Genomic DNA, 56,836 nt, shown 5'->3' with positions numbered 1-56,836 from the left:
CCTCGTCGAGCATCTGCGCAATCGGACCGATGTCCAGAATATCGACCTGATGAACCTGGCCGGCTTCTGCCGCAATTGCCTGTCGAACTGGATGAAGGAAGCGGCCGATGCCAACGGCATCACAGTGAGCAAGGACGAGAGCCGCGAGGCGGTCTACGGCATGCCCTACGAGGAGTGGAAGGCGAAATACCAGGGCACAGCGACGGCGGAGCAACTCGCCGCGATGAAGAAGGCCCATCCCGGACATTAAGCCAATGTGACGTCGTTCCCGCAGTCACCCGCATCTCCTGTGGGCGCGCTGTGGATGAGCGCGATGTTTCCTTGACGGAAGGCCCCCCAAAATCGAGGGTCAACCGCAACAAGCGGTGCGCGCGACGCGTATTCGCGTGACATTTCAATGCCAGTTCAGGAGTGCGCGATGGCCATGTCTGCCGCCGTCAAGGAAGAGCCCGCAACGCGATTTGCCAAGGACCAGCTCAAGTCCATCATCGAGCGCATCGAACGGCTGGAAGAAGAGAAGAAGACGATCTCGGACGACATCCGTGACGTCTATGCCGAGAGCAAGGGCAACGGTTTCGACGTCAAGGCGCTGCGCGCCATCATCCGTCTGCGCAAGCAGGACCCGAACGAGCGCCAGGAACAGGAAACCATCCTGGAGACCTATATGCAGGCGCTCGGCATGCTGTGAGCCGCGGGGCCGGGCTCGAGACGCCGTTTGAAGGCCCTAAAGGTGCTTGGGACGGTTTCCGGATTTTGCTAGGCTGCGCGGCGAGGTAACCGGGCAGATCATTCCCATGGACGTGCCAGGACCAGAGCGGCGGCTCGCTGCGGTCCTCGCCGCCGACATGGTCGGCTTTAGTCGGCTCATGGAGGCTGACGAGACGGGCACCCTTGCGCGCCTCAAGACCCATCGGATCGAGTTGATCGACCCGGCCATCGCCAAGAATCGCGGCCGCATCATCAAGACCACCGGCGACGGCCTGCTGGTCGAGTTCCACAGCGTCGTCGATGCGGTGCTGTGTGCGGCCGAGATCCAGCGCCGGATGGCCAAGCGCAACGCCGACGTGGCGCCGGCGCGATGGATGCAGTTTCGCATCGGCGTCAATCTCGGCGACGTCATCGTCGACGGCGCCGACATATTCGGCGACGGCGTCAATGTCGCCTCGCGCCTCGAGGTGCTGGCCGAGCCCGGCGGCATCTGCGTTTCCGGTGCAGTCCGCGATCAGGTCGGCGATCGCCTGGAGGAGCTCAGCTTCGAGGATCTCGGCGACCAGACCGTCAAGAACATCACGCGCCCGATCCGGGTGTTCCGTGTCCGTCTCGAACAGGATGCCGAGGGCATTCCCGCGTCGGCGAAGGGCGCGACGAGTGCCCGGATCGTCGCCAAGAAACCGTCGATTGCCGTGCTGCCGCTCGTCAACATGAGCGGCGACCCCGAGCAGGAATTCTTCGCCGACGGCCTCACCGAGGACATCATCACCGAGCTGTCGCGCTTCCACGACCTGCTGGTGATCTCGCGCAACTCGACCTTCGTGTACAAGGGCAAGGCCGTGAGGGTGCAGGACGTCGCAAAGGAGTTCGCCGTCGACTACGTGCTGGAGGGCAGCGTGCGGAAGGCGGGCGAGCGGATCCGTGTCACGGTGCAGCTGATCGATGCCGAGGCCGACCGGCACGTCTGGGCCGAACGCTACGACCGCGAGCTTGCCGACATCTTCGCCATCCAGGACGAGATGACCCGCGCGATCGTGTCGACCTTGCCGGGCCGCGTCGAGGCTGCCGCCCATGACCGCGTGAAGCGCCAGCCGACCGACAACATGGCGGCCTATGAGTGCGTGCTGGCCGCCAAGGTGCTGCATCATCGCTCCGCACGCGACGACAATTTCGAGGCGCAGCGACTGCTCGATCGGGCCATCGTGCTCGACCCGAGCTACGCGCATGCACACGCGTGGCGGGCCTGCGTGCTCGGGCAGACATGGGTCTATAACTGGTGCGAGGATCGCGACGCGACCTTCGCGCAGGTCGCGGCAGAGCTCGAGATCGCGCTCAAGCTCGATGACAACGATAGCGACGTTCACCGGATCCTCGCCGCGCTCAACCTCAACCGCGACAACCACGACAAGGCAACCTTCCATCAGGAGCGCGCGCTTGCGCTGAACCCGAATTACGACCTCGTGGTCGTACAGCAGGGCGAACTCCTGACATGGCTTGGGCGGCCGGAGGAGGGCATCGATTGGATCAAGCGGGCGATGCGCCTCAACCCGTTCCATCCGGAGCGGTTCTGGAGCCATCTCGGTCGGGCCTGCTACTGCGCCGAGAAATACGCGGATGCGGCCGAGGCGTTCTCGCGGATCACGCGGCCCGACCACACCCACCACGCCTTCCTCGCGGCGACGCTGGCGCAGATGGGCAATGCGGTGGCGGCCGCCGCGCACGCCGCAGAGGTGCTGAAGCGCGAGCCGGGTTTCTCGGTCGCCACGCATCTCGCGACCCAGCACTACAAGCGGGAGCCGGACCGGGCGCGCTACGAAGCCGGCCTGCTCAAGGCAGGATTGCCGGCCTGACGATGATATCTTGAGCCTGGACCTGGAGCGTTCTCGAGCGAAATTGCCCTAGCGCAGCGAGGCGGTGCGCATCACGAACGGCTGGGTCGGCAGCACCGCGGTCGCGGTCCCCGAGAAGCGGTCGCAGGTCATGCCCATCATCGGATCATCCGAGAAGGTCATGGTGACGGTGGCCTCCGGCTTCACGAAATGCTGGCGCATCAGGCCCATGTCGGTGTCGCCGAGCACGGTGGTCAGCATGCCATTGCTGGCGCTCGGGGCCAGCATCACGACGCGCATCCAGCTGTCGTTGCTCTTGGCGGCGGAGATGCGCGCGGATGTGGTCACCACGCCCTGGCCCTGCGCGCCCTTCGCCACCACGGTGTTGATCTCGGTGGCGGCTGCCGCCGCATTGCGGATCGGGCGCACGCTGCGCGGGATCGGCGCGGTCGCCGCGACGATATTGGCGCGATCGACCGGCGAGGAAGCCGCCGGCGCGTAGGCGAGTGCCCTGTTGAAATTGTCCTTGACGCTGGCGGTGGCCTGCGGATCGGCGGCTTCGAGCGCCTCACGCGCCTTCAGCGCGGCGATCTGGGCCGGCGAGGCCTGCTTGGGCCCGGCGGCATCGTCCCCCCAGAACCCGCGCGCGTTGATGATGTCGCTGGGCGATTGCGGCTTCGGCTCGCTCGCGGCGGCATCCAGAACCTCCGGCTTGGCCTTCGGCGACGGCACGAGCTGGGCGTCGGCTGCGGCGAGCCGGATCGCGGCCGCGATCTGCGGCTTGGCGCGCGGCATCGGAACGGGATCGGCGGACTTGGCCGGGATCGCGGCGGCGACCACGGCGTTCGCCGCCGGCCTGTCGCTCGCGTCGGCGGCGCCAGCATCGTCGTCATCATCGGACTTGCCGGCCCCGAACAGCCTGGCGAACAGGCTGGGCCTGGCGACGGTCGCGGCATCGTCGCCGTTACCGCGTCGCTCGATATCGGCCTTGGCGAGCTCGTATCCCTTCAGCGGTGTGCCGTCGGTCGGGATATGCACGGTGCGGCCGTCGGGGAACACCTTGACCAGCTGATCATGCGTCATGCGCGGCCAATGGCGGATGCTGCCGGTGTCGAGATGGACGAACGGGGAGCCGGAGGTCGGATAGAAGCCGACGCCGCCGCGCTGCAAGCGGAGTCCGGCGTAGCGGATCTGCTCCAGCGGCACGCCGGGAATGTAGAAGTCCATCGCATGCCCCAGCATGTGCTGGCTGTGACGCGCAACGCCCGAGGAGCGGCGGCGGAGCATGGCGTTGGTGGCGGGGGAGCGGTAGGAGGAGACGATCTGGATCGGCTGCTTGCCGTCGACGTCGCGATAGACTTCCCAGAGGATATCGAACAGGTGACGGTCCATCACCGTCTCGTCCTGGGTGCGCCAGTCGCGCAAATAGTGATTGAGCTGCTTCAGCGCGGCTTCGTCATAGCGGCCGTCCCGCTTGAAGGTGATGGTGAGGTCTTCGCCGGAATGGGTGTGGTGGAAGGAAAGGGTGCGGGTTTCGTTCAGCGCGGTGGCGTCGTGGACGGATCCGGCTCCCGCAAGCAGCAGCAGCGAGGTCAGGCCCACTTGGTACCCGGCCTTCGGCAGCGACAGCGGATAGAAGCGGCGTGCGAGAACAGCCAGCACTTTGAGCCCACCCAGTCGACGAGCGTTCGATCGGCATCTTCGCAGACCCCCTGCAGAAGACGGTGAACGCTTTCTTAAAGCGGGACGGTTAACCGAGGTTTACCGACCCGCCCCCAAGTTAGGCTTAACTAACTGGTCGAGTGTGGCAAAAACGTGCCCAGTGCCGAAGCGGCGATGGATAATAGTTAACACAAACGATCTCGCTAAGGCGGCGAATTCGTTGATTTCACTTCAAAATTTACCGGAATCAGCCCTGCGGTGAATTAACGGGTATAGACCCGGCGCTGCTGCTGGGCCTGACCGCGACGGGCCGGCTGCGGCTCCGGTTGTCCGAATCCCCCGAACAGGCGCTCGAAGAAGTTTGGTCCGGAATTCCAGCTGCCGTTGTCGCCGGCAACATTCACGCCAGCGGGCAAGCTGCTGCTCGGCGGCCGCGAGTAGCTCGGCTGCGCGTGCGCCACGACCGCTTCCAGATCCTTGCCGCGGCTGTTCTTCAGCAGCGACAGCATGGTGGCGTCGCGGCCGTAGACGTCCTTGCGGAATTGCAGCTTGCCGGCGTCGTCCACGAACGCGGTCTGGTAGGTGATGTTCACCGGGATCGGTGTCGGGAACTTCAGGTCGACCTCGTTCGATCCGTACATGCTGCGGATCCGCTCCGGCGTGTAATGTTCGTTCGGCTCGGTGATATTGAGCAGCACGGAGGCGTACTGATCGGGGTTCTGCACGCGCATGCAGCCATGGCTGTAGGCACGCTCTTCCTTGGCGAACAGGTACTTGTCCGGCGTGTCGTGCTGATAGACCAGGAACTTGTTCGGGAAGTTGAAGCGGATGCGGCCAAGTGCGTTGGCCTCACCCGGCGGCTGCGAGATGTGGATCGAGCCGTCGCGGTCGCGCTCGAGCTTGAGGCCCATCCGCTGCAGCACGGTCGGATCCTGCTGCAGGGCCGGCAGATATTCGTTGTAGATGATCGAGGGCGGCACGTTCCAGGTCGGGTTGACCGTGATGTACTTCATCGTCTCGGTCAAAAGCGGCGTGGCGTGCTGGCCGGGCTTGCCGGTCACGACGCGCGTAGTCCAGACCTGCGCACCGTTCTGCATCACCTTCAGCGTGTAGTCGGGGATGTTGAGGATCACATAGGCGTTGCCGACACTGGCCGCGCCGAGCTGGCGCGGCAACCAGCGCCAGCGCTCCATGTTGACGATCACGGTGTCGATCTGCTTGTCCCGCTTCGGGCTGTTCAGTGCCCTCACGGTGCGATCGTCCAGAATGCCCGTCGGCTTCAGCTCGACGCTGTCCTGGAACTTCTCGACCGCCCTGGCTACGGCCGCGTCGTACTTCGTGCTGTCGGCGTTTTCCGTGATGCCGAGCTTGGTGCGCAGGTCCGGCACGCGCGGATCGTCCATCTCGACCGCAGCCTGCTTCTTGCCGCGGGCTGGCATGTATCTCAGCGCGGGTCCATCCGCGATCGTGATGACGGGGCCGTCGCCCTGGCCGCGCAACTCGGCAAGCTTCTTCTTGAGCTCCTTGTAGAGCTTCTGCGGCGGGTTGTAGCTGTCGAGCGCGGCAGACGCATCCTTTGCGGAGGTCACGTTGGCCAGCACTTCCGATGCATCGATCGGATGTTCGGGATATTGGATGTCCGCCGACAACTGCGACCAGTGCATGCGGCCGCTCTGCGCCTGGCGGGCATAGTCCAGCATGCTTGCGGCAAGCTTCAGCTCGGCGTCGGCGAGCGCGTCCGGCGAGGTCGCGGCCGTGAAATCCGGCACCGGATAGTCGGCCGGGTTGAGTCCGTCGGAGGCGGCGTCCTTCAGGCGAGCAATCACGCCCTTGGCGGTATCGGTCAGCTTGCCGGACTTCGTGAACACCGGCGCGTAGTCCCGGGCCGAGTAGAACTTCTCGGCCGCCGCGCGCTCGACCTTGCGGTCGAAGGCGCGCAGCGTCTTGCTGGCCAGCATCTCGCGGAGCTTGTCGGCGACGGGCTGGTCGTCGGCGGGCACGTTGCTGGCGGCCTTGACCGGCTCCTTGGCGGGCTCGGCTGCCGGTGCAGCCGCGGTGGCGGGGGCAGGCGTGGCCGCTGGCGCGGTGGCGGTTTCAGCTGCGGGGGCGGCAGCCGGCGGCGCGACCGCGGTGTCGGTCTTCGGTGCCTCGAGGGGCTTGGTCTCGGTTGACTTCGTCTCGGTGGATTTGGTGTCGGTCGCTGGCGTGGTCGCGACATCGCCCGGCTTCGGCTCGACCGCCTTTGCAGCGGTGCTCGGCTCGGTCGGTTGATTGTCGGAGGGCTTGCTGTCGGAGGGCTTGCTGTCGGAGGTCTTGCTGTCGGAGGTCTTGGGATCAGTGGCCTTCGCATCCGATACCTTCGCTGTATCAGGCAGCGCTCCGGTCGCATCCGGCTTGAAATCGCTCGCGGTGGGCGGTGGAACGTTGGCGGGTTCGGGGCGCGGGATTGCTGCATCGATCGCGAGTTCCGCGGCGCTTGCGCGCGGCGTGTCCTGCGCGAGGGCCGAGGTCGCGGACACCGTGAGGAATGTCGCCGCGACGGCCATCAAGACGCGGTCGTATCCCCGACGGTTGTTCGAACGGTCACGCATCATCGCACCCCCCGGGTGAAACTGCCCGGTTCCGGGACAGTTCAAGTCAGTGTCTGGTTTCGTCAGCTCGCGCGAAAGCGCTGGCCTTCTCGATCTATTCGCACGCGTGCACGCAACGAACGCCGACGATACAGACGCCCCTTTCATGCAGCCAGCGCCATGCGGGGCAACTCACGACAAACTGACTTCGAACAACCGAGTTTTGTTCCGTTCGTGCGTTTTTGCCATGCAGTCAAGCGTTTGTCTGTCACCGCCAAGCCACGGTTCGAAGGTTCCCGCCGCGCAACCCGCGCAACCCGCGCACGCGTGACGCGGTCACACATGCGCGTCGTTCTAATGCGCCTCGTCCGTGCGATCGCCGGCTGCGGCTTCGTCGAGCTTCCGATAGAGCGTCGACCGGCCGATCTTGAGGCGGCGGGCGACCTCGGACATCTGGCCGCGATAATGCGAAATCGCGAACCGGATGATCTCGTTCTCGAGATCTTCCAGCGGACGGACGTCGCCGGAGCCGTTCAGCATCGACAGCATCCCGGCGGTGCTGGGCAGAGCCGCGATCGGTATTTCGTTACCGGATGTCATCGCGGGCGCCGTCGATGGCGACACGACCAGCGGCTCGGTATGTGCGGCCCTGCCCTCGGGGGCGGCATGTGCCGCGGCCTGCGGGAAATCGGCCAGCCCGAGCTGGTCGCCGTCGCTCATCACCACGGCGCGATACACTGTGTTCTCGAGCTGGCGGATATTGCCGGGCCAGTCGAGCTGCGCGAGATGCGCCATCGCCTCGCCGCTGATGCCGGTGATGGTGCGGTTCTCCTCGGCGCAGAACCGGGCCAGGAAATGCCGCAGCAAATGCGGGATGTCTTCGCGCCGCTGGCGCAGGGCGGGGATGGTCAGCGGCAGGACATGCAGGCGATAGAACAGGTCTTCGCGGAACTGGCCGGCCTTCACGAGGTCGAGCAGTTTGCGGTTGGTCGCGGAGATGATGCGGACATCGACCTTGACCGGCTTGCGGCCGCCGACCGCCTCCACGGTGCCTTCCTGCAACGCGCGCAGCAGCTTCACCTGCGCGGTGAGCGGCAACTCGCCGACCTCGTCGAGAAACAGCGTGCCGCCATGCGCCTCGACGAACTTGCCCTGATGCCGCTCGGTGGCGCCGGTGAACGCGCCCTTCTCATGGCCGAACAGGATCGACTCGACCAGATTGTCCGGGATCGCACCGCAATTGACCGCGACAAAGGGCTTCGCCTTGCGCTCGCTGCTGCCGTGGATGGCGCGTGCGAACAATTCCTTGCCGACGCCGGATTCGCCCTCGATCAGCACCGGAATGGCCGAGGATGCCGCCTTCTGCGCGGTGCGCAGCGCTCCGGTCATAGCCTCGCTGCGGGTGATGATGTCGGAGAAGGTCAGCCGGCCCTCGCGGCTGTGCCTGATCCGCTGCAATTCGCCCTTGAGCGCGGAGGCATTGAGCGCGTTGCGCAGCGAGACCTGCAACCGCTCGAAGCCGACCGGCTTGACCACGAAATCCTGGGCGCCGGCGCGCATCGCCGACACGACATTGTCGATGCCGCCATGCGCGGTCTGCACGACGACGGGGACGTTCAAACCAGCTTCACGAATCTTTGCGAGGACACCAAGGCCATCGAGGCCAGGCATCACGAGGTCGAGCACGACCGCATCGATGGTCCGGGCGTCGGAGGCGGTCAGGGCCGCTATCGCGGCATCGCCGCTGTCCACGACGAGAGGCTCGTAGCCGCACTTCTGCACCATGTTTTCAACCAAACGGCGCTGTACTGCGTCGTCATCGGCGATCAAAATGGTGGCAGCCATGGTCTTCCCCGCACGTTACGTTTATCTGTCTCGAATCGGGGCACTGTCGCCGATGCCGATTAACGCCTGCTTAAACGTTGCAATCCCGCGCTTATTCGCCCGCCGCCGTCTTTCCGACTGAAGTAAGGTTTCGAACAAGATGACCTCGCGCTCCAAATCCGCTCTCCGCAAAGAGTCCGCTCTCCGCAAGACGACCGCGCAACGCAAGTCGACCATTGCAAAGCGTGCGGCCAAGCAGGCCGTCGGCAATACCGGCAAGCTGCCGGAATGGAATCTGGCAGACCTCTACCCCGGTATCGACGCGCCCGAAGTCGCACGTGACCTGCAAAAGATGGATGCAGATTGCGTCGCGTTTGAGACCGACTACAAGGGCAGGCTCGCGGAAAATACCGCTCGCGACGGCGGCGGCAAGTGGCTTGCCGAGGCGATCAGGCGCTATGAGGCGATCGACGATCTCGCAGGCCGTCTCGGCTCTTACGCCGGGCTCGTGCACGCCGGCGACAGCGTCGATCCGGCGATCTCGAAATTCTATGGCGACGTGTCCGAGCGGCTGACGGCGGCCTCGGTGCATCTCCTGTTCTTCTCGCTCGAGCTCAATCGTGTTGACGATGATGTGATCGAGCGCGCGATGGCCGAGCCCGAGCTCGGGCATTACCGGCCGTGGATCGACGATTTGCGCAAGGACAAGCCGTACCAGCTCGAGGACCGCGTCGAGCAGCTCTTCCATGAGAAGGCGCAAAGCGGTTACGCTGCCTGGAACCGGCTGTTCGACCAGACCATTTCAGGCCTGCGCTTCAAGGTCGCCGGCAAGGAGCTCGCGATCGAGCCGACGCTGAACCTGTTGCAGGACAAGGCGGGCGACAGGCGCAAGGCCGCGGCTCAGGCGTTGGCCAGGACCTTCAAGGACAATGAGCGCACCTTTGCGCTCGTCACCAACACGCTCGCCAAGGACAAGGAAATCTCCGATCGCTGGCGCGGATTCCAGGATGTCGCGGATTCCCGCCATCTCAACAACCGCGTCGAGCGCGAGGTGGTCGATGCGCTGGTGGCCTCCGTGCGCGCGGCCTATCCGAAGCTTTCGCACCGGTATTATGCGTTGAAGGCGGGCTGGTTCAAGAAGAAGAAGCTGCCGCATTGGGACCGCAATGCACCGCTGCCGTTCGCGGCGACCGGCAGCATCGCCTGGCCCGAGGCACGCAACATGGTGTTGTCGGCCTATCGCGGCTTCTCGCCCAAGATGGCCGAGATCGCCGAACGCTTCTTCGTCGATCGCTGGATCGATGCGCCGGTGCGGCCGGGCAAGGCACCGGGCGCGTTCTCGCATCCGACCACGCCGTCCGCCCACCCTTACGTGCTGATGAACTATCAGGGCAAGCCGCGCGACGTGATGACGCTCGCACACGAGCTCGGCCACGGCGTCCACCAGGTGCTGGCGGCCAGGAACGGCGCGCTGATGGCACCGACGCCGCTGACGCTCGCGGAAACCGCCAGCGTGTTCGGCGAGATGCTGACCTTCAAGCGGCTGCTGTCCCAGACCAAAAACGCCAAGCAGCGCCAGGCGCTGCTCGCCGGCAAGGTCGAGGACATGATCAACACCGTGGTGCGGCAGATCGCGTTCTACTCGTTCGAGCGCGCCGTGCATACCGAGCGCAAGAACGGCGAGCTCACCGCCGAGCGCATCGGCCAGATCTGGCTCGGCGTGCAGGGCGAGAGCCTCGGTCCCGCGATCGAGATCAAGCCGGGCTACGAGACCTTCTGGATGTACATCCCGCACTTCATCCATTCGCCGTTCTATGTCTACGCCTATGCGTTCGGCGATTGCCTGGTGAATTCGCTCTACGCGGTCTACGAGCACGCGTCCGAGGGCTTTGCCGAGCGCTATCTCGACATGCTCGCCGCCGGCGGCACCAAGCATTATTCCGAGCTGCTCAGGCCGTTCGGGCTCGACGCCAAGGATCCGAAGTTCTGGGACGGGGGCCTCTCAGTGATATCAGGCATGATCGACGAGCTGGAGGCGATGGGCTAGAGCTCGGTCCGGATGGAATCGGAACGGGGCCCTGGATGTTGTTTCGAGGCGTCTTCTTGACGCGAGCCGGCATCCACTTCGCTCGAAAACGCTTCCGGGCCTGCGCCCGTCGGCGCCGGACCAGGTCCGGTCCCGAGGCGATCCTTGGTGCGTATTTTGCGCCTGACGGCATGATTTTCCACGCCATGCGTGATTGGGAGACAAATCCTGCCCGAGCACGTCAGCGATCGTCCTTGGCCTCGGGAATGGCCGGAATCCCCGACAATCGGCTTTCCCGATGACCCGATAGGGACCGCGCCGTTGCCCTGTCATCCCGTTTGCGGTAATGCCTCGCCAGACGTGAATTCTGACTGGGGACATCGATGGCTGACCATAGCGAAGTGGCCTATACGACCGCTGACGGCAACGACTACGTGGCGCATGAGCAGACCTATGAGGGGTTTCTCACGCTGGTCAAATACGGCACGATCACGGTTGCGATCATTCTCATCCTGATGGCCTATTTCCTGGTCTGACTTTCGAGTGGCTGGTGCACCGCTGTCTGCGGCGGTGCCGCAATTCCTGTCGAAACCGGTAGCAAAAACCGGGTATCCAATCTGGCGAAAATAACGCTAGTTTGAAGATGCGCGCGCCGCTTGCGCCGCCGGAGGGCCCATGAAGATCGCCGTTGCCAAGGAAATCGATCCGTCCGAGCCGCGCGTTGCGGCATCGCCCGATACCATCAAGAAGTTCAAGGCGCTCGGCGCCGAGGTCGCCGTCGAGCCGGGCGCCGGCATCAAGTCGGGCCTGCCTGATTCGGAATTCACCGCGGCGGGCGCGACCGTCAGCGCGGATGCGCTCAAGGACGCCGACATCATCATCAAGGTGAAGCGGCCCGAAGCCTCCGAACTGTCGCAATACAGGCGCGGCGCGCTCGTCATCGCGATCATGGACCCCTATGGCAACGAGGCCGCGCTGAAGGCGATGGCCGATGCCGGCGTCGCGGCGTTCGCGATGGAATTGATGCCGCGCATCACCCGCGCGCAGGTGATGGACGTGCTGTCCTCGCAGGCCAACCTCGCCGGCTACCGCGCGGTGATCGAAGGTGCGGAAGCCTTCGGCCGCGCCTTCCCGATGATGATGACCGCGGCCGGCACCGTTCCGGCCGCCAAGGTGTTCGTGATGGGCGTCGGCGTCGCTGGCCTGCAGGCGATCGCGACCGCACGGCGCCTTGGTGCCATCGTCACCGCGACCGACGTCCGCCCCGCCACCAAGGAGCAGGTGGAGAGCCTGGGCGCGAAATTCCTCGCCGTCGAGGACGAGGAATTCAAGAACGCGCAGACCGCGGGCGGCTACGCCAAGGAGATGTCCAAGGAGTACCAGGCCAAGCAGGCCGCGCTGACCGCCGAGCACATCAAGAAGCAGGACATCGTGATCACGACCGCACTGATCCCCGGCCGCCCGGCGCCGAAGCTGGTCTCGGGCGAGATGGTGAAGTCCATGAAACCGGGCTCAGTGCTGGTCGATCTCGCGGTCGAGCGCGGCGGCAATGTCGAGGGCGCCAGGCCCGGCGAGGTGGTCGAGACAGATGGCATCAAGATCGTCGGCTATACCAACGTCGCCGGCCGTGTCGCGGCCTCGGCTTCCAGCCTCTATGCGCGCAACCTGTTCTCCTTCATCGAGACCATGGTCGACAAGAAAGAGAAAAAGCTCGCAGTGAACTGGGATGACGAGCTCGTCAAGGCCACCGCGCTGACCAAGGACGGCGCCGTGGTCCACCCGAACTTCCAGCCGAAAACCGCTTGAGTATTGGGCGTAAGGAGAGAAGCCATGGAGCATGCTGCACAGCTCGTCGACCCCTTCATCTTCCGGCTGTCGATCTTCGTCCTCGCCGTGTTCGTCGGCTATTTCGTAGTGTGGTCGGTGACGCCGGCGCTGCACACGCCGCTGATGAGCGTGACCAACGCGATCTCCTCGGTGATCGTGGTCGGCGCGCTGCTTGCGGTCGGCGTCGGCCTGGTCTCGAGCGGCTCCGGCTGGGCCCGCGGCTTCGGCTTCGTGGCGCTGATCTTCGCCTGCGTGAACATCTTCGGTGGCTTCCTCGTCACCCAGCGCATGCTGGCGATGTACAAGAAGAAGGCCAAGTGAGCGGCAATCACCTCGGGGTGATCTGGACATTGGGGGACCTGAGATGAGCGCCAATCTCTCTGCACTGTTTTATCTCGTGGCAGGCGTGCTGTTCATCCTGGCGCTGCGCGGGCTGTCGAGCCCGGCGTCGTCGCGCCAGGGCAACCTGTTCGGCATGATCGGCATGGCGATTGCGGTCGGCACCACGCTGGCGAACCATCCGCCGGCCGACGGTTTTGCCTGGTTGCTCGTCATTCTCGGCATCGCAATCGGCGGCAGCATCGGCGCGGTGATCGCCCGCCGCGTGCCGATGACCTCGATGCCCGAACTGGTCGCCGCCTTCCACTCGCTGGTCGGCATGGCCGCGGTGCTGGTCGCCGCCGGCGCGTTCTATGCGCCCGAGGCCTTCGACATCGGCACGCCGGGCAACATCCATCCGCAGAGCCTCGTCGAGATGTCGCTCGGCGTCGCGATCGGCGCCCTGACCTTCACCGGCTCGGTGATCGCGTTCCTGAAGCTCTCGGCGCGGATGAGCGGCGCACCGATCATCCTGCCGTTCCGTCACGTCATCAACATCGTGCTGGCCCTGGCGCTGGTGTTCTTCATCGTCGGGCTCGTGCTGAGCGGCAGCGCGATCGACTTCTGGCTGATCACCATCCTCGCACTGGCGCTCGGCGTGCTGATGATCATCCCGATCGGCGGCGCCGACATGCCGGTCGTGATCTCGATGCTGAACTCGTATTCGGGCTGGGCCGCGGCCGGCATCGGCTTCACGCTCGGCAACTCGGCGCTGATCATCACCGGCGCGCTGGTCGGCTCGTCGGGCGCGATCCTGTCCTACATCATGTGCCACGCGATGAACCGTTCGTTCATCTCGGTGATCCTCGGCGGCTTCGGCGGCGAGACCGCGGCAGCCGGCGGCGGCTCGGGCGAGCAGAAGCCCGCCAAGCTCGGCTCCGCCGACGATGCCGCCTTCATCATGAAGAACGCCTCAAAGGTCATCATCGTGCCCGGCTACGGCATGGCGGTGGCGCAGGCCCAGCACGCGCTGCGCGAGATGGCCGATCTCCTGAAGAAGGAAGGCGTCGAGGTGAAATACGCCATTCACCCGGTCGCGGGCCGCATGCCCGGCCACATGAACGTGCTGCTGGCCGAAGCCAATGTGCCCTATGACGAGGTGTTCGAACTCGAGGACATCAACTCGGAGTTCGCCCAGGCCGACATCGCCTTCGTGATCGGCGCCAACGACGTCACCAATCCGGCCGCCGAAGAGGACAAGACCTCGCCGATCTACGGCATGCCGGTGCTGCAGGTCTGGAAGGCCGGCACCGTGATGTTCATCAAGCGCTCGCTCGCCTCCGGCTACGCCGGCATCGACAATCCGCTGTTCTACCGGGACAACACCATGATGCTGCTCGGTGACGCCAAGAAGGTCACCGAGAACATCGTCAAGGCGATGTGAGGCGAGGGTGGCGCTGAACCGGGAGTGGCATGCGACAGCGTGCGCATGCCGGGCGAACCCGGACAGCATCAGGCTCGACGTCGAGAAGCTGCGCAAATCCCGGCTGCACGGGTAGCGACGGCTCACCGGGATGGCCCTGATCATCACCATCCTGAAATGGCTCGTCATCGTCGTCGCCGTCGTCTACCTCGCCGGCCTCGCATGGCTGTTTATCAAGCAGCGCGAAATGCTGTTCCCGATTCCACCGGTCGGACGGACCGCGCCGGCCGCCGCCGGATTTCCCGAAGCGGAAGAGCATGTCCTGACCAGCGCGGACGGCGAGAAGGTGATCGTCTGGCACGTGCCGGCGCAGCCGGGGCGGCCCGTCGTGCTGTTCTTTCCCGGCAATGGTGATTTCCTCGCCGGACGAGTGGCGCGGTTCAAGGGTGTCGTCGCCGATGGCACCGGACTGGTTGCACTGTCCTACCGCGGCTATGCCGGTTCGAGCGGTTATCCGAGCGAGCAGGGATTGCTGCAGGATGCCGCTGCGGCCTATGCGTTCGCCACGGCGCGCTACAGCGCGGAGCGGATCGTGGTCTGGGGCTTCTCGCTCGGGACCGGCGTCGCCGTCGCGATTGCAGCCGAGCATCCGGTCGGCAGGCTGATCCTCGAGGCACCCTACACGTCGACTGCGGAGGTCGCCGGCGCACTGTTTCCCTATGTGCCGGTCAGCCTGTTGATGCGGGATCAATTCCACTCCGACCGGCGCATTGCGCGCGTCACGGCGCCGCTCCTGATCATGCATGGCACCGATGATCCGGCGATCCCGATCCGCTTCGGCGAACGCCTGTTCGGCCTTGCGCATGAGCCCAAGCAGTTCGTCCGTTTCCCGGGCGGCGGGCACGACAATCTGGATGATTTCGGTGCGGTCGAGAAGGCGCGGCAGTTCATCGCCGCGCCAAAGGGCTGACGGCGGCAAAGGTCTGGCGCATAATCGGACGAGATGGAGTGGGGGACTGAATAAATGAGCGTACACGGGCCGATGCCGCGGTCGTCCTGGCTGTTTCCCGCCCTGGCCGTGCTGCTGTTCGCCGCGGTCACGGCCCTCGGCTACTCGTTCCAACCCTCGGCGGGCGGCTGGCTGTTCGCGATCGTCCTGCTGGTGATCCTGTTCGGTACCGTGTTCGCCGCCGTCCATCATGCCGAGATGATCGCGGAGCGGATCGGCGAACCCTTTGGCACGTTGCTGCTCACGCTCTCGGTCACCGTCATCGAGGTGGCGCTGATTTCGACCATCATGCTGGGCGACACGCCGGCCCCGACGCTGGCGCGCGACACGGTGTTCGCGGTGGTCATGATCGTCTGCAACGGCCTGGTCGGCCTCTGCATCTTCATCGGTGGCATCCGCTATCGCGAGCAGGATTTCCAGATCACGGGCGCGAACCTCTATCTGAGCGTTCTGTTCGTGCTCGCGACCATCACGCTCGATATGCCGAACTTCACGCTCACCGCGCCAGGGCCGGTCTATTCCACCGCCCAGCTCGCGGTCGTGAGCATCGTCACCGTGCTGCTCTATGCGGTGTTCCTCTACACCCAGATGATCCGCCACCGCGACTATTTCGTCAGCGGTGCCAACGAGGCGGCCGAGCATGGCGAGGTGATCTCGGACCGCATGCTGGTGGTCAGCATCGCTCTGCTGCTGCTGGCGCTGCTGGCGGTGGTACTGCTGGCCAAGAAGTTCTCCATCGTCGTCGACGTCGTCACCGCGAGGATCGGCGCGCCGCCGGCCTTTGCCGGCGTCGTGGTCGCGCTGCTCATTCTCCTGCCGGAGAGCGTCGCCGCGGTGTCGGCGGCGCGCAAGAACGACCTGCAGAAGAGCATCAACCTCGCGCTCGGCTCGTCGATCGCCACGATCGGGCTCACGGTACCTGCCGTGGCGGTCGCCGCCTATGCCCTCGACAAGGAGCTGGTGCTCGGGCTCAGCAACCAGGACATGCTGATCCTGCTGCTGACATTCATGCTGAGCATGCTCACCTTCGGCACCGGGCGCACGAACATCATGTTCGGACTGGTGCACATGGTGGTATTCGCCGTTTTCGTGTTCATGGTCTTCGTGCCCTAGCTTCTTGTCCATGCATGATCTATTCGGAACCGCTTCACACCTTTCCGGATCATGCATTGAGTGGAGAAAGCCGATGCTTAGCGCCAAGTCAGACGTTCAGGTGGATACCGCGGAGGTGCGCGTCACCGAATGGCGGCTGGCGCCGGGCAGCGCCACGGGCCCGCACACCCATGAGATGGACTATGTGATCGTCCCGATCACCGCGGGCGAGATGACCATCGTGGCGCCGAACGGCGATCGCTCCCGGGCGCAGCTCGGCGTCGGCAAGTCCTATTTCCGGAAGGCCGGCGTCCAGCACGACGTGCTCAACGAGACGGCCAGCGAGATCGTGTTCCTCGAGGTCGAGCTCAAGCCCTGAGCCGCACCTCGCGGGCCGACGGGGGAACCGCGGGTCCGGAATGGCCGGTTGCTGTCTGTGGATGTGGAAATTCATCGGCTGTTAACGCTTGCGCGTTGATCTAAAAGGCGGATGCGGCAGCGATTATTGTTCGCGACGCGGCGTCCGGCTGAAATGTGACACCAAAGGTGACGGCGGAACAGGCGTTTGCCACCGATCCGACGCAGTTGATCCCTTAATGTGCCTCAAAGTTCCAGCATGAGATTCCGGGGCGGGGAGTGGCAGGCCATGCTGAGTTACTTGAAGAAATTCGTGATGGACATCTTGCCCTCGGTGGCAGCGACCATCATTGGGGCCTACATCGTCAACCACTACATCGTCGCCAAGCCCACCGTGCCCGCCACAGCCGCGGTGTCGGCTGCCGCCGACCCCAAGAATGACCCAAAGGGCGATCCCAAGGTCGAGGCCGCTGCCAAGCCGGCCGAGAAGCCCACCGTTGTCAGCAGCCTCCCCGAAGCCGGCGTGAAGGCCAAGGGCATGTCCGAGCGGACGCTGATCGAGCGTTCGGCCTCCGAGAAGGCTCCCGTCACCGAGAAGGCGCCCGTTACCGAGAAGCCCGCCGAGAAATCAGCCGAACCGAAGACGGCTGATGCGCCGGTCGAGACCGCCAGCATTCCAGCCGAGCCGCATCACGCAAACCGTGACGCCAACGACCTTGCCCGCGCGGCGATCGAGCGGCTCCGCAAGGAGAGCCCGGCCCGTGCGCAGGAGGCTTCGCGCTCCCAGGACGCTTCGCGCTCCCAGGAGGCTTCGCGCTCCCAGGAGGCTTCGCATGCCCAGGAGGCGCCGCGCGCGACCGAAGTCGCCCGCCTGCCCGACGCGCCGCGCGCCGTGGCCGCGCCCGGCGTCCGGCCGCTGCCGCCGCCGATCATGGTGTCCAACCCGGCCAGCGAGAATGTCGACCCGTCTTCGCAGCCGAGCCCGCCTTCCGGCGCCGATGCCCAGGATCCGAACCGGCTGACGCCTCCGGCCGACATCCCGGTCCCGGTGGTGCAGATTCCGCCGCTTGATCTGCGCGCCGAGGCCACCATGCCGGCGTCGAAGGACGGGCACAGGTCGGTGGCCGATGACATGCTGTCCAGCATGAAGTCGGTGTTCCACGCCGTCCTGCCTAAATAGCGAAACTGAAGGCCTATCCGCCGGTGCGGGCCAGGCCGCTGCGTGCGACCTCGTCCCGCGGCCGTAGCGCCAGCGCGCGGTTGTAGGAGGTGGCGGCCTTGGCCTTGTCGCCGAGCCGTTCATAGGCCTGACCGCGGGCGCTCCACGCTGCGCCGCTGTTCGGATCGGCCTGCACGGCCTCGTCGAGATCGCTGGCCGCTTCCCTGGCCTTGTCGAGCGCGAGATAGCTGGTGGCACGTCCGAGCAGCGGCTCGACCTTCTGCGGCGACAAGCCGTTGGCCGCGGTGAAATCCTCGATTGCCTGCTGATGCTGCCCCTGACCCTGGTAGATCAGCCCGCGGCCGTAGAGCGCCTGAACGTTGTAGGGATCTGCAGCCAGTGCCTGGTCGAATTCGGCGAGCGCTTCGTCGGCCTTGCCGGAGCGCGCCAGCACCTGACCACGCGTCGCGTGATCCCTGGCGTCGCTGATGTTCTGAGCGGTGATCGTATCGGCGGGCTTCTCGGCGGCAGCGGCCGGCTTCGGCTTGTCGTCCGAGCCGCCCCATGATCCGAGGTCGAACGAGCAGCCACCCAGGGGCAAGGCGAGTACGACTGCGACGACGGCGAGTTGCCTCACCCGGTGACGACGGTCCGCAGGTCCGAAGCGGGAGGGAGACGCCGGGGCAGCCATTATGCAAAACGCTCTTGGAGGTAATTTTGCATTGGTAACCCGGAACGCCGTCTGTTCAAAACAACAACGCGGGCCCTGGGCCCGCGTTGTCAGACTTTCAGATCAGCAAACGGTTCAGCGCGGGCCGCGACCAGCGCCTGCGCCTCCACGGCCACCGGCGCCGCGTTCACCACCCGGGCCGGCGCCGAACACCGGCTTCGGCTTCATCGGCAGCAGGCCTTCGCGCTGCAGCTTCTTGCGCGCCAGCTTGCGCGCGCGGCGCACCGCCTCGGCCTTTTCGCGGGCCTTCTTCTCGGAGGGCTTTTCGTAGTGACCGCGGAGCTTCATCTCGCGGAAAATGCCCTCGCGCTGCATCTTCTTCTTCAGCGCCTTCAGGGCTTGGTCGACATTGTTATCGCGGACGAGAACCTGCACGCGGCATCCTCTTTTGCATTGATCGGTTCGGAATTCTGGTAAAGCGAAGGGGCGGCAAAAGGCCAGCCTCTTAACCCTAGGCGCGCGCATGTATCAGACAAACGAACAGATGTCCACCGGTGGAATGACTTTCGGGCCTAGTAAAGCCATCAAATGCGGCGAAACTGCCCCTGTGCGGCCCTGATTTGGGAGGTTTCGCGCCAGGATCGGGGCTGTTCCCGGAGTTTCGACCAACTCCGGACATTGGAAATAGGGGAGATGCAACATGGACATGAAGAAATATGCCGCCGAGGCCATCGGCACGTTCTGGCTCACATTTGCGGGCTGCGGCAGCGCGGTGATTGCGGCCGGATTCCCGCAGGTCGGGATCGGCCTGGTCGGCGTATCGCTGACCTTCGGGCTGAGCGTGGTCACCATGGCCTACGCGATCGGCCACATCTCGGGCTGTCATCTCAATCCGGCCGTCACGGTCGGGCTCGCCGCCGGCGGGCGCTTCCCGACCGGCCAGATCCTGCCCTACATCATCGCGCAGGTCGCGGGTGCAATCGTTGCGGCCGCGCTGCTCTACGTGATCGCCAGCGGCGCGCCGGGATTCGATGTCGCCAAGGGGTTCGCCTCCAACGGCTATGACGCCCATTCGCCGGGCCAGTACGGCCTGGTCGTGTGCTTCCTCACCGAAGTGGTGATGACCATGATGTTCCTGTTCGTCATCATGGGCGCGACCCATGGCAAGGCGCCGGCCGGCTTTGCGCCGCTCGCGATCGGGCTCACGCTGGTGATGATCCATCTCGTCAGCATTCCCGTCACCAACACCTCGGTGAATCCGGCGCGCAGCACCGGGCCGGCGCTGTTCGTCGGCGGCTGGGCGCTGGCGCAGCTCTGGCTGTTCTGGATCGCGCCCCTGATCGGCGGCGCGCTTGGCGGCGTGATCTATCGCTGGCTCAGCGAAGAGCCGACAGGAATCGTCGCCGGTGTGAAGACGGCCTGATCGGGGGACGGGATCGTGATCGCCACGATCCCGTTCTCATCGATGTGTCGCAGGAGCTAGGGCTTGCGGGGCGGCGCCACTTCCGTGACGTGGCCCATCTTGCGGCCGGGGCGCGGTGCGCCCTTGCCGTAGAGATGCACGGTGGCGCCCGGAACGGTCAGCCACTGCTCGTAGCTCAGGATATCGTCGCCGATCAGGTTGGTCATGGTGACCGCGCCGTGGCGCACCGGCTTGCCCAGCGGCCAGCCGGCGATCGCGCGGATGTGCTGCTCGAACTGCGAGATGGAGGCGCCGTCGAGCGTCCAGTGGCCGGAATTATGCACGCGCGGCGCGATCTCGTTGACCAGCACGGTCGGCGTGCCCTTGCCTGAGACCACGAACATCTCGACCGCGAGCACGCCGACATAGTCGAGTGCGGCGGCGATCTTTCCGGCGATCGCGCGCGCCTGCGTCGCGAGCTCGTCGGAGATCGCCGCCGGCGCGCGCGAGATTTTCAGGATGTGGTCGCGATGCTCGTTCTCGGTGACGTCGAAGCACTCGACCTCGCCGGTGGCCGAGCGCGCCGCGATCACCGAGATCTCGCGCTCGAACGGTACGAACGCCTCGAGGATCGCCGACTTGGTGCCCAGGCTGTCCCAGACCGCATCGAGGTCGTCCCCCTCGCGGATGATCGCCTGGCCCTTGCCGTCATAACCGAAGCGGCGGGTCTTGACGACCGCAGGCAGGCCGATGCGCGCGATCGCCGCGCGCAGGCTGCCGACCGATGTGACATCGGCATAATCAGCGGTGCCGATGCCGAGCCTGCTGACGAAGTCCTTCTCGATCAGCCGGTCCTGCGTGGTTTCCAGGATCTTCTGCGCCGGCAGCACCGGGCGTCGCGCCGCCAGCACCAGGGCGGTTGCCGCCGGCACGTTCTCGAACTCATAGGTGACGACGTCGACGTCGTTGGCGAACAACTCGAGCGCCTCGACATCGGCATATTCCGCGCAGGTCGCGCGCTGGACGACGTCGAAGGCCGGCGAATCCGGATCGGGTGAAAACACCTGGCAGCGCAGCCCGAGGCGCGCCGCCGCCATGGCCAGCATCCGCCCCAATTGCCCGCCGCCGAGGATTCCGATGGTGTCGCCCGGCTTCAGCTTCAAAGTATCGGAAGCCGTCACGCCGAGGCCTCCGGATGGTCCTTGACCGCGTCGGTCTGCTGCTGGCGCCAGGCCGCCAGCCGTGTCGCCAGCGAGGGGTCGTTGAGGGCGAGCACGCTGGCCGCGAGCAGCGCCGCGTTGATTGCGCCGGCCTTGCCGATCGCCAGCGTTCCCACCGGAATCCCGGCCGGCATCTGCACGATCGAATAGAGCGAATCGACCCCGGACAGCGCCTTCGATTCGACGGGAACCCCGAACACCGGAAGCTCGGTCAAGGCTGCAGTCATGCCCGGCAGGTGCGCCGCGCCGCCGGCGCCCGCGATGATCACCTTATGGCCCGCAGCCTTGGCGCCCTTGGCAAAGGCATAGAGCCGATCAGGGGTCCGATGCGCGGACACGATCCTCTTTTCACAGGCAATGCCGAGCGCCGCGAGCGTCTCGGCGGCATGGCGCATGGTCTCCCAATCGGACTGGCTTCCCATGATGATGGCGATCGGGGCGGTCATGGCTTCAATTCTGTGCAGGAATCCGGAAACGTGGGCCGATTATAGGGACGGCCCGGGCGTCATCCAAGGCGTGGCAAGGGAGTTGGAATGCACTATCCTGTCTTGGTGAATCCCGGCAAGCCTTCATTCAGCAGGCCTCGACAAGGATGCGCATGAAGAAGAGGACAAGGGCGGCCGCCTCCGGGCCTGCAGGACCGCGGAAAGGCGTCGGACCCGGGCGAAAATCCGCACCCGGCCGGGCTGGAACCGCAGCCGTGCCGCGAACCTCGATCGCCTCCGGCGACAAGGCCACGATCCGACGGCTGCGGGCACAGCTGGCGCGGGCCCAGGCCCGGATCGATGAACTGCAGGCCTCTGCCGAGACTGATTTTCTGCTCGATATCCCGAACCGGCGTGGCTTCGAGCGCGAACTCATCCGGGCAATCGCCTTCATCAAGCGCTATCGCGCCGCCGCTGCGCTGATCCTGCTCGACGTCGACCGTCTCAAGCCGATCAACGATACGTTCGGTCACGCGGCAGGCGACGAGGTGCTGAAGGCGATCGTCGCGACGGTCTCGGGCCAGGTGCGCGCCTCCGACGTGGTCGGCCGTCTCGGCGGCGACGAGTTCGCGGTGCTGCTGTGGAATCTCAGCGAGACCGACGCGAGGGCCAAGGCGGCGATGCTGGAAGCGTCGATCGACCGCCTGGCCTTCGTGTTCGGCGGCAGCCACGTCGTGGCGGGCGCCTCGGCCGGCGTCGCTATTCTCAATCCGCAATCCGACGTCGAGCGCGCCCTCGAGGAGGCTGACCGGGCCATGTATGTACGCAAGGCGCAGCGGCGGCACGAGGTGCAGACTTAGAGCACGATCTTCTCGGAAAACGCTACGCACTTTTCCGGGTCATGCTTTAAAGCGTGCTCAAATCCTCAGGCACGTTGCCGAAGGTCCGCAGCAGCTTGGCATCGCCGAATTCGCCGATCGCAGGATCGCCTGTGCGGCTGAACGCGACCGCGCCGATGCTGCCCGGCATCCGCGACATCATCTCGGCCCGCCGCAGCGCGGTCGCCGAGCTCTGGCATTCCTCGGCATTGCCCGCGACCGGCGCGCCGTCGTTATCCTGCGTGAACGGCAGCGCCACGTAGTAGGTGACATCGGCCATCGATTTGCTCCCCTCAAAGCGTTTTCGAGCGAAGTGGATACCGGTTCGCGTGAAGAAAACGCGTCAAAAAAAACAACGGAGCCATTCCGACTTCATCGAAACGGATCCATGGTCAAGCCGCGTTGGTGGCCTCCTGCGATCGCGCCGGCACGCAGCCGGCGTTGATCGCTGCCTGCAATTCCTCGAGCTCCGTCTCCAGATATTCGTTGGCCATGATCAGCGCCTTGATGGTGCTGCGCAGGTTGCCGTCGCACATCGCGATCGCCTGATCGCAGGCCTGCTCGTAGCGGCTGTTGTCGGGCAGGGAAGACGGTGCGGGCATGGCGAAACTCCCTTTTCTGTGGCGGCATCTCTGGACTGGCGGCACCGCATGTTCTCTTTTTGTTCTCAGCGAGTCAAGGGCCAGAAACTGCAAGCATCGAGGCGTTGCCGCGAATGTGAAGCGCGAGGCGCGACTGTGGATCACGGGGAAAAGTCGGGAGGCCTGCCGGCCGAATCCCGTTGCACCACCAGCGTGTGGATCAGGCGATGATATCGGGCGTGATCTGGTCTTCGATGAAGGCGATGCGATCGCGCAATTGCAGCTTCCGCTTCTTCAGGCGCTGCAGCATCAACAAATCCGGCGCCGGCGACTGATGCAGCGCGTCGATCGCGGCGTCGAGGTCGCGGTGTTCTTGTTGCAGACGCGCGAGCTCGGCGTGGAGTTCGCGCTCATCCTGGTCGTTCATGGTGTATGTTGACTGATAAACACGATGAGGTTGTAACGGGCGAAGCGCCCGCAGCTTGTCGAAATATCGTCCCTGGGCGCGCGCCGCGCAAGCTGGACCGGTTCCATGGTCAGGATTGCTTACTGAAAACTAAAAAAAATCCCGGCTGCGACATTTTGCGTTTCCCATCGACAGCGTCTTCCACTCGTGTAGACTAATGCGTCCGGATCGAATCTGAGGTTTAACCCGCCGAGGAGAGTTCGTAATGGCAATACAGGCCCATCTCGTCGAACTGGAGCGCAAGCACAAAATTTTAGAAAACGAGTTGCACGAAGCGCTCGTGCATCCCTCCGTAGACGACCTGCATATCTGCGAGCTTAAGCGACGCAAGTTGATGGTTAAGGATCAGATCGAGCGGCTGAGGCAAGCCGCGGACGACACGATCCACTAAATCAGTCCCCCGCAAAGTTTAGCCAGTTTTCCCCGCCGGATGGACGCTCGAATGCGCCCATCTCGTGGGTGGATGCTGCGCTCGCTCAGAGCTCGGCCAATTCGCCGACATGATCGGCGATGGCGAGCGACGAGGTGAGTCCGGGCGATTCGATCCCGAACAGGTTGATCAGGCCGGGCACGCCGTGCTCGGACGGGCCTTGGATCACGAAGTCCTGGGTCGCGACATCTGGCGGCACGATCTTGGGCCGGATTCCCGAATAGCTCGGCATCAGGGCGCCCTCGGGCAGGGTCGGCCAGTATTTCCGGATCGCCGGATAGAACCGCTCGGCCCGTGCCGGGTCGACGGCATAGTCGACGTGATCGATCCACTCGACGTCGGGACCGAACCTGGCCTGTCCAGCCATGTCGAGGGTGAGATGCACACCGAGCCCGCCTGGCTCCGGAACCGGGTAGATCAGGCGCGAGAACGGCGCCCGCGCACTGCAGCTGAAGTAATTGCCCTTGGCGAGGTAGGCAGTCGGAATCATCTCGATCGGCATGCCCTCGATGCCGCGCGCGACCGACGGGGCCCCGAGGCCGGCGGCATTGATCAGGAGATCGCAGGCAAGCGTCATCGGCGCCTCGCCGCCGGTCTCGATCTCGATCCGGCCGGCGGCGGCCTTGGCGCGCAGCAGCGGCGTGTGGAACGCAAACGCCGCGCCGGCTTCCTCGGCCTCGCCGCGCAGCGCCAGCATGTAGGCGTGGCTGTCGATGATGCCGGTCGAGGGCGAGAGCAGCGCCGCGTCGCAGCTCAGGGCCGGCTCCAGCGCCCGCGCCGCATCGCCCGACAACAGCTGCATGTCATCGACGCCGTTGGCCGCCGCATGCGCGCGGATCGATTGCAGCTTCTCGGTTTCGGCGGGCGTGGTGGCGACGATCAGCTTGCCGCAATTCTTGTGCGGGATACCGTGCTCGGCGCAGTAGCGGTACAGCGCGCGCTTGCCGCTGACGCACATCCGCGCCATCAGGCTGCCGGCGCGGTAGTAGATGCCGGCATGAATCACCTCGCTGTTCCGCGACGAGGTCACGGTGCCGATCCCCTCGGCCTCCTCGATGACGACAACCTCGCGCCCGGCCTGCGCCAGCCGGCGCGCCACCGCGAGGCCGATCACCCCCGCTCCGACGATCACACAATCAACCCTGTCCATCTCGTCCTGCAACCTTGCGGATCAGCGCCGCGGCGAGCCGCCGTCGCGCCCGATCATCATCGTTTCGTTCGGCCGCCGTCGTCCAGCAAGTGCTTGGGCCGTCTCCATTAGTTCCCGTTAGTGTACTATTAATCATGTCAGGGCAATTGCCGTAAATTGAGACGCATTTTGCGGTTGCATCGCACCGCGTTTACCCGATCCAAACCGCCAAAGTCAGACACTCCCGGCGGAAATCCGCGGGTGACTGATGGCTGACAGGACGAGGCAGGCGGGCGGGAAGGATTCGATTCCGGCAAAGGCCTTGCTTTGCCTGATCGCTATCGCCATGCCCGGCGGCTTCGCCCGGGCGGACTCCGGCGCGTTCGCACCGTCGGGCCTGCTCGGTGACCTCGAGCCCAATGTGATCTGGGAACTGCTGATCGGCGGCGTGGTGTTGGCGTCCTTCATTGGCGCGATCGTGCTGTGGATCGTCACGGCCTTGCGCAAGGTCAAGCGGTCGCAATTGCGGCGCACGGCCCTCATTTCGTCGGCCCTCAATCACCTGAACCAGGGCGTCGTGATGACCGATCCGCGGATGCGGATCGTATTCTGCAACGACCGCTATCTCGAGATCTACGGCCTGTCGCGCGCCGACGTTCCGCGCAACATGACCGGCCCCGAGCTTCTGGAACTGCGGCGCAGGCGCGGCGTGCTCGATGTCGGCGTCGATGACTTCTACGCAAGAGCCGCAGCCCCCGAGGGGCTGATCACCGAACTGCCGAACGGCAAATCGGTGCTGGTGAGATATTTCCCGTTGCCGAACGGCGGCTCGATCGCAACCCACCTCGATTGCACCGACCAGCGCAGGTTGTCGCGCAAGCTTGCCTCGACCACGCAGTTCCTCGAGTCGGTGCTCGACAACGTCCCGGTCTGCGTCGCCGCCAAGAACATCGAGGATGGCCGCTACATCTTCGCCAACCGCGCGTTCGAGCGGTTCTCCCGCTTCGCGCGCGATCACATCATCGGCAAGCGCGCCGAGGAGATCTTCAGCCGGGAGACCGCCGCCAGCATCGAGGCTGCGGACCAGGCGGCCGTGAAGGCGCCGGAAGGCTATCACCGCAGCGAATTGCTCATCGAGCGCAGCTCGGAAAAGCGCATCCTCGCCTCCAATCGCGTCATCGCCCGCAACGAGGCCGGCGAGCCGGAATTCCTGATCGCCCTGTTCGAGGACGTCACCGACCGCCGCTCGCTGTCGCGCGAGCTCGAGAACAACAAGAAGTTCCTCGAGCTCGTGGTCGACAATATCCCGGTCTCGCTGATCGTCGAGCGCGTCAGCGACGGCCGCTATCTGCTGGCCAATCGCAGCGCCGAGACGATCCTCAACCGGCGCCGCGAGGATGCCACCGGCCTCACCGCAGCGGACATCTTCAATCCGCGCGAAGCCAAGCTGATCATCGCCCGCGACGAGGCCGCGATCCGCAAGCGCGGCATGATCGCCGAGGAGCATCCGATCTCGACCAAGGACGGCTTGCGGCTGTTCCTGACCCGCCGCATGACCGTGCTCGACGACAATGGCGAGCCGCAATATCTGATCAAGACCCATGAGGACGTCACCGACCGGCGCCAGACCGAGTCGCGGATGGCGCATATGGCCTATCATGACGGCCTGACCGATCTGCCGAACCGGGCCGCATTCCTGCAGGCTCTGGCCCAGATGATCGAGGCGTGCGCCGGCACTGACGAGGAGTTTGCCGTACTCTGCGTCGACCTCGACGGGCTGAAGGAGATCAACGACGTCTTCGGCCATGCGATGGGCGACAAGGTGCTGATCGAGGTCGGGCAACGCCTGCAGGCCGTCGCGCGCGGCGGCGTGGTGGCGCGGCTGTCCGGCGACGAATTCGGGCTCATCATCGACGGCAAGCAGCCTGCGGCGGGCATCGCGCTTGCCGAACAGGCTGCCGAAGCGCTGGGGCGGGATTTCGCCATCGACGGCAAGTCGGTCCGCACCGGCCTCACCACCGGCATTTCGGTATTCCCGCACAATGGCTCGGATGCGGCTTCGCTGCTCGCCAATGCCGGCGCGGCGCTGTTCCGCGCCAAGGGGAAGTCGCGCGGCACCATCTCGATCTACGAGCCCGAGATGGATCAGCAGATCCGCGACCGCCGCGTGCTGCACCAGGAACTGTCGGTCGCGATCAAGAACGGCGAATTGTCGCTGTATTACCAGCCGCAGGCCGCGACGGCTGTGTCGGCCACGGCGAGCGAGGCGGTCGGCTTCGAGGCGCTGGCTCGCTGGCATCATCCGGTGCGCGGCTTCGTACCGCCCGGCGACTTCATCCCGCTCGCGGAGGAGAGCGGATTGATCGTCGAGATGGGCGAGTGGATCCTGCGTGAAGCCTGCCGCGAGGCGGCCTCCTGGGCGATGCCGCTGCAGGTCGCTGTCAACCTGTCGCCGGCGCAATTCACCCATGGCGACCTCGTCGGCCTCGTTCACTCGATCCTGCTCGAGACCGGGCTTACGCCCGACCGGCTCGAACTCGAAATCACCGAAGGCGTCCTGATCGAGGATTTCGACCGCGGCCTGTCGCTGCTGCGGCGGCTGAAGGCGCTCGGCGTGCGCATCTCGATGGACGATTTCGGCAGCGGCTATTCCTCGCTGAGCTACCTGCAGGCGTTCCCGTTCGACAAGATCAAGATCGACCGCGCCTTCGTCATCAATCTCGGCCGCAACCCGCAATCGGCCGCGATCGTGCGCGCCGTCATCGATCTCGGGCACGGCCTCGAAATGTCGATCGTCGCCGAGGGCGTCGAGACCGAGGAGCAACTCGCCTTCCTCGCGGAGGAGGGCTGCGACGCCGTGCAGGGCTACCTGATCGGCAAGCCTGCGCCGATCGGCCAATATGCCGCGCTCGTCGGCGGCGCTGGCAACGTCATGGAGCCTGCGCGCAAGACCGCATAAGGCCGCGGTGCGTGGGACCGGGCTGCTTGCCTTGAGCTGCATGTCCGGCTACTCTCGATGCGCCACATCGTTCAACCGAGAAAGGAGGGCTGCGCCGTGGCGACATTCGTCGATCACCACTTCAAGCGTGGCCCCGTCACAGCCCTGCAAATGCGTTTGCAGGGCTGACCGGAAACTTCTCTTCATTTCTTCCTGGTCTGCCCTTCGTTGGCCGTGCGGCGTCGAACGTTTGAGCGTTTCGCGCCTGCATTGAATCACCCGCCGCGCTTCGACACGCACATCCGATGACTGCTGCCTGCTGGCACGCCCCGGGATGTCGTGATTGCCGGCAAGACCAGAGAACGATCGTGACCCTCATCAATATCCGCAATCTCGGCGTGACGCTGAACGCGCCGCTGTTTTCCGAGTTGAACCTCGTCGTCAATGCCGGTGACCGGATCGGGCTCGTCGCCGGCAATGGCCGCGGCAAATCCTCGCTGCTCCGCTGTATCGCCGGTGCGATCGAACCGAATGAGGGTGAGATCACCCGATCGCGCGGGCTGACCGTCGGCCATGTCGAGCAGGACGCTCCGCCGCATCTGCTCGATATGCCGTTCCACAGGGCGGTGCGCGACGCCATCACGAAGGATCAGCGCGCCGGCGAGGGCTGGCGGGTCGACGTGGCCCTGCAATCGCTCGAGGTGCCCGATGACCTCTGGGGAAGGCCGCTCAAGCACCTGAGCGGCGGCTGGCTCCGGTTTGCCGTGCTTGCCCGTGCCCTGGTGACCGAGCCCGATGTATTGCTGCTCGACGAGCCGACCAATCACCTCGATCTTGCCAAGATCGGGCGGCTCGAAGCCTGGCTGAATACGCTGCCACGCGAGATGCCGGTGGTGATTGCGAGCCACGATCGTGCCTTTCTCGATGCGACCACGAACCGGACCTTGTTCCTGCGTCCGGAACGGTCGCAACTGTTCTCACTGCCCTACACGGCGGCGCGCGCCGCCGTTGACGAACTCGACGCCTCGGAGGAGCGGCGCTATCGGCGCGACATGAAGGCGGTTCGGCAGCTCCGCCAGCAGGCTGCGAAGCTGAACAATCTCGGCATCAATTCCGGCAGCGACCTGCTGCTCTCGAAAACCAGGCAGCTGAAGCAGCGCGCGGAGAAGCTCGTGGAGACGGCAAAGACCGCGCATGTGGAGCGTTCGACCGGAACGATCCGGCTCGCCAATCGCGACACCCACGCCAAAGTCCTGATCACGCTGGCCAACATCCCCATCACGTCGCCAGATGGGAGGCTGCTGTTCAGGACCGGCCCGCAGTTCATTTGCAAGGGTGATCGGATTGCGCTGCTCGGAGCCAATGGCGCGGGCAAGACCCGGCTGGTCGCAACGTTGCGCCAAGCGATCGAGCACCCCGAGGCGGCATTGGCCGGGATCAAGGCCACCGGGTCGCTGGTTCTCGGCTATTGCGATCAGGCGCTTGCTGATCTCGTGGACGCCGACACGCCGATGCATACGCTGACCCGCCGCTTCGCTGTCGGCGAGCAGCGGGCGCGCGCCTTGCTCGCCGGCGCCGGCCTGTCGATCGAGATGCAGAGCCGTCCGCTCGGGCGGCTTTCGGGCGGCCAAAGAGCGCGTCTCGGCATGCTGTTGCTGCGGCTGACCCAGCCGAATTTCTATCTTCTCGATGAGCCGACCAACCACCTCGACATCGAGGGTCAGGAGGCCTTGGAGGAAGAACTGATGGAGCATCAGGCGAGTTGCCTGCTGGTGTCTCACGACCGCCAGTTCGTGCGAACGGTGGCAAACCGGTTCTGGCTGATCGAAGGGAGGAAGCTGAGCGAAATCGATAGCCCGGAGCGCTTCTTTGCGTCGGTCGCCGCACGCTAAGTCCGGGTCTCGATGCAATTTCGTGCGAGACGTATTCAGTTTGCACGGAAATGCGATAGGCGTTGCGCATGGCGGACTACGATCTTGCGATCATCGGCGGCGGCTTGAACGGCACGAGCGTGGCGCGTGATGCGGCCGGCCGCGGCCTGCGCGTCGTGCTGCTGGAGCAGGGCGATCTCGGCTCCGGCGCTTCGTCGGCCTCGCCGCGGCTGGTCCACGGCGATCTCGCCGGGCTGGAGCGGCGGGAGTTCCTCCGTGTCCATGCGGCGTTGAGGGAGCGTGACGTCTGGCTGCGCATCGCGCCGCATCTGGTGCGGCCTGCGCGCTTTGCCATTCCGGAACATACCGAGGAGCGGCCGCCATGGCAGTTGCGCTTGTGGCTGCTGCTGTACGACCGGCTCGCCTCGCGCAGCGGCCTGCCGTGCTCGGCGACCGTGGACGTCACTCACCATCCGGTCGGCAATGCGCTGAAGCGGCCGTTCGGCACCGCCTACGAATATTCCGACTGCATCGTCGACGATTCCCGGCTCGTGGTGCTCAACGCCGTCGATGCTGCCGCGCGCGGTGCCGATATCCGCACCGGCGCGCGCGTGACACGAGCCGACCGCGGTTCGGTCTGGCGGCTGATCGTGATCGATCGCGGCTATCGCCGGGTGATCACGGCGCGATCGCTGGTCAGCGCGACCGGAGCGTGGGCGGCGTCGGTGGCGGACACCGTCCTGCGCGTGCCCGCGCCGCCGCTCGGCACGGTCCAGGTCAACCAGATCGTGGTACGCAGTCTGTTCGACAGCGACAACATCTACGTGTTCCAGAACCGCGACCGGCGGCTGATTTTCGCCAGTCCCTATGAGCGCGATTTCACCCTGATCGGGTCGGTCGATAGCGCCTTCAAGGGCGACCCGGCCGCCATCGCGATGAGCATGCAGGATATCGCCTATCTCTGCGACGCGGCCAATCGCTATTTCCGCGAGCAGATTTCCCCGGTTGATGTGGTGCGAACGGTCTCCGGCGCCAACTCCGTCATCGCGCCCGGCCACCTGCACAGGCGCGACGGGGCGATGACCCTCGATGCCAGACGCGGCAAGGCGCCGTTGCTCGCGATCTTCGGCGGCGACGTCACGACCTCGCGGCGCCGTGCCGAGCGTGCCGTCTCCGAGTTCACGCGGTTCTATCCGATGGGGGCGCGCTGGACTGCGAAGACGCCAATGCCCGGCGGCGATTTCGCGTGGTCCCGTTTCGAGACCGAGGTCGATATTGCCCGCGACCGCTGGCGGTTCCTCGGCGAAGATCAGGCGCGCCGGCTGGTCGCGGCCTATGGGCTGAACGTCGAGGACCTGCTCGGAGATGCGAAGCAGAAGGCCGATCTCGGCCCCGCGTTCGGCCCGGAGCTGACGGCTGCGGAGGTGCGCTATCTCATGCGCAAGGAATGGGCGCGCTTTCCCGATGACATCCTGTGGCGACGGTCGAAGCTCGGACTGACCATGGCGCCGGCCGATCGCGACGCGCTCGCGGCATTCATGGCGACGGCTGGCTGAGCGCGGCCTCCTTCGACCAGGCCAGGTCGCGCCGCGACGGGCGGCGATGCAGCCGGTCCGAGATCAGGTCTCGCGCCTGCCGACCCTGACCGGCGCGCAGGCAGGCCAGGATGAACGTGTCCTCCCACAACTCCCGCTGCGCGTGGCTGCCGCCGATCCGCACCAGCTCCGGCATCAGCGGCGCGAGGATGCGGACGGCCTCGCCGTGATCGCCCGCGGCGAAGGCCGCAATGCCCTGGCAGAGGCCGATCGCGGAAGGGCCCGGCGCGAGCTTGCCGCCGGCCTGCCGCGCCTCCATCTCGGCAAGCCGCGTCTTGAGCGCACCGCCGGTGGTCGTGGCGGCGACCAGCGCGTGGTGCACGTCGGCGAAATGGACGCCGGCCTTCGGGAAATATCCCTCGCCATAGGCCGCGACATCCTTCCAATGCTGCTCGAGCCCGGTCTTTCCGGCGAGCGAAAGGCGCCACAGCAGCGAGGCCGTATCGGTGTAGATGTTGAGCGGCGGATAGGGCCGGCCCGCCGGCTTGATATGGCGCTCATAGATGTCGAGCGCGCCGTCGGCATCACCCTCTTCGATCGCGATCAGCGCGAGATGCCAGGCAAGGTGTCCCTGCAGGAAGCTGGTGCGGTCATTCGCCGGCAGCCATGCCGACAGGAAGGCACGGCCTTCCGTCCCGTCGCCCTGCTCGAACAATGCATGAGCCATCGCATGCGCGGCTCCGGCGTTCTCCGGCTTCAAGGTATAGCCGCGCTCGGTGATGGCGCGCCCCGTGACGACATCGCCGGCCTCGGTCTTCGACCAGCCGAGATAGGTCAGGAACCACCAGTCATCGCCGTAGTCGCGTGCATGGCGTTCGCTGATTGCAAGCCGCGCCGCGTCGTGATCGGCTCGGCCCGAGAAGGCGTAGAGGCCGAAGGCGCCGAGCAGCAGCGACAGCACCTGCGCGTCGCGCGGGTAGTCCTCCAGATGCTGCTCGGCTGCAGCTGTCGCCTTTCTGGCCTGGCCCTCGATCACCGACGCGATGATCTCGATATGCTGGCGTTCGCGCGGGCTTGCCGCTGCGGCCAGTTGCCGGGCTTTCGCCGCTTCGGCGCGGGCATCGCTGCCTTCCATGTTGAGCTGGTGCACGCGGGCGCGCCCGATATGCGCCACCGCGAAATCAGGATCCTCGGCGATCGCCGCGTCGAACGCCGCACCCGCGCCGTGCAGGGCGGCGAGCGTGCGGTCGACACCGTCGACATAGCAGGCAGCGGCGCGATCCGAAGTGGTCGTCAGCGGCAGGCCGTAACGGTCATGGTTCATCGGTTGTCCTTCCCGAATTGGGTTCGAAGTCTAGCAGAGGCGTCGGCTCCGACAATATTGCGGGAGATGTCGCGTGAAGCAGTTGAGCCGGTGACGATCCGTCGCTAGCTTGCGGCGATGATCGGATCGGCGGGGGAATCGGGGCTGACGAGCGTGACAGCAGGCGAAGCGAGTGCGGAGGCGGCCAAACCGTTGCCTGAACCGATCGTGTCCGACATGCCTCTGCTGCGCATCGAGGGCGTCGCCAAATCGTTCGGCAATTTCCGCGCAGTCGACCGGCTCTCGCTCGATATCCGTGCCGGCGAGTTCTTCGCGTTGCTTGGTCCGAGTGGCTGCGGCAAGACCACGCTGCTGCGCCTGCTCGCCGGCTTCGAGGCACCGGACGAGGGCCGCATCCTGCTCGGCGGCAACGACATCGCGCAGGTGTTGCCGCACGAGCGGCCCGTCAACATGATGTTCCAGAATTACGCGCTGTTTCCGCATCTGTCGGTGCGCGACAACATCGCCTTCGGCCTTAAGCGCGCCGGAATGGCGCGCGCCGATATCAAGACCCGCGTCGCCGAAATGGTGGCGCTGGTCAAGCTCGAGGGACTGGAGAGGCGCAAGCCGGACCAGCTCTCCGGCGGCCAGCGGCAGCGCGTCGCGCTGGCGCGCTCGCTGGCGCGCCGGCCGCAGGTGCTGCTGCTCGACGAGCCGCTGGCGGCGCTCGACAAGAAGCTGCGCGAGAGTACGCAGGCTGAGCTGATGGAGCTGCAGCGCCGGCTCGGGATGACCTTCATCATCGTCACCCACGACCAGGAGGAGGCGATGACGATGGCCGGCCGGATCGGCGTGATGGACGCCGGCCGTCTCGTCCAGGTCGCCACCCCGCGCAATCTCTACGAGGCGCCGGCGACGCGCTGGATCGCCGAGTTCGTCGGTGACATCAACCTGTTCAACGGCCAGGTCGTCGGCCGCGAGCACAGCCGACTGGCGGTCGCGACCTCGGACGCCGGCACGCTCGCTGTCAGCGAGCTGTGGCCGCCGGTGACGAAGGAGATCGTCAGCGTCGCCATCCGGCCCGAGAAGGTGAAGCTGTCGCGCCGCGCGCCAGCCTCGGACGAGGGCGCTTCGCACATGATCAACCGCCTCGAAGGCGTCGTCGTCGACGTCAACTATCTCGGCGGCATCACCACCTACAAGGTGAAGCTGGAGTCGGGGGCGCTGGTGCGCTCGTCGATGGCCAACACCGCGCGGCTTGATGTCGATGCCTATCTCGCCGGCCAGCGTGTCGTGGCCTGGTTCACGGCCGACGACTGCCTGGTGCTGGAACAATGAGCGCGCGCCGCATCTTCGCCCGGCCGGCGCGGCTCGCCGCGGTCGCTCCATACCTCTGGATGGTGCTGTTCTTCCTGGTGCCGTTCGGTTTCGTGCTGAAGATCAGCCTGTCGCAGACCGCCATAGCGCAGCCACCCTATACGCCGGTGTTCGATGTCACCGAGGGACGCCAGGCTCTGACCGCGGCCCTTGCGCAATTGTCGTTCGATAATTTCAAGCTGCTGGTATCAGACGACCTGTACATCCTGTCCTATCTCCGCAGCCTGACCGTCGCGGTGACCTCGACACTGATCCTGCTGCTGATCGGCTATCCGATCGCCTACGGCATGGCGCGGCTGCCGCAGCGCTGGCAGGGCATCGCGATGATGCTGGTCATCGTGCCGTTCTGGACATCGTTCCTGATCCGCATCTATGCCTGGATCAACATCCTGCAGCATGACGGGCTGCTCAATCAGATTCTGCTGACGCTTCACATTGTCTCGGCGCCGGTGGTCTGGCTGTCGACCGACAGCGCGATGTATCTCGGCATCGTCTACTCCTATCTGCCGTTCATGATCCTGCCGCTCTATGCGACGCTGTCCAGGATGGACGCCTCGGTGCTGGAAGCGGCGAGCGATCTCGGCGCCTCGCCGCGGCAGGCGTTCTGGCTGGTGACGTTCCCGCTGTCGCTGCCGGGCGTCGCCGCCGGCGCGCTGCTCTGCTTCATCCCGATCGTCGGCGAGTTCGTGATCCCCGATCTGCTCGCCGGCTCGAACTCGCTGATGATCGGGCAGACGCTGTGGCTGGAGTTCTTCACCAACAAGGACTGGCCGGTGGCGTCCGCCGCTGCGGTCGCGCTGCTGCTCCTGCTGGTGCCGCCGCTCGTGCTCTATGACCGCCTGCAACGGCGCCAGCTCGAGGGTGGCCGGTAATGGCCGTCGGCAGGATCACCCGCTTCAACATGACGTCGCTGGCGCTGGGGCTGGCCTTCCTCTATCTGCCGATCGTCATCCTGATCATCTATTCGTTCAATGCCTCGCGGCTGGTCAATGTGTGGGGCGGCTGGTCGCTGCGCTGGTACCATGAGTTCTTTGGCGACCGCGCCATGCTGGACGCGGCCTGGATGAGCCTCTCCGTCGGCGCGGTGTCGGCAACGCTTGCGACCCTGCTCGGTACGCTGGCGGCGATCGGCCTTGCCCGCGGCGAGCGGTTCCGCGGGCGGGCGCTGTTCTCCGGCATGCTGTATTCACCGCTGGTGATGCCGGAGGTGATCTCCGGATTGTCGCTGCTGCTGCTGTTCGTCGCCTTGAACGCCGAGCGCGGCTTCTGGACCGTGACGATCGCCCACACCACGCTGACGATGTGCTTCGTCACCGTCGTGGTGCAGTCGCGCCTGACTTCGCTCGACCGCAGCCTCGAGGAGGCCGCGATGGACCTCGGCTGCGATCCGCTGCGCGCGTTCCTGCTGGTGACGCTGCCGCAGATCGTGACGGCCATCGTCGCCGGCTGGATGCTGGCCTTCATCCTGTCGCTCGACGACGTCGTGATCGCGAGCTTCACCACCGGTCCCGGCTCGGCCACGCTGCCGATCCGGATCTATTCCGAGGTCCGGCTCGGGGTGAAGCCCGAGATCAACGCGATCTGCACGCTGGTGATCGGGCTGATCGCTGTCATCATCGTCATCGCCTCGTTCGCCTCGAAGCTGTCGAGCACCCGGGGTGAGAGCGCCGCGCCGTTCTGAAACCTCACGACTTGACTGCCCCTGCGGTCAGCCCGCCGACCATGTAGCGCTTGAAGGCGTAGTAGATCGCGGCCGGCGGCAGCGCATAGATGAAGCCGGTGGTCATCAGCAACTCCCATGGCGAGTCGTCGGCGGAGAGAAAGTTGCCGAGCGCGACCGGGAGCGTGATGTCGGTGTCGTTCGAGAGCAGCAGGAACGCGTAGAGATACTCGTTCCAGGCCAGCAGGATCGCATAGGTGCCGATGGCGACCAGCGAAGGCATCATCAGCGGCAGATAGACCAGGCGGAACAGTTGCAGCGTGCTGGCGCCGTCCATGGTCGCGGCTTCGTCGAGCTCGACCGGCAGCTTGTCGGACGCCTGCTTCAGCACCCAGATCGCGTAGGGCGATGCGATCGTCACCATCGCCAGGATCAGCGACAGGTGAGTGTTGAGCAGGCCGTAATTGCCCATGGTGCGGTACATCGGCACGGCGAGGAACGCCGCCGGGATGAAATAGGTGAACAGCGCGAGATTCATCACGGCGCGACCGCCCGGCACGCGCAGCCGCGAGATCGAGAACGCGGCGGCGGTGGCGACGAACAGCGTCAGCGCGCCGACGGCAACCGCGATCACGGTCGAATTCCAGAACTGGATCCAGAAGTCGCGCAGGAAGTAATGCTGCTGGTTGAACACGATCGAGAAATTATGCAGCGTCGGATGGTCCGGCCACAGCTTGCCCGAGAACGCGTCCTCCTTCGGCGAGATTGCGAACACGAACATGTGGTAGATCGGCACCATGGTCCAGATGAAGACCGGGATGCCGATCAGCAGCAGCTTGGCGTCGGTGCCGACTTCGCGGAGGGTGGGCAGCTTCATCGCGACAACCGTTTCATCATGAAATAGACAAGTGGCAGTACGAACGGCATTGCGCAGACGATCGAGGCCATCGCGAGCGAGAGCTGGTCGAGCCTGAGGTAGCGGATGCCGAGCGTCGACAGCACATGGGTGAGGTCGGCGGGCCCGCCGCCGGTGAGCAGATAGACGCTGTTGAAGTCGCCGAGCGTCCATATCATCGAGAGCAGCGTGCAGGTGATGTAGAGCGTCTGCATCGACGGCCAGGTGATGAAGCGGAACTTCTGCCACCAGTTCGCGCCGTCGACGTCGGACGCCTCGTACAGATCGTGCGAGATGGCGAGCCGCCCGGTCAGCAGGATCAGGGTCCAGAACGGCAGCGATTTCCAGATGTGGACGCCGATCGCCATCGCGAGTGCCACCGCTGGATCGTTCAGCCAGTTCGGGCCGTCGTCGCCGGTGAACTTGAAGATCAGCTGATTGACCATGCCCCATTCGGGATTGAGCATGAAGCGCACCGACAGGATGGTCGGGATCGACGGCACCGCCCAGGGCAGGATGAAGATCACCGACAGCCATCTGATCCAGGGGCGCTGCTGGGCGAAGAAGCCGGACAGGAACAGTGCGATCAGCATCTTGATGTTGATGCCGATGACCAGGAAGATCAGCGTGTTGACCGCGGCGCGCGCGAAGATCGGATCGTTGTAGAGCGCCACATAGCTCGCCGGCTGCCGCGCCAGCCACAGGCCGTAGCAGACCGGATAGAGCACGAAGGCGAGAAATACCAGGAGATAGGGCGTCAGCAGCACGATGCCCCAGACCTGCGGCGGCGTCAGCCGCGCCGACAGCGGCGGCGAGGGGACTGCATCGGGGCCAGTGAGCGTGATCGCCATGGTCGCTAAACTCGTCTCGTTGAGAGAGCCCCTCGCCCCGCGAAGTGCGGGGAGAGGGGAAGATCATATCAGCCCGCGACCTGCTTGATGCGGGCAATCAGTTCGTCGACCGCCTTGTCGACCGGCACCTTCTCGCTGACCACGCGGTTCATGGCCTTGGCCCAGACGTTCTCGTTGTTCAGGATGGTGAACTTCCAGTTCTTGGTAAAGTCGAACGGTGCAGTGCCCCCGGTGAACTGGTTCCAGACGGCCTTGCGATGCCGGTCAGCCTGCCAGAACGGGCTGGCCTGGCTGGCCTTGGTCACCGGGAACCAGCGCCCGAGCGCACCCTCGATATAGGGTCGGACATTGTCCTCCTGCATCAGGAAGCTGATGAACTGCTTGGCTTCCGCCTTGTTCTTGGCGTTGGCGAAGATCAGCCCGGTCTTGACGTCGGAGCGGTAGCGGATCGTCGAACCATCCGGCGCCTTCGGGAAGGACGCGGTGATGATGTCGTGCTCATAGGCCTGCTTGCCGGCGGCGCGCTGCGCGTCGGTTAGCGCCGGATTGGTTGAATCCTCGAACCATTTCGCAGCGATCGAGATCGTGAAATTGTGCGTCATCACGATCGTCTTGTTGTGGAAGGCGACGTTGTTGTCCGGGTCCTTCCAGGTCGTCGAAGAGGGCGGCGTGCAGCCCTTGATATAGGTGTCGGTATAATCCTTCAGCGCGTGGATCAGGCCGTCGCGCACCTTGGGATCGTCGACCAGCAGCTTGCCGTCGTCGTCGACCAGCTTGACGTGATAGGCGTCCATGAAAGTGTAGAACGACTGGAAGGAGTCGGTCGATTCCACGCCCATCGGCTGGCCGACGCCGTAGATGCGCTCGCGGGTCGCCTTGCGGATCGCGGGCTGCACCTTGTCGCACCAGAACGACCAGTAGTCGTTCCAGGTGGTCGGGATGTCCTCCTGCTTGAAGCCGGCCTTTTCCAGCAGGTCCTTCCAGATCTGGACGTGCATGCTCTGCTGCTTCAGCGGGAAGCCGTAATAGGATTTTTTCTTGGTGACGTCGTTGTAGAGCAGCGCCGCCTCCAGCGTGTTCGGCGCGAATGCATCCTTCATCGGCAGCATGATGTCGGAGAGGTCCTCGAGCTTGCCCTCATAGGCCCATTTGCCCTGAGCCTGCACGTCATAGGTGTCGGAATAGGCGACGTCGGGCACGGTGCCGGAATCGAGCGCGGCGACCGTCTTCGGAATCATGTCCTGGATCGCGTATTGCGACAGTTCGACCTTGATACCGGTCTTGGCCTCGAATTTCTTGATGGTGTCGAGCAGTGCGTCGTCTTCGGACTTGTAGAAGCCCTTGCCCCACCAGACCGTGATGGTCTTTTGCTGGGCGAATGCGGGTCCTGCCCCATACACCAGTCCGACCATCGCGACCGCGCCTGACAGCGCTATCAATGCCTTGAATCTCACGTTGCTCTCCCTAACGCTTTGGCCCGGTTATTAACCGGTTAGTTCAAGCATTACCGAATGGTTCCCAATCATTCCAGATGCTTCGCATTCGGCTTAAGCAGCATGCGGCAGGTATCTTGATCCGCTCAGACCACCTCGTACCGCCCGTCCGGGCCAGCGAGCGCGTCAATTCGACTTGGCATTCGCCGCGGCGGCCGGCGCGGTCACCGCGGCATCGGGCACGGCTTGCCGCGCGCCGCCGCCGGTGAAGCGCTCGATGACCGAGCGCACGGCATCCCGGGCCTTGCTGTCCTTGAGCGAATCAAGCAATTGCGAAGCGCCCGGCGAGCGGCGGATCAGGCTGTCGGGATCGGGAAACACCAGGGGATCGTCCCACGGACCCTGTACCACGAACGGCAGATCAAAGCCCTTGCTGCCGCCCGGCGTCGAGTTGAGGCTGGCCACGCCCTTCAGATCATATTCGCGCGACGGCACCGAGGCGGTGCCGGTCAGCGTGATCCGTGCCGCGGGGCCCTCGAGCCGGATATCCTCTGCGGTCGCAACCCCGTCGGCGAACTTCACCGAGACGTTGAGATTTTCATACGGTGTCGAGCCGGAGCGGAAATTGCCGCCGCCCGACAGTGGCCGCCGCTCCAGGCGCCGCAACAGCTGCTCGACATTGAAACCCGCGATCGCGCCGTCATGGCCGGTCAGTGACGCGGTCCCGTCGAGCGATTGCGCGAGCCCGAACGGGCTCGAGCCGGAGGCCATCAGCGAGACGTTGAGGTTGCCGCGGCCCGACAGCTTGTTGATCCCGAACAGCTCGCTGGCACAGGCCTGCAAGTCGACGTCGGTGAACTGCAATTGCGCCCGCACGTCGGCGACGGCGTCCGAGCGCGCGATCGCGAACGAGCCCTTGGCGATGCCGCCATACATCTGCGCCTCGCCGATGCTGAGCGCGAGCGCGCCGCCGCGCAGATTGGCACCGAGCGCGGTGCGGCCGAGCTTCGACGGGCCAACGGTCACCTTGGCCGCCGACAGGCGCATGTCGAGGTCGGTGGTCGAGAGCGACGACAGGTCGAACAACTGCCTGTTCCAGTCGCGCTGGCCGCTCGCCAGGAGCCGGAAGGTCGAGATGTAGGGCGTGAAGTCGAGATTGCCGGCCGCAAGCGTCGCCTGCAGCGTCTGCCGGCCGTTATTGGCGTAGGTCATCACGCCCTCGGCGACGTTGCCGTCGAGTTCGACATTGACATTGGTGAGCGCAACCGAGGCACCGACCACATTGGCGCGCGCCTTCAGCGCGAAGCGGCCGAAGCCGCCGCCGCCGCCCGGCGGCGCCTGGCCCATCCAGCGCAGTGCGCTGCGCAGCGACGGGCTGTCCAGGGTGGCCGTGCCTTCCATCATCAGGCTGGTGCGATTGGCGACGGTTCCGTCGAACGCGACCTTGAGCGGCGCGCTGGCGAGCCGTGCCTTGAGGCCGGAGCGATTACCCGACAACAGCGCGACGAAATCGCTGGCGCTGATCGAGCCGTCGACGCGCTCGCCCCGCCAGTCGAACTGGCCGGTTGCGGCAAAAGAGCGCGAGATCGACGGCCAGGCCAGCGACAGGTCGATATCGCCGAGCTGTTCGTCGACCTGGTTGGCCGTGTCCACATAGTTCAATTCGCCATCCTGGATCCGGATCTCCGAGAACGACACCTGGTTCTCGGCGCCGGGGGTCATCGTCCTGGCGATGGTCTCGACGAACGGTGTCCAGTTGCTCTCGCCATTGGCGTTGCGGACCACATGGATATGTGGCCGGAGCATCATGACGTCGGCGATCTCGAATCGCCGCAGCATCAGCGGCAGCAGGCGCAGGTTGGCGGTCAGCACGTCGACCTGCAGGGCCGGGTCGGCGGTATCGGCGCCCTTGAACCCGACATTGTGGAAGGAAACGTAGCTTCCGGGAAACACCGAGACGTCAATGTTTCCATTGACGACGAGTTCAAGGCCGGTCACGGCGCGGATCTGGGTTTCCACGGCGCGGCGCAGCGCGTCCCGGTTGAGGAACCAGGAATTCGCGGCCAGGCCGATCAGCGCCAGTCCAAGAAGCGCCGCAATCGGCATCCCCAGGCGCTTCATTCCTTGGGCCATTGTCAGTGGCATGTCCGGGTCGGGTTGAATCTGTCGGGTCGTCGTCAAGCTCTGCGGCCGAGATCGAGGCCCGTGCCAACCCACGCAACTTGAAGGGTTTTCTTGACGCTTTCAAGGCCGACCCGATGCCGCAGGCCGGCTTCCGCAGCGGCGCGGGGCCGTCATTGACGCACCGCGAAGATTTCGCCTAATAATCCGCTCTATCACAGCCGTTCCGCGCCCTCGATCAGGTATTCGCTGCATGAACAAGGTTTATCCCGACGCCAAATCGGCACTCGATGGTCTCCTCAAGGACGGCATCATGGTCATGTCGGGAGGTTTCGGCCTCTGCGGCATCGCCGAGACCCTGTCGGACGCGATACGCGACTCCGGCGTGAAGGGGCTGACCGTCGTCTCCAACAATGCCGGCGTCGACGGCATCGGCCTGAGCCGTCTTCTGGAGACGCGCCAGATCAAGAAGATGATCTCGTCCTATGTCGGCGAGAACAAGCTGTTCGCCCAGCAATATCTCGCCGGCGAACTCGAGCTCGAGTTCAACCCGCAGGGCACGCTGGCCGAGCGTATCCGCGCCGGCGGCGCCGGCATCCCGGCCTTCTACACCAAGACCGGCGTCGGCACGCTGATCGCCGAGGGCAAGGAAGTGAAGGAATTCGACGGCGAGAAGTATCTGATGGAGCGCGGCCTGTTCGCCGACCTCGCCATCGTCCATGCCTGGAAGGGCGACACCGCCGGCAATCTGGTCTACCGAAAGACCGCGCGCAACTTCAACCCGATGATGGCGACCGCGGCGAAGGTCACCGTCGCCGAGGTCGAGCACCTGGTGCCGGCCGGCGAGATCGACCCGGACCACATCCACACGCCCGGGATCTTCGTCAAGCGCATCATCGAGGTCGGCAGCGCCAACAAGCGCATCGAGTTCCGCAACACCCGCCCGCGGCCCGCAGCGTAACCGTTTCGACAGGAGATCCCCATGGCCTGGACCCGTGAACAGATGGCTGCGCGCGCCGCCAAGGAGTTGCGCGACGGTTACTACGTCAATCTCGGCATCGGCATTCCGACGCTGGTCTCGAATTACATTCCCGCCGGCATCGACGTCAGCCTGCAGAGCGAGAACGGCATGCTCGGCATGGGTCCGTTCCCCTATGAGGACGAGGTCGACGCCGATCTCATCAACGCCGGCAAGCAGACCGTGAGCGAACTGCCCGACACCGCCTATTTCTCTTCGGCCGATTCCTTCGGCATGGTGCGCGGCGGTCATATCGATCTGTCGATCCTCGGCGCCATGCAGGTCGCCCAGAACGGCGACCTCGCCAACTGGATGATCCCCGGCAAGATGGTGAAGGGCATGGGCGGCGCCATGGACCTCGTCGCCGGCGTCAAGCGCGTCGTCGTGGTGATGGAGCATTCCGCCAAGGACGGCCCGAAGCTGCTCAAGACCTGCAACCTGCCGCTGACCGGCGAGCGCGTGGTCGACATGGTGGTCACCGATCTCGCCGTGTTCACCATCGACAAGCACGGCAAGGACGGCATGGCTCTGATCGAACTCGCCGACGGCGTCACGCTCGACGAGGTCAAGGCCAAGACCGAAGCCGAATTCCGCGTCGCGCTGAAGAACACCTGAGATGGTGACGGCGGGCGGATCGACGATCCGTTTCGCGCGATCTCGTGGGTGAAGAGCAAGGCCGCTGCCGCATGCACCGCCGTCGTCCCTGCGAAAGCAGGGACCCATACGCCGTGGCGAGTGTTGTGAACGGGATTCGTCGTTCCAGCGTCCCGCAACAATTTCGCTCAACGGTGGATGGGACACAGCTTCGCGTTCTCGCGACCGCTCTTGCCCGAGTTTTGCGTCTCGTTTCGCCGCTCTGTGAGCAGAGGGCGCAGGGAAAGCCGGGTGCCGATCGCACCCATGGGTCCCGTGCAACAAAAAGCACGGGGGTAGGACCACAGGTGTAACCGGAGCAACCCGGCTTTCCCTGCGCGATGGGTTACGGCTTATACGTGCTCTCCCCGGCGAGACTGGGCTTTCTTGTCACCGCTTTCGCAAAGATGCTTGCGCACGCTTCACGAGAGGACACCTGCCACCAGGGCGTCAGGCCTGCACGATTTCGCCGTCCGCCTCATGCGCTCTCGTCAGTCACGCATGCGGCGTCCACCGCATCCCACCACAACGTTCGTGACGATCGCGAGCGCCCCTCGAGCGGATGAGACGGAAAATCTATACACTGATTTGCCATTACGATAAACCGAAATATTTTTCGCGGCAGGGCTGGACAAGACCCCCAAATCAGTGCTGCTGAACCGGCGTTCAGCGCGTGCGCGCAAAATCCACCGCTGTGGTGTTGCCGCCGCTGATCACGACGGCGACGCGCTCGCCAGGAGCGGGCTTGTAGGCGCCCGACAGCAACGCCGAAAATGCCGCGGCGCCGCCCGGCTCGGCGACGATGCGCAATGCGCGCCACAGCGTCTCCTGCGCCCCGGCAATCGCATCGTCGGACACCAGCACGGCGCCTTGGACATATCTCTCGGCGATCGGATAGACCTGCGTACCGATTCGTCGCGGCGCGAGCGAATCCGCCGCAATGCCGCCCGCCTCGGCGTCGACCGGATGGCCGGCGGCGAGTGCGTGCGTCAGCGTCGGCGCGGCCGATGGTTCGACACCGATCACCTTGATGCGCCCGGCATACCAGGCGGCGATGCCCGCGATCAGGCCGCCGCCGCCGACCGACACCAGCACGGTGTCGATATCGGGCGCCTGCTGGCCGAGCTCGAGACCGAGCGTTCCCTGGCCCATGATGGTCTCGCGCTGGTCGAAAGCCGGCACCGCCATTGCGCCGCTCTGCCGCGCCCAGACCTCGCTCGCCGCAAGCGCGTCGGCATAACGGTCACCCTCGATGACGAGATCGGCGCCGTAGTCGCGGATGCGCTGCACCTTGGCCGGCGATGACACGGTGGGGACGAAGATCCGCGCCGGGGTGCCGAGCTTCATCGCGGCATAGGCGGTGGCGGCGCCGTGATTGCCGCCGGATGCAGCGACGACGCCGGCCTTCGGCACATCGCGCGCGAGCAGGTTGGCAAAGGCGCCGCGGGTCTTGAACGAGCCCGCATGCTGCAGCAATTCGAGCTTGAGCGTCAGCGGATTTCCCGCCAGGCCGAACTCGTCGCCCGCGAGCGCAACGACCGGCGTCCGCCTGACATGCGGCCGGACCAGCGTCTCGCATTGCGCGATCTCCTGCGGTGTTATCCCGGTCACGGCGGCCTCCTCGATGCGGTTTGACATAAATTAGTCATTTAGCTAATTAGCAATATGCCTTCGTGGGATGAAAACGTCGAGTCGGTACTGCGCGCGCTGGCGAGCGATCGCCGGCTGTTGATCCTGCAGTGGCTGAAGCGCCCGAAAGCGCACTTCCCGCCGCAGGTCGACGGCGACCTGGTCAAGGACGGGGTCTGCGGCGCGCTGATCGCCGAGAAGCTCGGCGTCAGCCAGCCGACCGTGAGCGAGCACCTCAAGATCCTGGCCCAGGCCGGACTGCTGAGCACCAAGCGCGTCAAGCAGTGGACATTCTACAAGCGCGACGAGGCCCGGATCGCGCGGATGAAGGAGGCGATCCTCGAGAAGATCTGACCGGAAAACAGCTTTCAACTCATCCGGATCATGCTCTAGTCTCACCGGACGCGGAGGTCACAAGTTCATGCGCGCGATCCTGGATCACTGCACGGGAGGGGCGAAGCGAAGCCTGCCGGCGGGCACCGATTTCATCCACGAGGGCGGCAAGACCGGGCACCTGTTCGTGCTGGTCGAGGGCAAGGTCGAGGTGTTGCGCGGCGACAGCGTGGTGGCCGTGATCAGCGAGCCCGGCGCCGTGTTCGGCGAAATGTCGGTCCTGCTCGACCAGCCGCACAGCGCCAGGGTGCGCAGCGCGTCCGACACCGTGCTGTACGAGTTCGACGACGCGGCGCGGTTCCTGCGCGAGCAGCCGGCGATGGCGCTCCTGATCGCGCAGCTATTGGCTCAGCGCCTGCACGTCGCCACCACCTATCTCGCCGACCTGATGCAGCAATATGCCGGGCACGGCACCCATCTCGAGATGGTCGGCGAGGTGCTTCAGCACATGTTCAGCCTGCCATCGTCGCAGGTCGCGCCAGGATCGGATCGGGAATCCGACCCAAGGATGTGAGCCAGGCCGGCGGTGCGGTCACGGCCGCGGCCGGCCGGCTGAGCGGCACGGCGAGATCGATGACCTGCTCGTCGCCGGCCGCGAGCCAGAACGCCTTGCCCTCGTCGAGATCGAGCACGATATGGGCCGGCGGCCAGCCCGGTTGCAGCCCGGCATTGAACACCCAGCTGTAGCCGAGCCTGTCGTACCACGAGCCGTTGGGAATGAACGGCGACTGGTGCACATGGCCGGAGATCACGATCTGCGGCTGGTAGCGCATGATCAGTTGCATGAGCTCGGTGTCGCCGAAGAAGCGCCGCCCGCCCCAGCTGGTCGGCGAATTCGCCGGCGGCGCGTGATGCGCCCAGATCCAGCATTTCGGCTGCATCGCGGCCGCGTCCCGAAGCTGCGCGTCGATGCGTGCCTTGACCTGCGCTCCATCCCACCACGGGCAGACCGAGAACAGCGTGCCGCCGATCTCGACATTGTCGCCGTCGCAGGCAATCCCGAACTCCCTGATGCCGCCGACCCAGCGCGCGATCTTCTCGCCGGCGGCGTCGCGCTCGTCGAGGTCATGATTGCCCGAACAGAAGATCACGCGGGTGAGGCGGGCGAGCCGCGCCAGATATTTGCGCACCACCACGATCTGGGCGCGAAAGTCGACGGCCGACGCGATGTTGAGCGCGTCGCCCGCGAAGATCACGAGATCGAACTGCGGCGCCGCTGACAGCAGCCAGTCGAACTGCCGCAGTGAATAGTGCAGATCTGCGACGACCAGGCAGCGCATGATCAATCAAGTCCGGATGCGCGGACGGAGTCCGCCGGTGTGGGTGCGTGAGTTCGAGCAAGAGTCATGCCGTGGGTGGGCGGGGAAGACCAGACGATGACCACGGCCAGCTGGTCAGGCTCCCCTCCCGCCCGCGGGTTGGGGTGCGGGTCTCACCACGAGTCGTATTGCGGAAGCAGCCCGCACCCGGATCGCATCTGCGATCCGGTCTCCCCGCAGGCGGGAGAGGCAAGCGAGTCCCTTCGTCTCACGCCCGCGCGGCGGCGTGGGAGAACACGATCTCGATCAGGGTGCCGGTGCGGCCGCCGGTGCGGATCTGGAATTTGGCGCGGTTGGCTTCGACCAGCGCCTTGGTCAGCGACAGGCTGACGCCGCCGGAGCCGGCCTGGTCGGTCGGCGCCGGAGCGCGGAACGGCTCGAGCGCGGCGGCGACCTCGTTGTCGTTGAGGCTCTGCCCGGTGTCGCGTACCCGCAGCATCACCTCGCCGAAGTCAGACAGCGCGGTGGAGACGATCACTTGGCCGCCGGCATTGGCGAGATGGATCGAGTTGCCGATCAGGTTCAGCGTGATCTGGCGCAGCGCGCGGGCGTCCGCGATGACGGGCGGCAGCGTGTGCGCGAGCGAGGTGCGGATGATGATGCGCTCGCGGTTGGCCTGCGGCTGCATCACCGCGACGCAGCTCTCCACCATCTCGTTGAGGTTCTGGCTGGTGAAGGCGAGGTCGAGCTTGCCGGTCTCGATCCGGGCGAGATCGAGCAGGTCGTTGACGATTGCGATCACCCGCTCGCCGGAGGCGCGGATGTCCTTCATGTACTCGGCATAGCGCTCGTTGCCGAGCGCGCCGAAACGCTCGCCGATCATCACCTCGGCAAAGCCGATGATGGCATTGAGCGGTGTGCGCAGCTCATGGCTGATCCGCGCCAGCATGTCGGATCTGGCGTTCGCCGCGCGTTCGGCGAGGCGCCTGGCCTCGCGCAGCTCGCTCTCGCTCTTCCTGGTTTGCGAGAGGTCGCGGAACACCGCGAAGAAGTTCGGTCCGTCGGCGCGGGTGCGGCCCATCGTCACCGAGAGCGGGATGATGCCGCCCTGGCGCACGCGCCCGAGCGCCTCGCGGCCATGATCCAGCAGGCTGGTGACATCAGGCGATTTCAGGCCGGCAAGATAGTCGAACACCTCGTGCCGGCTTTCCGGCGCGAACAGTTCGGCGAGATTGCGCTTGATGAAATCCTCGCCGTCATAGCCGAACAGCGCCTCGGCGCTACGGTTGCAGGAATTTATGTTGCCTTCGGCATCGAACATGATGATGCCCTCGGCCGCAGTGTCGAGGATGGCGCCGAGTTCCTCGGCGTCGGCGTGGCCGGCCTGCGGCGGCGCCGGCTCTGCAACCGACTCCGGCTCCGCAGGCGGTGCAGAGAGCGCGGCCGCGACGGCAGCGTCCTCGTGCTGCGTGCTCGTGAAGATCAGCGCCAGCGCGGAATCGCCGTCCCAGGAGATGGTGTGCAGCCGCGCGTCGGCCGAGGCCGAGGCAGTGGTGCTGTCCTCGGCCTGGCTGGCGGAGATCGTGACCGGCGTGCCTGACCCGGATGAACTGCTCGCCTGAGAGACGCCGGGCTCGACATAGAGCGCATCGAGCCCGCCGGCGTCCTCGAGCGCGTGCAGGCTGGGATACCCCAGGCGCGCGAGGAAGGCGGGGTTGGCATAGAGCAGGCGGTCGAGCCGGTAGATCAGGATGCCGACCGGCAGCAAATCGAGCAGCGCCATGTCGCGCCTGGATTCGCCACGCGGCGCCGGCTCGGCCTGCGCCAGCCAGGTCGCCTTCGGTGTGTCGCGAAGCTCCTCCCGCGGCGGCTCGGTTGCGGGCGGCTCGACGACGGCGGGCGGCTCGGTGACGGTCTCTGCGGTGTGGCCTGCGGCCGAACCGGTGAGACCGGCCTCGCTCTCGAGCCGGGCCGACAATTGGCGGGCGAGTTCGTTGAAGGCGTTGTTTTCGACCGGCGTCAGCGACGGCGGCCTGGTGTCACCGGCGAGGCGGAACGGCACCACATTCGGCGGCGTGTCGCTACGCATGTCGGCGCCGGATTCTGGGCGCGTATCCTGAGGCGTTTCCACGGCGTGATCCGGATCGGCTGGGTGTGAAGTCTCTGGCGCAATCGGTGTGGTCAATTCCTCAGCTGGTGGTGCGGCGTCGGCATCTGGCGGATCCGCGAGCTGCGGAGCAGCTTCGGCCGGCGGCGGCTCTGCGAGGGCCGGCCCCGGCGGCGCATCGGTGGCCGCGGCTGCGCGCGCGACGTCGGCCGACAGCGGCTGCGGCAGCGGCGGACCGCTGAAGAACTCATAGCGGCGCAGCGCGGCGAGTCGCGCAAGCCCGTCGAGGTCGCGACACACACCAAAGCCGCGATAGCCGGCGAAGGTCCTGTTGCGGTCGAACACCGGCAGGCCGGACAATTCGACCGGCAGGCGGCTGCCGCCGTCGACCGGCCAGTTCAGCGTGATGCCGCTCCAGGTGTCGTGGGACCCGAACGCCTTCATCACGCGGCCTTCGGGATCGAGTCCGAAGGTCTCGGCGATCTCGCTCCACAGACGGCCGAAGCCGGCCGCGGTGTGGATTCCGATCAGGCGGGTGAACTCATCGGAGCCGAGCGAGAAGCGCCCCTCATGATCCATCTGCCACATGAAGCGCAATGGATGCCGCCGCGTCGAGGGCAGCGGCTCGTCGAGCCAGGAAGGCGCCGCCGCAGGTGCGGGTGCCAGGGGCGGCGGTTCGGCGGCAGGTGCGTCAGCCATCGCATAGGGCGAGGAAACGGGATCGGCCGGTGGCGTCGGTGTGGCCACGACCGGCGCCTCGACTTCATCTGCGGCGTCGGGCGGGGCCTCGAGCGGCGGCGCTTCGGCTTCCTCTTCCGCCGTCACCTCCGTCGGCGCTTCCGGGAGCGACGGCTCGACCGGGGGTGCTTCGACAGGCGCAAGTCGTGAGGGCGTGACGACAGGGGCGCCTGCCGGTGTTTCCGCCGTTGTTTCCCGCGGCGGATCCAGCGCATCGAACAGTGTGAATCCCAGCGGCGCGTCCTCGGTCGGCGCCTCCTCGGCCTGCGCGCACGCGTCGGCATGCGCCGCAGGTGGCGGTTCGGCGACGGGGGCGGCCGGCGGCGGTGCAACGACGGGCTCGGGTTCGGCCGCACTCGTCTCGTCCGTTGCTAACGCTTTCGCGATGTCCGGTGCAGCCGGCGGTGCTGGCTGTGGCCGCGCAGCCAGATGCGGGGCCGGCTTGATCAGCGCGACCAGCGCGGTGTCGGCACCGTGGCCGATCCGTTGCAGCACCACGCGGCCGATCGCAACGCTTAGCCCCGCGCGGCCCTGTTTCAACGCGTCGCCGCTCACCGCCTCGAGGCCGGCCTCGCTGAGATCGTGCAAACCGGGCAGCGGACGCGCCGCCTCGTTGGCGCCGATCAGCAGGCCATCGCAGCTGAAGACCGCGGCAGGCTGCTCGATGCCCAGCACCAGCCGCTGCAGGCGTTCGGCCAGCGGCATGGTGCGGCCTGTTGCGTTCAGCGCCGTCATCAGGATGCCGTGGCTGCCGTCGGGCAGTTCGAGCCGCGCGCAGGCGCAGGTCGCGAGCAGCCCCGCCGCCGCGCCGAAGCCGCGCAGCCGCTCCAGCCGCACTGCGCCATTGGCCGCGAGGTTCGGGCCGAGCCGCGCGACCTGGCGGCGATGCGGATCGGCCGGACCGAAGGCGCGCCTGGCGAGATCAAGGCTGTTGGCTGCGCCGAAGATCTGCACGCCGACCGGATTGGCCCACAGGATCCGCGCGCCGTCGGCCGACCACAGCCACGCGGGCAGCGCGCTTGCAGCGTGCCCCGCTAGCCTGACGTCGGCGAGCGCCTGGACCTGGAATTCCGCATCATTCATCACGCAGGACTTGACCGCATTGGTTGGGCTTTCTCACCGCGCCCGGCCGCAGAACCCGGTGGCCACAGGATGACAGCCTTAACGGAACGTTAGTATCGCAAGCGCTGGGCGGCAGGTCCACGGCCCCTTCAGGCGCGGCTGCGGCAAAGACGGGATAACGTTAACTCGCCAAGGATCCCTGAAACCCGCCTGAACGATCCGGACGCTGCCGCGTTGTCGGGTATCGCCGGAACCGGCGGCAGCCGTCCGGTGCTTCGACGTCAGAAGAAACAGGCCATGGAGAGTGACCATGAGTGAACCCGGGCGAGACCATTTCGAGATCCCGAAGGACATGCGAACGATGGCGGAAGCAAGCTTCGACCAGGCGCGCAAGGCGTTCGAGCAATTCGTCTCCAACACGCAGGCAACTGCCGGCAAGATCGAGGAGCGCAATGCCACGATGCGCGCCGGCGCGAGGGACATTTCCAGCAAGGCGCTCGCCTATGCCGAAAAGAACGTGCAGACCTCGCTGGATTACGCCCAGTCGCTGCTCAAGGCCAAGGATCTCACCGAGGTGATGAAGCTGCACAGCGAATATGTGCAAAGCCAGATGCGCGCACTCACCGAGCAGGCCAGCGAAATGGGCCAGGCCGTCAGCCGCGCCGCAATGGATGCGGTCAAGCCGAGGAACTGAGCCGGCTGACCGGCGCCCGGCCGTCCCGTGCAGATTGCGATGCAACCTCGGGCGCGGCCGGAACGGAACCCGCACCCGGTCCGGCCAAATGTTGCGGCATTGCAGCGTTTTCGCGTTGCGTTGCACAAAATTGACATGATACGGGTGTTTATTGGACATGCCCGACGAAGGGCATTCCCGTGAACCAAGGCAGCGTGATCGATTTCGACGTCCCCGGTTTTCCAGGTCCCGGGGGCGCTCGCAATGGTCACATCGAGTCACCCGTTGCGAAGGATACACGTCATGACGAACCCGTCCGATCCGTTTTCCGCCTCGATCATCCCCTTTGAAGTTCCCGAGCAGATGCGTGCGTTCGCCGAAAAGGGCGTGTCGCAGGCCCGCGACAGCTACGCCAAGTTCAAGGACGCTGCCGAGACCCACAACTCGACGGTCGAGGCCGTCTTCACCACCATGAACAAGGGTGCCACCGAGTACTCGGCCAAGCTGATCGAGTTCTTCAAGGCAAACTCGACCTCCTCGCTCAATTTCGCCCAGGAGCTGTTCAGCGTGAAGTCGCCCTCCGAGGCGGTCGAGCTGTGGACCTCGCACGCCCGCAAGCAGTTCGAGACCTACACCGCCCAGGCCAAGGAGCTCGCCGAGCTCGGCCAGAAGGTCGCTGCCGAGGCCGCCGAGCCGATCAAGGCCGGCGCCTCGAAGTTCTACCAGCCGGCGGCCTGATCGCCCCGACGATTGCGAAGGGCCCGGGCCGATCGGCCCGGGCTTTTTGTTGGAATTGAGTTTCGAAACGGCGCGGAAAGCCTGCGTTACGGCCTTGCCAAAGGGGCGCGTTGCACCTAGTTTCCGCCCGAAATCGCCGCCCCCTTTCTGCAGAGGGCCGCGTGCCAGGATGCAGTTGTAGCTCAGTTGGTTAGAGCGCCTGTCTGTGGAACAGGAGGTCGGTGGTTCGAGCCCACCCAACTGTACCACTACAGTTGAATTGCCCCGCACGCTCAGCATCTTACTGATAAGCCAAGTGGATTTGCGCCGCCTGAAATACAAAGGCGCATACAAATGGCATTGCGGATGGTCTCGTTAACTCGTGCTGTTGATGGTCGGTGGTTTGCCCGCAAAGCCATTCCCGAGGATGTTCGTGGGGAATACGCGCGGCTCTACGGCCTCAAGCGAGAAGCCCATCTTAAGCTCGCGGCAGACACACCCAAGTCCGAGGCAAAGGTGCGTCTCGGGGAATGGGAGGCTGAGGTTGAAACCCGCATCGCCGCGTTGCGTGCGCAGCGAAACGGCGAAGGCCAGCCGCTTACCCGGCTAAATGCAATCGCGCTCGCAGGCCGGTGGTACAACTGGTTCGTCAAGCAGCACGAGGATGATCCCGGCCCCGCAAAGCACTGGCGGGAATTGGGCGACCTTTTCGTGTGGGACGTGATCCGTCCGCATGCGCCTGACAGCTACGAAGCTGACCCCAAGGCGGACCCCCGCTGGGATTGGGCCAAAGAACCTGAAGTCCGGGAGGCGGTGAGGCCGCAGGTTGCCGAGTGTGCCCGCGTAGCGACATTTCTGGCCAGCGAGGGGATGGCCCTCAATGCCAGCGCCTATGCTCTCTTTGTGGACGCGGTTAGCGACAACCTCTTGCCAGCCATTTCGCTGCTTGAGAGGCGCGCTAATGGTGACTACTCCCACGATGACACTCCTGACAGTTTCCCACCCTTTACAAATGGACCCGTGCGCAGTTCAGGTGTGAGCTGCTGGGAATTGTTCGAGGCGTTCGTCACCGCGAAAAAGCCCGCGCCAAAGACGGTGACACGCTGGCGGTCCGTGTTCCTCGAAATGCAGCGTCAGTTTGCTGACGTAGGGGCAGATGGGATCACCGAAGACGCCGCACGCAAGTGGGTGCATGGTCTAGTCACGGCGGAGCGCGGGGCGAGTACCGTTCGGGAAATCTGGCTTTCGGCATCTCGGCGAGTTTTCGGTTGGGCGCGAGAGCATAAGCGCATTCGCCAAAATCCCTTCAAGGAAGTCAAGGTTGACGTGCCGCGTAAGATGCAGACGCGGGAGGATGGTCGGAGCTTCACCGCAGCCGAGGCAAGCACGATATTGAAGGCCAGCCTCGCCTACGAGAAGCCAACCAGCCCAACCGAGAGGACGCGGCGCTGGGTGCCATGGCTCTGCGCGTATTCTGGGGCGAGGCCGGGAGAGATTACCCAGTTGCGCGGCAGCGACATTGAAGACCGCAACGGCCTCTACGTGATGAAGCTGACACCCGACGCGGGCACGATGAAGACCCGCAAGATACGTGTCGTGCCGCTTCACGAACACCTTGTTGCACAGGGCTTCATTGAGACGGTGGAGCGGGTCGGAAAAGGCGCTTTGTTTTACAATGACCGCACCCAACAGCAGATGAGTACTGATCCTCTAAAACCATCGCGTAGCCGGGCCGATACGGCGCGCGCACACCTGGGCACATGGGTACGCGCGTTGGGTGTAGACGATCCCGAGCTTAGCCCGAACCATGCTTGGCGGCATACCTTCAAGCGCATCGCTGATGAAATCGGAATGCCCGAGAAAATGAACGACGCGATTACCGGGCACACGCAGGCGACCGAGGGAAGGAAATACGGGGCACCGCGCGTAGTCGCGATGGCCGAAGCTCTCAATAAATTCCCGCGTTACACGCTAGATTAAACCGCTTCTCAGCGGAGGGCCGGGTCACTGTGGCCCACCGACTGAGCTGTTGCGCGTACACAGTGGCACCAAAAAGACTACCGGCAGGGGCGCTAGGGCAACGCCGGGACACCAGCGAAAGCATCACGCACACATGACTAACGCAAACATGCCGGTTGGCTACAAATCACTCTTGTCGGACGAAGCCAGACAGGCAGCCAAAGCCCTCAGGCTGGCCATAGAGCCGTTCGTTGCGGCTAACCCTACAATCCCCGCCAGCTACATCATCAGCTTCCTGACGGTCGCTGAGAAGGAAGGGCGGCCGGTCAATGAGTACGCTAACGAGGTCGGGATTTATAAGGCCGTCATGACGCGGCACCTTCTCGACCTTGGGGAGCGTAGCCGGAACGGGGGCGAGGGTATGAATGTGATTTCGCAGGTTCGCGATAAGCAGGACCTACGCATCAACCGTTCATTCATCAACGAGAAAGGCTCGAACCTGTTGTCTAAGGTCCGTCGCGCCTGGGAACTTAGTCGCAAATAATAACCCAACACCCGGAGATGACTAGCTATGGCATACGACGACGAAAATGAACTGGACCGTTGGGTAGCTGAAGTTCGGGGAGACCGCTTCGATGCGGTCGCGAAGACCCTCGGTATGTCGAGCAACAATCTGTTCGACATCGTGGAGGCCGCGCCCGACCCTGAGAACCTGAAGAACATTCTGATGTACGCGCATCAGGACGGGACGAAGAAGAAGCGGCTCTTCGACATCTTAGCCGCAGGGATGAGCCGGGAGGGTAGGGAATTGGCCGCTTGGATGGGAGGGTTGAGGTAATGGTATTCGCACAGCGCGATCAGCGCACCAGGAAGCTGGCCGCCCGCGAACCGAGCAAGCGGCGCGACAGCTAGCTAACACCCAAGGGTCGCACCGGGGCATCCTGAGCTTCGGTGCGGCCACCGGCATCGCGGCGAGGAAGGGGCACGCGCTGAGGCCGCAGAAGAAGCGAACCAGCAGGCCCGTCGCCAAGAGTTTAGACAGAGGTTGCAAGCGGCCAGTCAAGCAATGCAGAGCGCCGCAAACCCGCCTGCGGTTCACTGCTCCACGATGCCCAATGGTATCGGGGGCACCAACACGACGTGCCAATAAGAAAAAAGGCCGCACCGGGCTCCCTTGGCTGGGATAACCTGATGCGGCCGTTATCTTGTGTATTCTAACTACGCTGCTTCCTTAACCAGCTCACTCTTTCCACTGCGGCCCCGCCCAGTGACGGCGTAGGTCACACCATCGGCTTTGAGGGCCACCGTGGTCGGATGGTTCTCGTTACGAAGGTTCTTCTGTAGGTCCTTCTTGGCGTTCGCATTGAGGCCAAGCTCACGAGCCACCGCCGTCATTGAGATACGCCCCGGAGCCCGGTTACCCATGAAGGTCAACAGGCGCTCGTGGGGAGTTCCTGCGCCCCTCCTGCGGATTCCGATGATCTCGCCCGGGTGTACCGATTTGATCTCGCCCAGGATTCCGAGATGATCTCGCCCACCATTCCGATTTGATGTCGCCCGGGGCGCGAGGCGTTCTGGCAGTCTGGTTTCTGGCATCGGCGAAGCCGCGTGGTCAATCTTGAATCGCGGCTCGACGGGCGGGTTTTTCTGTTGCTCCTGCTGTGGGCATGTGGGCAACGCTCTTTGCGTTGTCCAAGCGTAGCGGCATGTCCACAGCGCCACAGGCTCAGGTCTTTCGGTCGGGTTTGCGGGTTCGCCGCATGCTTTCGCCGTTGAGATCGATCCGGTGGGCGTTATGGACCAGGCGGTCGAGGACGGCATCGGCGTAGGTGGGATCGCCGATCAGCGCGTGCCATTGATCGACCGGGAGCTGGCTGGTGACGATGGTGGAGCGGCGGCCGTAGCGGTCCTCGAGGATCTCCAGGAGGTCGTGGCGGGCCGCGGCGTCGAGCGGCTCGAGGCCCCAGTCGTCGAAGATGAGCAGATCGATGCGGCCGAGCGCCCGCAGGAGCCGCGGGTGGCGGCCGTCGCCGCGCGCCAAAGCGAGATCGGTGAACAGCCGCGGGACACGCTGATAGAGCACGGAGCGATTGTCGCGGCAGGCCTTGTTGCCGAGCGCCGAGGCGAGCCAGCTCTTGCCGACGCCGGAGGGCCCGCAGATCAGCAGGTTGGCGTGGTCGTCGATCCATTGGCCTTCGACCAGCATCGTCAGGAGGCTGCGGTCGAGGCCGCGCGGGGTGCGATAGTCGATGTCCTCGACGCAAGCCTGCTGGCGCAGCTTGGCGTATTGCAGCCGCTTCGATAGCCGCTTGTCGCGTCGCAGCGAGGCTTCGCGTTCGAGCAGCAGCGCGAGCCATTCGGCATGGCCGAGGCTTGCGGCATCGCCGCCGGCTTCGATGTCGGCAAAGGCCTTGGCCATGCCATGAAGGCCGAGCGCGTGGAGTTGATCGAGGGTCGGATGCGTGAGCAAGGCGTGATCTCCTAATTGTAGTAGCGCGGCCCGCGGATGTTGGGATGAAGGACCGGCGCGTTGTCCGCGGGGCGCTTGGGTGAAGGACGCCGATCGAGATTGTTGGCAAGGATCGATTTGACCGAGCCGTAGGTGCGCGCGCCGATGTCGATCGCGCGCATGGCGGCAGCATCGAGCCGCTCTTGCCCGTAGGATTGGCCGAGCCGGATGATGCCGAGGCAAGCGCGAAAGCCCTGCTCGGGGTGCGCCCGCTCATCGAGGATCAGGTCGCACAGCGCCGCGGTGGCCGGCCCGATCGTGGCGGCCTCCTTGCGAATGCGCTCGATGGTCCAGCCGGCGTAGCGCCGATGACTGGACGCCATGTGTTCCGGCACGGTGGTGTGCTTGTGGTTGCCGCTCATGCGCTGATGCGCGGCGATCCGCTCGCCCTTGTGGAAAATCTCGACGGTGCGGGCGGTGAAGCGCACCTCGACCTCGGCGCGGACGAAGCGATGCGGGACGCTGTAGTAATGCGCCTCGACCTCGACGTGATAGTCGATGCTGACCCGGCAGATCCGCCACTCGGCGAACACGTAGGGGCTCTCCGGCAAGTCCTTGAGCGCCGGCCGGTCGATCTCCTCCAATAGCTTGCGGCGGGTCACGCCGAGCCGCCGGATCGGCCGCTCCTCGTTGAGCCGGGTCATTAGCTCGGTGATCGCCGCGTTGACCTCAGCGAGGCTGTGGAAGGTGCGGTGGCGCAGCCGCCCGAGCAGCCAGCGCTCGACCATGAGGACAGCCTGTTCGACCTTCGCCTTGTCCCGTGGCCGTCGCGGCCTGGCCGGCAGAATGGCGGTGCCGTAATGCGCCGCCATGTCGGCGTAGCTGCGGTTGATCTGCGGGTCGTAGAGGCAGGCCTTGATCACTGCGACCTTGGTATTGTCCGGCACCAGCAGCGCCGGCACGCCGCCGATCGCCTCGAAGGCGCCGACGTGGCCGCTGATCCAGTCGGCGAGCCCCTGCGTCCAGGTCGCCTGCGCGTAGGTGAAGCTCGATGCGCCGAGCACCGCGACGAAGATCTGCGCGGCGCGTCGCTCGCCGGTGAACCGGTCGATTACCACCGGCACGCCATCGCCGGCATAGTCGACGAACAGCTTGTCGCCGGCCGTATGCGACTGGCGCATCGTCACCGACAGGCGGCCTTCCCAGG

Annotated in this window: 52 protein-coding genes and 1 tRNA gene (1 of these 53 cut by a window edge); 31 read left to right on the top strand and 22 right to left on the bottom strand. The window is 65.2% G+C overall.

The features are described 5' to 3' along the window. The 3 genes from JQ586_RS30000 to JQ586_RS29990 form a co-directional block, all read left to right on the top strand. Positions 1-250 carry the 3' portion of a DUF1244 domain-containing protein gene (locus JQ586_RS30000; protein ID WP_212398242.1) on the top strand. The gene continues 53 nt to the left of window position 1, outside the view, so the window shows 250 of its 303 coding nt (coding positions 54-303); its start codon lies beyond the left edge, outside the window; it ends in the stop codon at positions 248-250. A gap of 168 nt (positions 251-418) precedes the next feature. Continuing rightward, on the top strand, positions 419-688 hold the full coding sequence (locus JQ586_RS29995; protein ID WP_212398241.1) for a DUF2312 domain-containing protein: 270 nt from the start codon (positions 419-421) through the stop codon (positions 686-688). A 106-nt stretch (positions 689-794) separates the two neighbouring features. Next, complete coding sequence (locus tag JQ586_RS29990; RefSeq protein WP_212398240.1) at positions 795-2,561, top strand: adenylate/guanylate cyclase domain-containing protein; 1,767 nt, start codon at positions 795-797, stop codon at positions 2,559-2,561. A 48-nt stretch (positions 2,562-2,609) separates the two neighbouring features. Here the strand turns inward: JQ586_RS29990 and JQ586_RS29985 are convergent, their stop codons facing one another. The 3 genes from JQ586_RS29985 to JQ586_RS29975 all read right to left on the bottom strand — a co-directional run bounded on the left by JQ586_RS29985 (position 2,610) and on the right by JQ586_RS29975 (position 8,617). Beyond that, entirely contained in the window at positions 2,610-4,202 is a 1,593-nt protein-coding gene (locus JQ586_RS29985; RefSeq protein ID WP_212398239.1) for a DUF882 domain-containing protein, read from the bottom strand. A gap of 263 nt (positions 4,203-4,465) precedes the next feature. Beyond that, positions 4,466-6,793, bottom strand: coding sequence for a L,D-transpeptidase family protein (locus JQ586_RS29980; protein WP_212398238.1), 2,328 nt, complete (start codon positions 6,791-6,793; stop codon positions 4,466-4,468). Positions 6,794-7,126: 333 nt separating this feature from the next. Next, positions 7,127-8,617: a sigma-54 dependent transcriptional regulator gene (locus tag JQ586_RS29975; protein WP_212398237.1), complete on the bottom strand. Its 1,491-nt coding sequence runs from the start codon at positions 8,615-8,617 to the stop codon at positions 7,127-7,129. 139 nt (positions 8,618-8,756) lie between these two features. Here JQ586_RS29975 and JQ586_RS29970 point away from each other — a divergent pair, with 139 nt between their 5' ends. The 9 genes from JQ586_RS29970 (at position 8,757) to JQ586_RS29930 (ending at position 17,828) form a co-directional block, all read left to right on the top strand. Then, on the top strand, positions 8,757-10,643 hold the full coding sequence (locus JQ586_RS29970) for a M3 family oligoendopeptidase (RefSeq protein WP_212398236.1): 1,887 nt from the start codon (positions 8,757-8,759) through the stop codon (positions 10,641-10,643). 362 nt (positions 10,644-11,005) lie between these two features. Continuing rightward, positions 11,006-11,158 carry an aa3-type cytochrome c oxidase subunit IV gene (locus tag JQ586_RS29965; protein WP_212398235.1) on the top strand — a complete coding sequence of 51 codons (153 nt, stop codon included), beginning with the start codon at positions 11,006-11,008 and terminating at the stop codon, positions 11,156-11,158. Between the two features lie 139 nt (positions 11,159-11,297). Then, on the top strand, positions 11,298-12,428 hold the full coding sequence (locus JQ586_RS29960) for a Re/Si-specific NAD(P)(+) transhydrogenase subunit alpha (protein ID WP_212398234.1): 1,131 nt from the start codon (positions 11,298-11,300) through the stop codon (positions 12,426-12,428). A gap of 24 nt (positions 12,429-12,452) precedes the next feature. After that, complete coding sequence (locus tag JQ586_RS29955; protein WP_212398233.1) at positions 12,453-12,770, top strand: proton-translocating transhydrogenase family protein; 318 nt, start codon at positions 12,453-12,455, stop codon at positions 12,768-12,770. A gap of 43 nt (positions 12,771-12,813) precedes the next feature. Further along, positions 12,814-14,211 (top strand): NAD(P)(+) transhydrogenase (Re/Si-specific) subunit beta, encoded by a 1,398-nt coding sequence (locus JQ586_RS29950; RefSeq protein WP_212398232.1) that lies wholly within the window; start codon positions 12,814-12,816, stop codon positions 14,209-14,211. Positions 14,212-14,341: 130 nt separating this feature from the next. Continuing rightward, on the top strand, positions 14,342-15,160 hold the full coding sequence (locus JQ586_RS29945; RefSeq protein ID WP_212398231.1) for an alpha/beta hydrolase: 819 nt from the start codon (positions 14,342-14,344) through the stop codon (positions 15,158-15,160). A gap of 54 nt (positions 15,161-15,214) precedes the next feature. Next, positions 15,215-16,312: a calcium:proton antiporter gene (locus tag JQ586_RS29940; RefSeq protein ID WP_212398230.1), complete on the top strand. Its 1,098-nt coding sequence runs from the start codon at positions 15,215-15,217 to the stop codon at positions 16,310-16,312. A gap of 73 nt (positions 16,313-16,385) precedes the next feature. Continuing rightward, positions 16,386-16,670, top strand: coding sequence for a cupin domain-containing protein (locus JQ586_RS29935; RefSeq protein ID WP_212398229.1), 285 nt, complete (start codon positions 16,386-16,388; stop codon positions 16,668-16,670). Positions 16,671-16,937: 267 nt separating this feature from the next. Beyond that, complete coding sequence (locus JQ586_RS29930; RefSeq protein ID WP_212398228.1) at positions 16,938-17,828, top strand: hypothetical protein; 891 nt, start codon at positions 16,938-16,940, stop codon at positions 17,826-17,828. A gap of 13 nt (positions 17,829-17,841) precedes the next feature. Here JQ586_RS29930 and JQ586_RS29925 read toward each other — a convergent pair whose 3' ends face one another. Both JQ586_RS29925 and rpsU read right to left on the bottom strand, forming a co-directional pair. Further along, positions 17,842-18,444 (bottom strand): tetratricopeptide repeat protein, encoded by a 603-nt coding sequence (locus JQ586_RS29925; RefSeq protein WP_312017036.1) that lies wholly within the window; start codon positions 18,442-18,444, stop codon positions 17,842-17,844. Between the two features lie 168 nt (positions 18,445-18,612). Then, positions 18,613-18,912, bottom strand: a complete 300-nt coding sequence (rpsU, locus tag JQ586_RS29920) for a 30S ribosomal protein S21 (RefSeq protein WP_212398226.1) — start codon at positions 18,910-18,912, stop codon at positions 18,613-18,615. A 265-nt stretch (positions 18,913-19,177) separates the two neighbouring features. Between rpsU and aqpZ the strand changes: the two genes are divergently transcribed. After that, positions 19,178-19,900 (top strand): aquaporin Z, encoded by a 723-nt coding sequence (gene aqpZ / locus JQ586_RS29915; protein WP_212398225.1) that lies wholly within the window; start codon positions 19,178-19,180, stop codon positions 19,898-19,900. 56 nt (positions 19,901-19,956) lie between these two features. On the opposite strand, the gene JQ586_RS29910 is transcribed toward aqpZ, so the two are convergent. Continuing rightward, on the bottom strand, positions 19,957-21,060 hold the full coding sequence (locus JQ586_RS29910) for a 5-(carboxyamino)imidazole ribonucleotide synthase (RefSeq protein ID WP_212398224.1): 1,104 nt from the start codon (positions 21,058-21,060) through the stop codon (positions 19,957-19,959). After that, positions 21,057-21,545 carry a 5-(carboxyamino)imidazole ribonucleotide mutase gene (gene purE / locus JQ586_RS29905; protein ID WP_212398223.1) on the bottom strand — a complete coding sequence of 163 codons (489 nt, stop codon included), beginning with the start codon at positions 21,543-21,545 and terminating at the stop codon, positions 21,057-21,059. The genes JQ586_RS29910 and purE overlap by 4 nt, the downstream gene beginning before the upstream one ends. Before the next feature lie 146 nt (positions 21,546-21,691). Between purE and JQ586_RS29900 the strand changes: the two genes are divergently transcribed. Beyond that, positions 21,692-22,384 carry a GGDEF domain-containing protein gene (locus tag JQ586_RS29900; protein WP_212398222.1) on the top strand — a complete coding sequence of 231 codons (693 nt, stop codon included), beginning with the start codon at positions 21,692-21,694 and terminating at the stop codon, positions 22,382-22,384. Positions 22,385-22,430: 46 nt separating this feature from the next. Here the strand turns inward: JQ586_RS29900 and JQ586_RS29895 are convergent, their stop codons facing one another. The 3 genes from JQ586_RS29895 to JQ586_RS29885 all read right to left on the bottom strand — a co-directional run bounded on the left by JQ586_RS29895 (position 22,431) and on the right by JQ586_RS29885 (position 23,410). Next, positions 22,431-22,682: a hypothetical protein gene (locus JQ586_RS29895; RefSeq protein WP_212398221.1), complete on the bottom strand. Its 252-nt coding sequence runs from the start codon at positions 22,680-22,682 to the stop codon at positions 22,431-22,433. Positions 22,683-22,794: 112 nt separating this feature from the next. Then, on the bottom strand, positions 22,795-23,004 hold the full coding sequence (locus JQ586_RS29890) for a hypothetical protein (RefSeq protein ID WP_212398220.1): 210 nt from the start codon (positions 23,002-23,004) through the stop codon (positions 22,795-22,797). 199 nt (positions 23,005-23,203) lie between these two features. Beyond that, positions 23,204-23,410: a YdcH family protein gene (locus tag JQ586_RS29885; RefSeq protein WP_029085523.1), complete on the bottom strand. Its 207-nt coding sequence runs from the start codon at positions 23,408-23,410 to the stop codon at positions 23,204-23,206. A 244-nt stretch (positions 23,411-23,654) separates the two neighbouring features. Here JQ586_RS29885 and JQ586_RS29880 point away from each other — a divergent pair, with 244 nt between their 5' ends. After that, positions 23,655-23,840: a YdcH family protein gene (locus JQ586_RS29880; protein ID WP_212398219.1), complete on the top strand. Its 186-nt coding sequence runs from the start codon at positions 23,655-23,657 to the stop codon at positions 23,838-23,840. Positions 23,841-23,925: 85 nt separating this feature from the next. Here JQ586_RS29880 and JQ586_RS29875 read toward each other — a convergent pair whose 3' ends face one another. Continuing rightward, positions 23,926-25,029, bottom strand: a complete 1,104-nt coding sequence (locus JQ586_RS29875; protein WP_212398218.1) for an NAD(P)/FAD-dependent oxidoreductase — start codon at positions 25,027-25,029, stop codon at positions 23,926-23,928. A gap of 247 nt (positions 25,030-25,276) precedes the next feature. Here JQ586_RS29875 and JQ586_RS29870 point away from each other — a divergent pair, with 247 nt between their 5' ends. The 3 genes from JQ586_RS29870 (at position 25,277) to JQ586_RS29860 (ending at position 31,373) form a co-directional block, all read left to right on the top strand. Then, entirely contained in the window at positions 25,277-27,967 is a 2,691-nt protein-coding gene (locus JQ586_RS29870) for an EAL domain-containing protein (RefSeq protein WP_212398217.1), read from the top strand. Positions 27,968-28,314: 347 nt separating this feature from the next. Continuing rightward, positions 28,315-29,838 carry an ABC-F family ATP-binding cassette domain-containing protein gene (locus JQ586_RS29865; RefSeq protein WP_312017035.1) on the top strand — a complete coding sequence of 508 codons (1,524 nt, stop codon included), beginning with the start codon at positions 28,315-28,317 and terminating at the stop codon, positions 29,836-29,838. Positions 29,839-29,906: 68 nt separating this feature from the next. After that, a complete protein-coding gene (locus JQ586_RS29860; protein WP_212398215.1) occupies positions 29,907-31,373 on the top strand; it encodes a glycerol-3-phosphate dehydrogenase in 1,467 nt (488 codons plus the stop codon). Here the strand turns inward: JQ586_RS29860 and JQ586_RS29855 are convergent. Continuing rightward, complete coding sequence (locus JQ586_RS29855) at positions 31,354-32,676, bottom strand: tetratricopeptide repeat protein (protein WP_249148339.1); 1,323 nt, start codon at positions 32,674-32,676, stop codon at positions 31,354-31,356. The two genes, JQ586_RS29860 and JQ586_RS29855, sit on opposite strands and share 20 nt — an antisense overlap. 216 nt (positions 32,677-32,892) lie before the next feature. On the opposite strand from JQ586_RS29855, the gene JQ586_RS29850 reads away from it, so the two are divergent. Genes JQ586_RS29850 through JQ586_RS29840 form a run of 3 tightly spaced genes read left to right on the top strand, consistent with a single transcriptional unit; the run spans position 32,893 to position 35,713 of the window. Beyond that, a complete protein-coding gene (locus JQ586_RS29850) occupies positions 32,893-33,993 on the top strand; it encodes an ABC transporter ATP-binding protein (RefSeq protein ID WP_249148346.1) in 1,101 nt (366 codons plus the stop codon). Continuing rightward, complete coding sequence (locus tag JQ586_RS29845; protein ID WP_212398213.1) at positions 33,990-34,904, top strand: ABC transporter permease; 915 nt, start codon at positions 33,990-33,992, stop codon at positions 34,902-34,904. The genes JQ586_RS29850 and JQ586_RS29845 overlap by 4 nt, the downstream gene beginning before the upstream one ends. Further along, a complete protein-coding gene (locus tag JQ586_RS29840) occupies positions 34,904-35,713 on the top strand; it encodes an ABC transporter permease (RefSeq protein ID WP_212398212.1) in 810 nt (269 codons plus the stop codon). The genes JQ586_RS29845 and JQ586_RS29840 overlap by 1 nt, the downstream gene beginning before the upstream one ends. A 4-nt stretch (positions 35,714-35,717) precedes the next feature. Here JQ586_RS29840 and JQ586_RS29835 read toward each other — a convergent pair whose 3' ends face one another. From JQ586_RS29835 to JQ586_RS29820, 4 genes are all read right to left on the bottom strand, one after another. Further along, a complete protein-coding gene (locus JQ586_RS29835) occupies positions 35,718-36,569 on the bottom strand; it encodes a carbohydrate ABC transporter permease (RefSeq protein ID WP_212398211.1) in 852 nt (283 codons plus the stop codon). Further along, positions 36,566-37,438 carry a carbohydrate ABC transporter permease gene (locus JQ586_RS29830; RefSeq protein WP_212398210.1) on the bottom strand — a complete coding sequence of 291 codons (873 nt, stop codon included), beginning with the start codon at positions 37,436-37,438 and terminating at the stop codon, positions 36,566-36,568. Before JQ586_RS29830 ends, JQ586_RS29835 begins: the two co-directional genes overlap by 4 nt. Before the next feature lie 68 nt (positions 37,439-37,506). After that, positions 37,507-38,850, bottom strand: a complete 1,344-nt coding sequence (locus tag JQ586_RS29825; RefSeq protein ID WP_249148344.1) for an ABC transporter substrate-binding protein — start codon at positions 38,848-38,850, stop codon at positions 37,507-37,509. A 207-nt stretch (positions 38,851-39,057) separates the two neighbouring features. Next, on the bottom strand, positions 39,058-41,004 hold the full coding sequence (locus JQ586_RS29820; protein WP_212398208.1) for an AsmA family protein: 1,947 nt from the start codon (positions 41,002-41,004) through the stop codon (positions 39,058-39,060). A 241-nt stretch (positions 41,005-41,245) separates the two neighbouring features. Between JQ586_RS29820 and JQ586_RS29815 the strand changes: the two genes are divergently transcribed. Beyond that, complete coding sequence (locus JQ586_RS29815) at positions 41,246-41,953, top strand: CoA transferase subunit A (RefSeq protein WP_212398207.1); 708 nt, start codon at positions 41,246-41,248, stop codon at positions 41,951-41,953. A gap of 21 nt (positions 41,954-41,974) precedes the next feature. After that, complete coding sequence (locus JQ586_RS29810; protein WP_212398206.1) at positions 41,975-42,625, top strand: 3-oxoacid CoA-transferase subunit B; 651 nt, start codon at positions 41,975-41,977, stop codon at positions 42,623-42,625. A gap of 684 nt (positions 42,626-43,309) precedes the next feature. Here the strand turns inward: JQ586_RS29810 and JQ586_RS29805 are convergent. Beyond that, positions 43,310-44,281 carry a threonine/serine dehydratase gene (locus tag JQ586_RS29805; protein ID WP_212398205.1) on the bottom strand — a complete coding sequence of 324 codons (972 nt, stop codon included), beginning with the start codon at positions 44,279-44,281 and terminating at the stop codon, positions 43,310-43,312. Positions 44,282-44,308: 27 nt separating this feature from the next. Here JQ586_RS29805 and JQ586_RS29800 point away from each other — a divergent pair, with 27 nt between their 5' ends. Beyond that, positions 44,309-44,626: a helix-turn-helix transcriptional regulator gene (locus JQ586_RS29800; protein WP_212398204.1), complete on the top strand. Its 318-nt coding sequence runs from the start codon at positions 44,309-44,311 to the stop codon at positions 44,624-44,626. A 67-nt stretch (positions 44,627-44,693) separates the two neighbouring features. Then, positions 44,694-45,179: a Crp/Fnr family transcriptional regulator gene (locus JQ586_RS29795; protein ID WP_212398203.1), complete on the top strand. Its 486-nt coding sequence runs from the start codon at positions 44,694-44,696 to the stop codon at positions 45,177-45,179. Here JQ586_RS29795 and JQ586_RS29790 read toward each other — a convergent pair. Then, the gene (locus tag JQ586_RS29790; protein WP_212398202.1) at positions 45,118-45,945 is read right to left on the bottom strand and encodes a metallophosphoesterase; all 828 of its coding nucleotides are present in this window, start codon (positions 45,943-45,945) and stop codon (positions 45,118-45,120) included. The two genes, JQ586_RS29795 and JQ586_RS29790, sit on opposite strands and share 62 nt — an antisense overlap. Before the next feature lie 247 nt (positions 45,946-46,192). Further along, positions 46,193-49,852 (bottom strand): PAS domain-containing protein, encoded by a 3,660-nt coding sequence (locus JQ586_RS29785; protein WP_212398201.1) that lies wholly within the window; start codon positions 49,850-49,852, stop codon positions 46,193-46,195. A gap of 289 nt (positions 49,853-50,141) precedes the next feature. On the opposite strand from JQ586_RS29785, the gene JQ586_RS29780 reads away from it, so the two are divergent. The 6 genes from JQ586_RS29780 (at position 50,142) to JQ586_RS29755 (ending at position 54,018) form a co-directional block, all read left to right on the top strand. Beyond that, on the top strand, positions 50,142-50,525 hold the full coding sequence (locus JQ586_RS29780; RefSeq protein WP_212398200.1) for a phasin family protein: 384 nt from the start codon (positions 50,142-50,144) through the stop codon (positions 50,523-50,525). A 282-nt stretch (positions 50,526-50,807) separates the two neighbouring features. Further along, positions 50,808-51,242 (top strand): phasin, encoded by a 435-nt coding sequence (locus tag JQ586_RS29775; RefSeq protein ID WP_212398199.1) that lies wholly within the window; start codon positions 50,808-50,810, stop codon positions 51,240-51,242. A 171-nt stretch (positions 51,243-51,413) separates the two neighbouring features. After that, positions 51,414-51,490, top strand: a tRNA-His gene (locus JQ586_RS29770). Between the two features lie 85 nt (positions 51,491-51,575). After that, positions 51,576-53,201 (top strand): tyrosine-type recombinase/integrase, encoded by a 1,626-nt coding sequence (locus tag JQ586_RS29765; RefSeq protein WP_212398198.1) that lies wholly within the window; start codon positions 51,576-51,578, stop codon positions 53,199-53,201. 133 nt (positions 53,202-53,334) lie between these two features. Further along, positions 53,335-53,724, top strand: a complete 390-nt coding sequence (locus JQ586_RS29760; RefSeq protein WP_212398197.1) for a hypothetical protein — start codon at positions 53,335-53,337, stop codon at positions 53,722-53,724. A 27-nt stretch (positions 53,725-53,751) separates the two neighbouring features. Next, the gene (locus tag JQ586_RS29755; RefSeq protein WP_212398196.1) at positions 53,752-54,018 is read left to right on the top strand and encodes a hypothetical protein; all 267 of its coding nucleotides are present in this window, start codon (positions 53,752-53,754) and stop codon (positions 54,016-54,018) included. 380 nt (positions 54,019-54,398) lie between these two features. On the opposite strand, the gene JQ586_RS29750 is transcribed toward JQ586_RS29755, so the two are convergent. From JQ586_RS29750 to istA, 3 genes are all read right to left on the bottom strand, one after another. Next, positions 54,399-54,614 carry a hypothetical protein gene (locus JQ586_RS29750; RefSeq protein WP_212398195.1) on the bottom strand — a complete coding sequence of 72 codons (216 nt, stop codon included), beginning with the start codon at positions 54,612-54,614 and terminating at the stop codon, positions 54,399-54,401. Between the two features lie 292 nt (positions 54,615-54,906). Beyond that, positions 54,907-55,650, bottom strand: a complete 744-nt coding sequence (gene istB, locus JQ586_RS29745; RefSeq protein ID WP_212398194.1) for an IS21-like element helper ATPase IstB — start codon at positions 55,648-55,650, stop codon at positions 54,907-54,909. An 11-nt stretch (positions 55,651-55,661) separates the two neighbouring features. Continuing rightward, on the bottom strand, positions 55,662-56,836 hold a 1,175-nt coding region (gene istA, locus JQ586_RS29740; protein ID WP_212398193.1), incomplete at its 5' end, for an IS21 family transposase.

This window comes from Bradyrhizobium jicamae (genome assembly GCF_018130215.1).
In the GTDB taxonomy this organism is placed as follows: domain Bacteria; phylum Pseudomonadota; class Alphaproteobacteria; order Rhizobiales; family Xanthobacteraceae; genus Bradyrhizobium; species Bradyrhizobium jicamae_A.
This window is presented reverse-complemented; position numbering and strand designations above follow the sequence as displayed.

Coding starts and splice junctions, on each gene's coding strand:
- JQ586_RS29970 (WP_212398236.1), top strand. CDS start 8,757: ATGACCTCGCGCTCCAAATCCGCTCTCCGCAAAGAGTCCGCTCTCCGC.
- JQ586_RS29840 (WP_212398212.1), top strand. CDS start 34,904: ATGGCCGTCGGCAGGATCACCCGCTTCAACATGACGTCGCTGGCGCTG.
- JQ586_RS29810 (WP_212398206.1), top strand. CDS start 41,975: ATGGCCTGGACCCGTGAACAGATGGCTGCGCGCGCCGCCAAGGAGTTG.
- JQ586_RS29845 (WP_212398213.1), top strand. CDS start 33,990: ATGAGCGCGCGCCGCATCTTCGCCCGGCCGGCGCGGCTCGCCGCGGTC.
- JQ586_RS29980 (WP_212398238.1), bottom strand. CDS start 6,793: ATGCGTGACCGTTCGAACAACCGTCGGGGATACGACCGCGTCTTGATG.
- JQ586_RS29935 (WP_212398229.1), top strand. CDS start 16,386: ATGCTTAGCGCCAAGTCAGACGTTCAGGTGGATACCGCGGAGGTGCGC.
- JQ586_RS29990 (WP_212398240.1), top strand. CDS start 795: ATGGACGTGCCAGGACCAGAGCGGCGGCTCGCTGCGGTCCTCGCCGCC.
- aqpZ (WP_212398225.1), top strand. CDS start 19,178: ATGGACATGAAGAAATATGCCGCCGAGGCCATCGGCACGTTCTGGCTC.
- JQ586_RS29880 (WP_212398219.1), top strand. CDS start 23,655: ATGGCAATACAGGCCCATCTCGTCGAACTGGAGCGCAAGCACAAAATT.
- JQ586_RS29950 (WP_212398232.1), top strand. CDS start 12,814: ATGAGCGCCAATCTCTCTGCACTGTTTTATCTCGTGGCAGGCGTGCTG.
- JQ586_RS29960 (WP_212398234.1), top strand. CDS start 11,298: ATGAAGATCGCCGTTGCCAAGGAAATCGATCCGTCCGAGCCGCGCGTT.
- JQ586_RS29755 (WP_212398196.1), top strand. CDS start 53,752: ATGGCATACGACGACGAAAATGAACTGGACCGTTGGGTAGCTGAAGTT.
- JQ586_RS29995 (WP_212398241.1), top strand. CDS start 419: ATGGCCATGTCTGCCGCCGTCAAGGAAGAGCCCGCAACGCGATTTGCC.
- JQ586_RS29890 (WP_212398220.1), bottom strand. CDS start 23,004: ATGCCCGCACCGTCTTCCCTGCCCGACAACAGCCGCTACGAGCAGGCC.
- JQ586_RS29790 (WP_212398202.1), bottom strand. CDS start 45,945: ATGCGCTGCCTGGTCGTCGCAGATCTGCACTATTCACTGCGGCAGTTC.
- JQ586_RS29955 (WP_212398233.1), top strand. CDS start 12,453: ATGGAGCATGCTGCACAGCTCGTCGACCCCTTCATCTTCCGGCTGTCG.
- JQ586_RS29860 (WP_212398215.1), top strand. CDS start 29,907: ATGGCGGACTACGATCTTGCGATCATCGGCGGCGGCTTGAACGGCACG.
- JQ586_RS29885 (WP_029085523.1), bottom strand. CDS start 23,410: ATGAACGACCAGGATGAGCGCGAACTCCACGCCGAGCTCGCGCGTCTG.
- JQ586_RS29825 (WP_249148344.1), bottom strand. CDS start 38,850: ATGGTCGGACTGGTGTATGGGGCAGGACCCGCATTCGCCCAGCAAAAG.
- JQ586_RS29775 (WP_212398199.1), top strand. CDS start 50,808: ATGACGAACCCGTCCGATCCGTTTTCCGCCTCGATCATCCCCTTTGAA.
- JQ586_RS29760 (WP_212398197.1), top strand. CDS start 53,335: ATGACTAACGCAAACATGCCGGTTGGCTACAAATCACTCTTGTCGGAC.
- JQ586_RS29975 (WP_212398237.1), bottom strand. CDS start 8,617: ATGGCTGCCACCATTTTGATCGCCGATGACGACGCAGTACAGCGCCGT.
- JQ586_RS29900 (WP_212398222.1), top strand. CDS start 21,692: ATGCGCATGAAGAAGAGGACAAGGGCGGCCGCCTCCGGGCCTGCAGGA.
- JQ586_RS29875 (WP_212398218.1), bottom strand. CDS start 25,029: ATGGACAGGGTTGATTGTGTGATCGTCGGAGCGGGGGTGATCGGCCTC.
- JQ586_RS29830 (WP_212398210.1), bottom strand. CDS start 37,438: ATGGCGATCACGCTCACTGGCCCCGATGCAGTCCCCTCGCCGCCGCTG.
- JQ586_RS29945 (WP_212398231.1), top strand. CDS start 14,342: ATGGCCCTGATCATCACCATCCTGAAATGGCTCGTCATCGTCGTCGCC.
- JQ586_RS29765 (WP_212398198.1), top strand. CDS start 51,576: ATGGCATTGCGGATGGTCTCGTTAACTCGTGCTGTTGATGGTCGGTGG.
- purE (WP_212398223.1), bottom strand. CDS start 21,545: ATGACCGCCCCGATCGCCATCATCATGGGAAGCCAGTCCGATTGGGAG.
- JQ586_RS29800 (WP_212398204.1), top strand. CDS start 44,309: ATGCCTTCGTGGGATGAAAACGTCGAGTCGGTACTGCGCGCGCTGGCG.
- JQ586_RS29785 (WP_212398201.1), bottom strand. CDS start 49,852: ATGAATGATGCGGAATTCCAGGTCCAGGCGCTCGCCGACGTCAGGCTA.
- JQ586_RS29835 (WP_212398211.1), bottom strand. CDS start 36,569: ATGAAGCTGCCCACCCTCCGCGAAGTCGGCACCGACGCCAAGCTGCTG.
- JQ586_RS29815 (WP_212398207.1), top strand. CDS start 41,246: ATGAACAAGGTTTATCCCGACGCCAAATCGGCACTCGATGGTCTCCTC.
- JQ586_RS29870 (WP_212398217.1), top strand. CDS start 25,277: ATGGCTGACAGGACGAGGCAGGCGGGCGGGAAGGATTCGATTCCGGCA.
- JQ586_RS29805 (WP_212398205.1), bottom strand. CDS start 44,281: ATGTCAAACCGCATCGAGGAGGCCGCCGTGACCGGGATAACACCGCAG.
- JQ586_RS29780 (WP_212398200.1), top strand. CDS start 50,142: ATGAGTGAACCCGGGCGAGACCATTTCGAGATCCCGAAGGACATGCGA.
- JQ586_RS29895 (WP_212398221.1), bottom strand. CDS start 22,682: ATGGCCGATGTCACCTACTACGTGGCGCTGCCGTTCACGCAGGATAAC.
- JQ586_RS29850 (WP_249148346.1), top strand. CDS start 32,893: ATGCCTCTGCTGCGCATCGAGGGCGTCGCCAAATCGTTCGGCAATTTC.
- JQ586_RS29795 (WP_212398203.1), top strand. CDS start 44,694: ATGCGCGCGATCCTGGATCACTGCACGGGAGGGGCGAAGCGAAGCCTG.
- JQ586_RS29940 (WP_212398230.1), top strand. CDS start 15,215: ATGAGCGTACACGGGCCGATGCCGCGGTCGTCCTGGCTGTTTCCCGCC.
- JQ586_RS29855 (WP_249148339.1), bottom strand. CDS start 32,676: ATGAACCATGACCGTTACGGCCTGCCGCTGACGACCACTTCGGATCGC.
- JQ586_RS29930 (WP_212398228.1), top strand. CDS start 16,938: ATGCTGAGTTACTTGAAGAAATTCGTGATGGACATCTTGCCCTCGGTG.
- JQ586_RS29820 (WP_212398208.1), bottom strand. CDS start 41,004: ATGGCCCAAGGAATGAAGCGCCTGGGGATGCCGATTGCGGCGCTTCTT.
- JQ586_RS29965 (WP_212398235.1), top strand. CDS start 11,006: ATGGCTGACCATAGCGAAGTGGCCTATACGACCGCTGACGGCAACGAC.